This window comes from Escherichia sp. 93.1518 (assembly GCF_013368915.2).
Taxonomy (GTDB): Bacteria; Pseudomonadota; Gammaproteobacteria; order Enterobacterales; family Enterobacteriaceae; genus Escherichia; species Escherichia ruysiae.
This window is the reverse complement of the sequence record NZ_JABWMT020000001.1, coordinates 57,111-113,769: the sequence shown is the minus strand read 5'-3', so window position 1 is coordinate 113,769 and position 56,659 is coordinate 57,111. Positions and strand designations below refer to the sequence as shown.

The following is a 56,659-nucleotide window of genomic DNA, read 5'->3' as shown; positions in this document are numbered from 1 at the left end:
CTACTTTCCGCAGGGTGAAAGCCGCGACCATCCGATTAAATTCCCGGCGAAAGCGCAGTTTTACCAGAACCTGCAAAACTACCTGGAAACCGAACTCAAGCGTGAGAATCCGGTGCTGATTATGGGCGATATGAATATCAGCCCTACAGACCTCGATATCGGCATTGGCGAAGAGAACCGCAAACGCTGGCTGCGTACCGGTAAATGTTCTTTCCTGCCAGAAGAACGCGAATGGATGGAGAGACTGATTAGCTGGGGTCTGGTGGATACTTTCCGCCATGCGAACCCGGAAACGGCAGATCGTTTCTCGTGGTTTGATTACCGCTCAAAAGGTTTTGACGATAACCGTGGTCTGCGCATCGACCTGCTTCTCGCCAGCCAGCCGCTGGCAGAATGTTGCGTAGAAACCGGCATCGACTATGAAATTCGCAGCATGGAAAAACCGTCCGATCACGCCCCAGTGTGGGCGACCTTCCGCCGCTAATTTCTCTGTTCTCCTGGCTCACTCTGGGTCAGGAGAATTAACCTTGAGAAAAATCAACAAACTGTCAGTAATGATTTGTTGCCCGCCGTCCTTTGTTATACCGTCACTGCGTTTTTAGTTGTCTGACCACTTCTCTATTATCAAGTTTGATATAGGAAACTCCACGATGAACGCTGAGCGTAAATTTCTTTTTGCCTGTCTTATTTTTGCGCTGGTCATTTACGCTATCCACGCTTTCGGTTTATTCGATCTGCTCACCGATTTACCTCACTTACAGGCGCTTATTCTCCAGAGCGGATTTTTCAGTTATAGCCTCTATATTCTGTTATTCATCATCGCCACTCTCTTTCTGTTACCGGGTAGCATACTGGTGATCGCCGGAGGAATAGTCTTTGGCCCGCTCTTAGGGACGTTTCTTTCATTAATTGCCGCCACGCTGGCCTCGTCATGCTCCTTCCTTTTGGCACGCTGGCTGGGACGTGATTTACTGCTGAAATACGTTGGTCATAGCCACACTTTTCAGGCCATAGAAAAAGGTATTACGCGTAACGGTATCGATTTTCTTATTTTGACCCGCTTAATCCCGCTATTTCCTTACAATATTCAAAATTATGCTTATGGATTAACCGCCATCGCCTTCTGGCCTTATACCCTTATTTCGGCATTAACTACTCTGCCCGGAATAGTTATTTATACCGTAATGGCAAGCGATCTCGCCAGTGAAGGCATTACGCTGCGCTTTATTTTAAAACTCTGTCTGGCAGGACTGGCGCTGTTTATTCTCGTTCAGTTCGCCAGACTCTACGCCCGACACAAACATGTGGATCTGTCTGCTTCACGCCGCAGCCCACTTACTCACCCCAAAAATGAAGGATAGAACGATGTTGCAACATTATTCAGCGTCATGGAAAAAAGGACTGGCTGCACTGTGTTTACTGGCAACCGCAGGGCTTAGTGGCTGCGATCAAAAAGAAAATACGGTGGCAAAAGTGGAATACGACGGGCTTTCCGCCAGCCAGCCAGCCACTGCGTGTCGATGCCAATAACCATACGGTCACCATGTTAGTGCAAATTAATGGTCGTTTTCTGACAGACGATACCCGCCACGGCATTGTGTTTAAAGATGGCTCCAACGGACATAAATCGCTGTTTATGGGTTATGCGACCCCGAAAGCATTTTATGAAGCCCTGAAACAGTCCGGTGGCACGCCGGGCGAAAACATGACGATGGATAATAAAGAAACGACCCATGTGGCGGGCAGCAAACTGGATATTTCGGTCAACTGGCAAGGGGCGGCAAAAGCGTATTCCTTCGATGAGGTGATTGTCGATAGCAATGGCAAGAAACTGGACATGCGCTTTGGCGGTAATTTAGCGGCGGCAGAAGAGAAGAAAACTGGCTGCCTGGTGTGTCTCGATAGCTGCCCGGTCGGTATCGTCAGCAATGCGACATACACTTATGGGGCCGTGGAAAAACGCGGTGAAGTGCAATTCAAAGGTAATGCGTCGGTTCTCCCGGCAGATAACACGCTGGCAACGGTTACCTTTAAAATCGCCGAATAACAACCAGGATAAAGGATGATGAAAATGCAATCGCGTAAAATCTGGTACTATCGTGCCACCATCATCATCCTGTTGTTCGCTGTGCTGCTGGCATGGGCGCTGCTTCCCGGCGTCCATGAGTTTATCAATCGCAGCGTTGTGGCGTTTGCCGCCGTGGATCAACAGGGTATAGAACGCTTTATTCAGTCTTACGGCACACAGGCGGCTGTGGTCTCGTTCTTCTTGATGATCTTACAGGCCATTGCCGCGCCGCTGCCTGCGTTTTTGATAACCTTTGCCAATGCGTCACTGTTTGGCGCATTCTGGGGCGGCTTGCTGTCGTGGACCAGTTCGATGGCGGGTGCGGCGCTGTGCTTTTTTATCGCCAGAGTGATGGGTCGCGAAGTAGTGGAAAAGTTAACCGGTAAAACCGTGCTTAACAGCATGGACGGCTTTTTTACCCGCTACGGCAAACACACCATCCTGGTATGTCGGTTATTGCCTTTTGTCCCTTTCGATCCTATCAGCTATGCTGCCGGATTGACTTCAATACGTTTTCGCTCGTTTTTTATCGCCACCGGGCTTGGTCAGCTACCCGCAACCATCGTCTATTCCTGGGCGGGCAGCATGTTAACGGGCGGCACATTCTGGTTTGTCACCGGACTGTTTATCCTGTTTGCCCTGACCGTGGTGATTTTTATGGCGAAAAAAATATGGCTTGAACGCCAGAAGAGGAATGCCTGATGGGTTTACCGCCGCTTAGCAAAATTCCTTTGATTTTACGTCCGCAGGCGTGGCTGCATCGTCGCCATTATGGCGAGGTGCTAAGCCCAATTCGCTGGTGGGGGCGAATTCCGTTTATCTTTTATCTGGTGTCGATGTTTGTTGGCTGGCTGGAGCGCAAACATTCACCGCTCGATCCGGTGGTGCGATCGCTTGTCAGCGCACGCATTGCACAAATGTGTCTGTGTGAGTTTTGTGTGGATATCACCAGTATGAAAGTCGCGGAGCGTACCGGTAGCACTGACAAACTGCTGGCGGTAGCTGACTGGCGGCAAAGCCCGCTGTTCAGCGATGAGGAGCGGCTGGCGCTGGAATACGCCGAAGCCGCGAGCGTCACGCCGCCAACGGTCGATGATGTCCTGCGTACCCGACTGGCTGCCCATTTTGATGCTCAGGCACTCACCGAGCTGACAGCATTGATCGGCCTGCAAAATCTGTCAGCCCGTTTTAATTCTGCCATGGACATTCCCGCTCAGGGGCTGTGCCGACTTCCTGAAAAACGTTCTTAAGGAGAGATGATGCGCCATTGTGTGTGGTTGCTGGGATTGTTATCGCTGTTTTCTTTGGCAACACATGCCAGTGACTGGCAGGAAATCAAAAACGACGCCAAAGGGCAAACCGTCTGGTTTAACGCCTGGGGCGGCGATATGGCAATTAACCGCTATCTCGACTGGGTTAGCGGCGAGATGAAAACCCATTACGATATAAACCTGAAGATTGTCCGCCTGGCGGATGCCGCAGACGCAGTAAAACGCATTCAGACGGAGGCCGCTGCCGGGCGCAAAACAGGCGGTTCGGTGGATCTTCTGTGGGTAAATGGTGAAAACTTCCGCACCTTAAAAGAGGCCAATTTATTACAAACCGGCTGGGCGGAGGCTCTACCCAACTGGCGTTACGTCGATACGCAACTACCGGTACGGGAAGATTTTTCTGTGCCGACCGAAGGCGCGGAATCGCCGTGGGGTGGCGCACAACTGACGTTTATCGCCCGCCGCGATGTTACGCCACAGCCACCACAAACACCGCAAGCGTTACTGGAGTTTGCCAAAGCCAATCCCGGCACGGTGACTTATCCGCGCCCACCGGACTTCACAGGCACGGCGTTTCTGGAACAGTTGCTGATTATGCTGACGCCAGACCCCGCCGCATTAAAAGAAGCGCCGGACGATGCGACTTTCGCCCGTATCACTGCGCCCTTGTGGCAATATCTTGATGCACTGCATCCGTATTTGTGGCGCGAAGGAAAAGATTTTCCGCCTTCGCCTGCACGAATGGATGCCCTGCTAAAAGCCGGTACATTGCGCCTGTCACTGACCTTTAACCCCGCTCATGCACAACAAAAAATAGCCAGCGGTGATTTGCCAGCAAGCAGTTACAGCTTCGGCTTTAGCGAGGGGATGATTGGCAACGTGCATTTCGTCACCATTCCAGCCAATGCGAATGCCAGTGCTGCGGCGAAGGTTGTCGCCAACTTCCTGCTCTCACCCGATGCGCAACTGCGTAAAGCGGATCCCGCTGTCTGGGGCGATCCTTCGGTTCTCGATCCACAGAAACTGCCTGACACGCAGCGTGAAACATTGCAATCAAGAATGCCGCAGAATCTGCCGCCGGTACTGGCGGAACCACATGCAGGCTGGGTAAATGCGCTGGAACAAGAATGGCTACGCCGTTACGGTACGCATTAATCTTTCTGCTGTGGGCGATGGTGGCGGTGATTTACGCACCGCTAATCCCGGCAGCTTTCACGCTGATAGCGCCTGCCTTGTCGCTGACGCACTGGCAGGCGTTATTTGCCGACCCGCAGTTACCACAGGCATTACTGGCGACGCTGGTTTCGACGACTATCGCGGCGGTCGGGGCATTGTTGATTGCCCTGCTGGTGATTGTCGCGCTGTGGCCTGGCGTAAAATGGCTGCATCTGTGCGCCCGTCTGCCGTGGCTGCTCGCCATTCCCCACGTGGCTTTTGCCACCAGCGCCCTTCTGCTCTTTGCTGACGGCGGCCTGCTTTACGACTATTTCCCGTATTTCACTCCGCCAATGGACAAATTGGGGATTGGGCTGGGTTTCACTCTGGCGGTGAAAGAAAGCGCATTTCTGCTGTGGATCTTGTCAGCCGTGCTAAGTGAAAAACGGCTGCTACAGCAGGTTATAGTGATGGATTCACTGGGCTACAGCCGCTGGCAATGCCTGAACTGGCTGCTGTTGCCCTCCGTCGCTCCTGCTCTGGCAATGGCGATGCTGGCGATTGTCGCATGGACGCTGTCGGTCGTGGATGTAGCAATTATCCTTGGGCCAGGTAATCCACCGACTCTGGCAGTAATTAGCTGGCAGTGGTTAACTCAGGGCGATACAGATCAACAGATTAAAGGCGCGCTCGCCAGCCTGCTGCTGATGGCGTTACTCGCCACCTGTGTTTTGCTGGGCTATCTGTTATGGCGCGCCTGGAGGAACACCATTCCCCGCGAAGATGGCGTTCGCAAACCAGCCACGGCTTTACTGCCCGGCTATACGCTGGCGAGGTTATTACCATTAACGGGGGTGCTCTGTGTGGTTCTGCTGGCGATCCTCGCGGATCAATCGACGATCAATCTTGAGGCGCTACTCAATAGCCTGACTATGGCTCTGGTCGCGACATTCATCGCGTTGATCCTGTTACTGCTGTGGCTGGAATGGGGGCCAAAGCGTCGCCAGCTATGGTTATGGATGCCCATTTTATTACCGGCACTGCCATTAGTGGCAGGTCAATACACGCTGGCGTTATGGCTCAACCTGGATGGTAGCTGGACGGCGGTGATCTGGGGGCATCTGCTGTGGGTGATGCCGTGGATGCTGTTTATCCTGCAACCCGCCTGGCGGCGCATCGACTCGCGATTAATTTTGATTGCACAAACGCTGGGCTGGTCACAAGCCAAAATATTCTGTTATGTGAAATTCCCGCTTATGCTACGCCCCGCGCTAATTGCGTTCGCTGTCGGATTTTCAGTGAGTATTGCGCAATATATGCCGACGCTGTGGCTCGGTGCGGGACGTTTCCCGACGCTGACGACAGAAGCGGTGGCGTTAAGTAGCGGCGGCAGCAACGGTATCCTCGCCGCCCAGGCTTTATGGCAACTGCTGTTACCGCTTATTATTTTTGCCCTGACCGCCCTGCTTGCAAAATGGGTAGGTTATGTCAGACAAGGACTCCGCTAATGCTCTGCGTGAAAGATGTTTCGCTACGTTTGCCAGGAACTTGCTTACTAAAGAACGTCAACTTTACGGCCACCAAAGGTGACATTGTCACGTTAATGGGGCCATCAGGCTGTGGTAAATCCACGCTGTTTTCCTGGATGATTGGCGCGCTGTCCGGGCAGTTTTCTTGTACAGGTGAGCTATGGCTCAATGAGCAGCGGATCGACATGCTGCCGACTGCACAGCGCCAGGTTGGCATTCTTTTCCAGGATGCGCTGTTATTTGACCAGTTCAGCGTCGGGCAAAATTTACTGCTGGCGCTACCGGCGACACTCAAAGGTGTTGCAAGGCACAATGCCGTGAATGATGCGCTTGAGCGCGCGGGACTTGGTGATACTTTCCATCAGGATCCGGCAACTCTGTCTGGTGGTCAGCGGGCACGGGTAGCTCTGCTACGCGCCCTTCTCGCCCAACCCAAAGCATTATTACTCGATGAACCATTCAGCCGTCTTGACGTGGCTTTGCGCGACAGTTTTCGCCAGTGGGTGTTTAGCGAAGTTCGCGCCCTGGCGATCCCGGTCGTTCAGGTAACCCATGATTTACAGGATGTTCCCGCTGGTGGCCTGGTTCTGGATATGATGCAGTGGTCAGAAAATTACAACAAACTGCGATAACGCAAAGTTTTTCCTCATGCGCCAGTTCAGAATGGCGCACTCAAAACTACAATGTCGGGATTTTCGATGAAACGTGTTTCTCAAATGACCGCGCTGGCAATGGCTTTAGGGCTGGCTTGCGCTTCTTCGTGGGCCGCTGAACTGGCGAAGCCTCTTACTTTTGACCAGCTTCAACAACAAAATGGCAAAGCGATAGATACTCGCCCCAGCGCGTTTTATAACGGCTGGCCACAAACTTTAAATGGCCCTTCCGGTCATGAACCTGCCGCCTTAAACCTTTCTGCAAGCTGGCTCGACAAAATGAGCGCCGAACAGCTCAACGAGTGGATCAAGCAACATAACCTGAAAGCCGATGTGCCTGTGGCGTTATACGGTAATGACAAAGACGTCGAAGCCGTCAAAACGCGTCTGCAAAAAGCAGGCTTTACGCATATCTCCATCCTGAGTGACGCGCTAAGCGAACCTTCCCGCCTGCAAAAACTGCCGCACTTTGAGCAACTGGTTTACCCGCAATGGCTGCATGACCTGCAACAAGGTAAAGAGGTTACGGCAAAACCTGCCGGTGACTGGAAAGTCATTGAAGCAGCCTGGGGCGCACCAAAGTTTTACCTTATCAGCCATATTCCCGGCGCTGACTACATCGATACCAACGAAGTTGAAAGCGAACCGCTGTGGAACAAAGTTTCTGATGAGCAACTGAAAGCGATGCTGGCAAAGCACGGCATTCGCCATGACACCACGGTCATTCTGTACGGGCGAGACGTTTACGCCGCAGCGCGCGTGGCACAGATTATGCTGTACGCAGGCGTGAAAGATGTGCGCCTGCTGGATGGCGGCTGGCAAACGTGGTCTGATGCGGGGCTGCCCGTTGAGCGCGGTACGCCACCGAAAGTGAAACCGGAACCTGACTTCGGCGTGAAGATCCCGGCGCAACCGCAACTGATGCTCGATATGGAGCAGGCACGTGGACTACTGCATCGTCAGGATGCTTCACTGGTAAGCATTCGTTCGTGGCCAGAATTTATCGGTACGACCAGCGGTTACAGCTACATCAAGCCAAAAGGTGAAATAGCCGGAGCACGTTGGGGACACGCTGGTAGCGACTCGACGCATATGGAAGATTTCCATAACCCGGATGGCACCATGCGTAGCGCCGATGATATTACCGCTATGTGGAAAGCATGGAATATCAAACCAGATCAACAAGTCTCGTTCTATTGCGGCACCGGCTGGCGCGCCTCAGAAACCTTTATGTATGCGCGCGCAATGGGCTGGAAGAATGTCTCCGTTTACGACGGCGGCTGGTATGAATGGAGCAGCGATCCGAAAAATCCGGTAGCAACCGGTGAACGCGCCCCGGACAGTAGCAAATAACACGGCAATTACTGACGCTGAAGCGACTTCAGCGTCAGATACCCACTCCACACTCGCGTAAATGTCGTCATCCAACACAGCGCGCCAAAAATCCACGCAAACCACGAGAAATAGGCCGGAAAGAGGCAACTCAGGACAAACAGCAAAATCGTCTCGCTGCCTTCGGTTAATCCCCCCAGATAGTAAAAAGATTTATGTGCATAGCCGGGGTTATCAATCTGGTGCTTCGCCGCCAGCGCAGCAAACGCGAGAAAACTGCTGCCCGTGCCGATAAACGCAAACAACAGCCAGCCTCCCGCCAGCGCGTTTTGTTCTGGTGCGGCGAGAATAAACCCGAACGGCACCAGCGCGTAAAAGAGGAAATCGAGAGAAATATCAAGAAAACCGCCTGCGTCAGTTAACCCTCTGCGCCTCGCCAGCGCGCCGTCCAGACCATCAAGCAACCTGTTGAGCAAAATGGCAATCAGCGCCGCCAGATACCATCCCAGCGCCAGAAACGGCAATGCCAGCACACCAATGGCAAACCCCACTAACGTTAAACCATCTGGCGTTATACCGGGTCTATCAAGAACCCGCACGCACTGATGCAACAACGGTTTAATTCGCGGATGAAGATGGCGGTCTAACACGGGCACTCCTTAAATATAAAGCCCTTCTGATCGGGCAACAGTGCGGATATTATGGCATTTTTCGCTTATCTGCCCGTGGGTAATTTATGAAAATGATTGAAGTGGTTGCCGCCATTATCGAACGGGATGGCAAAATTTTACTCGCACAACGCTCCGCCCATAGCGATCAGGCGGGGTTATGGGAGTTTGCCGGTGGCAAAGTCGAACCGGATGAAAGTCAGCCACAGGCGCTGGTACGGGAATTGCGCGAAGAACTGGGCATTGACGCAACGGTTGGTGAATATGTTGCCAGCCATCAGCGGGAAGTGTCTGGCCGGATTATCCATCTTCATGCCTGGCACGTACCGGACTTCCACGGTACGTTACAGGCACACGAACATCAGGCGCTGGTCTGGTGTCTGCCAGAGGAAGCATTGCAATATCCGCTGGCTCCTGCTGATATTCCACTACTTCATGCGTTTATGGCTTTACGCGCCGCCAGACCAGCGGATTGGTGCTAATGGTTTTGTCATCCCGCTGGCATTGCAGCAGTATCCCCTCCGCTTTAATCACTGCGCCCTCCGAATAATTTTGATCCTGATAAACGCAGCACTGGTTACAGGGCTGCGCTGATTGCCCGCCAGAACTAAACACCTCCGGCGGCACATTCACTTCCACATCCGGACGATATTGCGGGTTAGCCAGCGCAAATAATGGAAATACCAACGCTACGGCGAGTAATGCTCGACTCACAGGAAACTCCTTATTTTTCGTTGCCTCTGGTTCTGATAACGGTAACCAGGCGGGAAAACTTTAGCGTCTGGTTGCCGGATGCGGCGTGAACGCCTTATCCAGCCGACGGATCACTCTTGAAAATGCGCCCGGTTTTCCAGGTCTGATAAAACGCACCTGACATTAGGTGACTTTTATAACTACCACACATTATTAATTTGCTTTCCGGTGTCATTTTTTACTTGCTTACCGTCACATTCTTGATGGTATAGTCGAAAACTGCAAAAGCACATGACATAAACAACATAAGCACAATCGTATTAATATATAAGGGTTTTATATCTATGGATCAGACATATTCTCTGGAGTCATTCCTCAACCATGTCCAAAAGCGCGACCCGAATCAAACCGAGTTCGCGCAAGCCGTTCGTGAAGTAATGACCACTCTCTGGCCTTTTCTTGAACAAAATCCAAAATATCGCCAGATGTCGTTACTGGAGCGCCTGGTTGAACCGGAGCGCGTGATCCAGTTTCGCGTGGTGTGGGTTGATGATCGCAATCAGGTACAGGTTAACCGCGCCTGGCGTGTCCAGTTCAGCTCCGCCATCGGTCCGTATAAAGGTGGTATGCGTTTCCATCCGTCCGTAAACCTCTCCATTCTTAAATTCCTCGGCTTCGAGCAAACCTTTAAAAATGCCCTGACCACCCTGCCGATGGGCGGTGGTAAAGGCGGCAGCGATTTCGATCCAAAAGGGAAAAGCGAAGGCGAAGTGATGCGTTTCTGCCAGGCGCTGATGACCGAACTGTACCGTCACCTGGGTGCAGATACCGACGTTCCGGCGGGCGATATCGGCGTTGGTGGGCGTGAAGTCGGCTTTATGGCGGGGATGATGAAAAAGCTCTCCAACAATACCGCCTGCGTCTTCACCGGCAAGGGGCTATCTTTTGGCGGCAGTCTGATTCGCCCGGAAGCTACCGGTTACGGCCTGGTTTATTTCACGGAAGCGATGCTGAAACGCCACGGTATGGGTTTTGAAGGAATGCGTGTTTCCGTTTCTGGCTCCGGCAACGTCGCCCAGTACGCTATCGAAAAAGCGATGGAATTTGGTGCTCGCGTGGTTACAGCATCAGACTCCAGCGGCACCGTGGTTGATGAAAGCGGATTCACGAAAGAGAAACTGGCGCGTCTTATCGAAATCAAATCCAGCCGCGATGGTCGCGTGGCAGATTACGCCAAAGAATTTGGTCTGGTCTATCTCGAAGGCCAACAGCCGTGGTCTGTGCCGGTGGATATCGCCCTGCCATGCGCGACCCAGAACGAACTGGATGTAGACGCCGCGCACCAACTTATCGCTAATGGTGTTAAAGCGGTGGCGGAAGGGGCAAATATGCCAACGACCATCGAAGCGACTGAACTGTTCCAGCAGGCAGGTGTACTGTTTGCACCGGGTAAAGCAGCTAATGCTGGCGGTGTAGCAACATCGGGGCTGGAAATGGCGCAAAACGCTGCGCGTCTGGGCTGGAAAGCCGAGAAGGTTGATGCGCGTTTACACCACATTATGCTGGATATCCACCACGCCTGTGTTGAACACGGTGGTGAAGGTGAGCAAACCAACTACGTGCAGGGCGCGAATATTGCAGGTTTTGTGAAGGTTGCGGATGCGATGCTGGCGCAAGGCGTGATTTAAGTCATCAGGCGTTTGTGCCGGATGCGGCGTGAACGCCGCATCCGGCCTACAAAAATCTACTACATCAGACCTTTATGTTATCGCTCCACTGCCCGCGTCTTCTGATGGCGGGCTTTTTTTCACCGCTCGCTTGCGTGGTGAAGCCTTTTTCTTCTCTTCTCCACTACCCGGTGCCACTATGCCGCGAAACTGCCGCACTGGCGTACGTTTTGCCTGATCAATCAATTGGTAAAGCGTCCCCACCAGCGGCTGCATAAAGTCCTGGTAGCGACATTGCTTTTCGCTGATTTGCGTCAGCACCGATTCCCAGTGTGCCGTCATGTCCGGTCGTGTCGCCATCTCTGGCAGCGAATGGAATAACGCTTTTCCGGCGTCGGTGGAGTGGATATAGCGCCCTTTTTTGGTCAGGAAACCACGCTTGAACAGCAGTTCAATAATCCCGGCACGCGTTGCTTCTGTCCCCAGGCCATCGGTCGCACGAAGGATCTTTTTCAGATCTTTGTCCTGCACAAAGCGCGCGATCCCGGTCATCGCTGAAAGCAGCGTTGCATCGGTGAAATGACGTGGTGGCTGAGTTTGCCGCTCTACCACTTCACCTTTTTCACACAATAACTCATCGCCTTTCGCTACCACCGGCAGCGGTGTACCATCGTTTTCTTCATCACGCTCTTTGCTGCCTAACAGCGTGCGCCAGCCTGCCTCAGCAAGAAAACGGGCTTTAGCGACAAATTTGCCTTTGGCAATGTCCAGTTCGATAACACATTTGCGGAACACCGCATCCGGACAGAACTGCATCAAATACTGACGGGCAATCAGGTTATAGACCTTCGCTTCGTTCTCCGTCAGGTTGATGGCAGAACTCCGCGCGGTTGGGATGATGGCGTGGTGTGCATCGACCTTTTTGTCATCCCAGCAGCGGTTGCGTAAATTCGGATCAACCACCGGCTGCGGCAGGAGATCCGGTGCATGAACGCTGATAGCATTCATCACCGCCTGACGTCCGGCAAAATGTTCTTCCGGCAAATAACGACAATCGGAACGCGGATAAGTGATCAGTTTGTGCGTTTCGTACAGCTTCTGGCAGATATCAAGTACGTTCTGCGCACTCAGACCAAAGCGTTTTGCCGCTTCAATCTGCAACGCCGAAAGCGAAAACGGCAACGGCGCGGATTCTGATTCCCGTTTATCGTTATAACTGGTGACAATAGCCGGTTGACCGCTGATGCGGTTGACCACATGCTCCGCCAGCGGACGATGCAACAAGCGCCCTTCTTCATCCTGGTACGGCTCACACGCTTCGCTCGGTTGCCAGATAGCGGTAAATCGCTCATCGGCAGGCGTCACTATATGCGCTTTGACCTCATAGAAATCTTTCGCCACGAAGTTTTCAATTTCTTCGTCGCGGCGCACCACCAGCCCGAGCACAGGCGTCTGCACGCGTCCAACGGAAAGTACGCCCTGATAACCCGCATTGCGACCGAGAATGGTGTACGCGCGGGTCATATTGATGCCGTATAACCAGTCGGCACGCGCTCGCGCCAGCGCAGAAACGCATAGCGGCACAAACTCGCTATTGGAACGAAGACGATCGATCGCCCGTTCAACCGCCTGCGGGTTCAGATCGTTAATCAAGCAACGCTGCACCTGCTGGCGCTTTTCCGGTTCCAGTTGCAGGTAATCCAGCACTTCATCCACCAGCAATTGCCCTTCGCGATCCGGGTCTCCGGCATGAACAATTTCGCTGGCTTCATGCAGAAAGCGTTTGATGACGTTAAGTTGTTTGGTCACGGAGGGGCGTGGCTGTAATTGCCACTTTTCCGGGACAATGGGGAGATCGGCCAGGTTCCAGCGCGCATAGCGACTGTCGTAGGCGTCTGGCTGCGCCTGCTCAAGCAGGTGACCAATACACCAGGTCACCACCTGACCGTTACCGCACTCGATAAAGCCATCGCCTTTACGGTGCGGTTTGGGCAGGACATCAGCAATAGCGCGCGCCAGACTCGGTTTTTCGGCAATAAATAACCGCATTGAATTAACGGATCTCAACCATGGCACGACCGCCGCGCGCAGGCACCAGTTCGCCAATCGCCGTCAGTTCGATACCAAATTCAGCAGCGGTAGCTTTTACTTCGTTTTCAGCCTCTGGCATTACCGCCAGCAGCAGACCGCCGGAAGTTTGCGGATCGCACAGCAGATCGCGCACTTCACGCGGCATTTCACCCATCAGATGACCATAGCTGGCAAAGTTGCGTTCGGTGCCGCCAGGTACTGCGCCCAGCTTAATGTACTCTTCCACGCCCGGCAGTTTCGGGATCGCGTCATAGTCGACACGTGCCTGTACGCCTGCGCCCTGACACATTTCGCTCAAATGCCCCAGCAGACCAAAACCAGTCACGTCAGTCATCGCTTTTACGCCTTCGATGTTGGCAAAGGACGCGCCTGCGATGTTCATCCGGCACATCACTTCCGTCGCCAGTCCCTGATGTTCCGGTTTCAGGAGTGATTTTTTCTCCGCAGTGGTAAGAACGCCAATCCCCAGCGGTTTCGTCAGGAACAGTTTACATCCGGCTTGTGCGGTACTGTTTTTCTTCACCCGCTCAGTTGGAACGATCCCCGTTACCGCCAGACCGAAAATCGGTTCCGGCGCGTCGATGGAGTGACCGCCAGCCAGCGCAATACCCGCCTGACGACATGCGTAGCGACCACCTTCGGTGACTTCGCGAGCAATTTCCGGGGACAGTTTGTTAATCGGCCAGCCGAGGATCGCAATTGCCATAATCGGTTTGCCGCCCATCGCGAAGATATCGCTGATGGCGTTAGTCGCCGCAATGCGACCAAAATCGAAAGGATTATCAACAATCGGCATAAAGAAGTCGGTGGTGCTGATAACGCTGGTGCCATTGCCCAGATCGTACACCGCCGCATCGTCGCGGGTTTCGTTACCCACAAGCAAATTCGGATCAACAAACTTCGCCTGCTCGCTGTGCAGGATAGTTTCCAGCACTTTTGGGGAAATTTTACAGCCGCAACCGGCTCCGTGGCTGTATTGGGTCAAACGAATCGAGTTCTCGCTCATGGACATCTCCTGTCAATGCAATCCGGGTATGGTAACCCTCATTCCGTGAAGTGATAAGTGAGAGTGTCTGAATTACTGCGCCTTTGCTCACAATCCACACAGTTTTGCCGTTTTTATCAAAAATAAGTCACAAACGGTGTCGGGTCCGGAATGTTTATCGACGTTGACGCTTTCAGTTGTGGCGTACCGAGATAGAGAAATCCGACAATTTTATCCTGCTCGCGACAGCCGAATGCGTCACGCACCACCGGGCTTTCAGTTAATACGCCACTGCGCCAGATGCCGCCAAAGCCCTGGGCAACCGCCGCCATTTGCATTGCCATAACCGCGCAACCCGCCGACATTTCCTGCTCCCAGCGCGGGACTTTATGATTTTCTTCGCATTTCGCCACCACTGTTATGATGAGCGGCGCCCGGAACGGCGCATTACGCGCTTTGTCGATTGCTTTTTCATCGCTACCGGCAGCAATCGCCCCCTGTTCCAGAACGGCGCTGAAACGCTCACGCCCTTCCCCTTCAATCACAAAGAAATGCCACGGTTGCATGGATTTATGGTCTGGCGCACGCATACCCGCGCGCAGGATATTTTGCAGCTGCTCACCCGTTGGCGCTGGCTCAGCCAGACGGGAGGCGCTACGGCGGTTGATCAATAGTTCGAGTGCATCCATTTGATTAACTCCTGTCATGATGTTTATTCACAAAATTAACACGAGAGTGGATTTTGTTACAGCACAGTCCATGATTCCTGCTGACAAGTGCCGGTTGGGTCATTACGATAACCACATCACTTGCACCTGCAACAGGTGTAACTTTTAGTCTGGGAGAATACATGCGAACCCTTTGGCGATTTATTGCCGGATTTTTTAAATGGACGTGGCGTCTGCTGAATTTCGTCCGTGAAATGGTACTTAACCTGTTCTTTATTTTTCTCGTGCTGGTTGGCGTTGGGATCTGGATGCAGGTCAGCGGTGGTGATTCGAAAGAAACCGCCAGTCGTGGCGCACTGCTGCTTGATATTTCTGGCGTGATCGTCGATAAGCCCGACAGTTCGCAGCGGTTTAGTAAGTTAAGTCGTCAGTTGCTTGGTGCCAGTTCCGATCGTCTGCAGGAAAACTCGCTGTTTGATATCGTCAACACCATTCGTCAGGCGAAGGACGACCGAAATATCACCGGTATCGTGATGGATCTGAAAAACTTCGCGGGCGGCGATCAGCCTTCCATGCAGTACATCGGCAAAGCTCTGAAAGAGTTTCGTGACAGCGGTAAACCGGTTTATGCCATTGGCGAGAACTACAGTCAGGGGCAGTATTATCTTGCCAGTTTCGCCAATAAAATCTGGCTTTCCCCGCAAGGTGTGGTCGACCTACATGGCCTTGCCACCAACGGTCTGTACTACAAATCGTTGTTGGATAAGTTAAAAGTTTCCACTCATGTGTTCCGCGTTGGTACGTATAAATCTGCCGTTGAACCGTTTATTCGTGATGACATGTCGCCCGCAGCCCGCGAAGCCGATAGTCGCTGGATTGGTGAGCTGTGGCAAAACTATCTTAATACCGTTGCCGCTAACCGCCAGATCCCTGCCCAGCAGGTATTCCCTGGGGCGCAAGGTTTGCTTGATGGTTTAACCAAAACTGGCGGCGATACCGCGAAGTATGCGCTGGATAACAAACTGGTGGATGCGCTGGCGTCAAGTGCCGAAATCGAAAAAGCCCTGACCAAAGAGTTCGGCTGGAGTAAGGCGGATAAAAATTATCGCGCCATTAGCTATTACGATTACGCACTGAAAACTCCGGCAGATAGCGGTGATGGCATCGGTGTAGTGTTTGCCAATGGTGCAATTATGGATGGCGAGGAAACTCAGGGGAATGTAGGCGGTGATACCACTGCGGCACAAATCCGCGATGCTCGTCTTGATCCAAAAGTGAAAGCGATTGTTCTGCGCGTTAATAGCCCTGGCGGCAGCGTTACGGCCTCTGAGGTGATCCGCTCTGAACTGGCAGCAGCCAGAGCAGCGGGCAAACCTGTGGTTGTGTCAATGGGCGGCATGGCGGCATCCGGCGGCTATTGGATCTCCACTCCGGCTAATTACATTGTGGCTAACCCCAGCACCCTGACCGGCTCTATTGGTATTTTCGGCGTGATTACTACCGTCGAAAACAGTCTGGATTCGATTGGTGTTCATACCGATGGCGTCTCAACTTCACCGCTGGCGGATGTTTCCATCACTAAAGCACTGCCGCCGGAAGCGCAGCAGATGATGCAGTTAAGCATTGAGAATGGCTACAAACGCTTTATCACGCTGGTTGCCGATGCGCGCAAATCGACGCCGGAACAGATTGATAAAATCGCTCAGGGGCATGTCTGGACTGGTCAGGATGCGAAAGCTAACGGTCTGGTCGATAGCCTCGGTGATTTCGATGATGCGGTCGCAAAAGCGGCAGAACTGGCAAAACTGAAGCAGTGGCATCTGGAATATTACGTCGATGAACCGACCTTCTTCGACAAAGTGATGGACAACATGTCAGGTTCTGTCCGGGCGATGTTGCCAGATGCGCTCCAGGCCATGTTACCTGCCCCACTGGCTTCGGTAGCCTCTACCGTGAAAAGCGAAAGCGACAAGCTGGCAGCGTTTAACGACCCGCAAAACCGTTATGCGTTTTGCCTGACCTGCGCCAACGTGCGTTAATTTCTGTAAATATGTGGCCGATATGCTGTCGGCCACATTCCTGAACCGGACTGTCTTTCACTCCCACCCTCCATTACATTGCCTTGCTCATTTAGCATCTGATAAGGAGTCATCAGTGAATAAGGCACCCTCTTTAATTGCCGCTATTGTCCTCGGACTGGGGATCAGCGCCTGTGGTTATTTCGTCGGCGATGGTGTTAAACATTTAAAGACCAACAACCGCTATGTAAACGTGCGGGGGCTTTCGGAAAAAGAAGTTCGCGCAGATACGGCAGAATTAACAATTGCGATTAACTTTAAAGGTAATGTTCCCGGCGAGCTTTTCCCAAAACTGGAAGACGCACAGAAAAAAATTGTTGCCGAACTCAACGCTCAGGGGATTAACGACAAAGAGATAAACCTCGGTCAGTGGACCAGTAAACGAACGGATTCCTTTTATCTCAAAGATGATCCCACAATGCCACGCTATAACGCCGACGGCTCCGTTACGATAAAAACTCATAACGTTGCTGCTGTCGAAAAAGTTGTCGCTAAATTAAATGAACTGCAAGTTGCTACGGATGGCGCTATCGCCGAGAGCAAAGTCGCCTATCGCTTTAATGGTATTGGCGCACTGCGCGCTGAGATGATTGCTGCCGCCACCAAAGATGCACGCAACGCAGCATTACAATTTGCAACGGACTCAGGTAGCCAGGTAGGTTCCATTAGCGATGCATCACAAGGCGTATTCCAGATCTTCGCCAGTGGCAGTGACGAAGATGATCCTACGGCGATTAATAAAACAGTGCGCGTAGTCACGACCGTAACCTATGCGTTGCAGGATTAACCACTTTTATCCGGCGGGACGCCAGTTCCTCTGTTCCGCCGTACTTTTCTCATATCCACAGAGTATCCAGGTGCGCTCCCCCTGCCTCACGTATATACTTTTGCTCTTTCTACATCATTCATATCAATATCATGCAAAAGAAATCTATCTATGTCGCCTACACGGGCGGGACCATCGGGATGCAGCGTTCCGAGCAGGGTTATATTCCGGTGTCAGGTCATTTGCAACGCCAACTGGCGCTGATGCCGGAGTTCCATCGCCCGGAGATGCCAGATTTCACTATTCATGAATATACACCGCTGATGGATTCTTCTGATATGACGCCGGAAGACTGGCAGCATATTGCTGAAGATATTAAAGCGCACTATGACGACTATGATGGTTTTGTCATTCTGCACGGCACCGATACGATGGCCTATACCGCTTCTGCGCTGTCGTTCATGCTGGAGAACCTCGGCAAACCGGTCATTGTGACAGGGTCACAAATTCCCTTAGCCGAATTACGCTCTGACGGACAAATCAATTTGCTGAATGCGCTGTATGTTGCGGCGAATTACCCGATCAACGAAGTAACACTCTTTTTTAATAACCGTCTGTATCGCGGTAACCGCACAACCAAAGCCCATGCCGATGGTTTTGATGCCTTTGCGTCACCAAATCTTCCCCCATTGCTGGAAGCCGGTATTCACATCCGTCGTTTAAATACGCCCCCAGCACCGCACGGCGAAGGTGAACTGATCGTTCATCCGATCACCCCACAACCGATCGGTGTGGTAACAATTTATCCGGGGATTTCTGCTGACGTTGTGCGTAATTTCCTCCGCCAACCGGTGAAGGCGTTGATTTTGCGCTCATATGGCGTGGGCAATGCGCCGCAAAACAAAGCCTTCCTGCAAGAATTACAAGAGGCCAGCGATCGCGGTATTGTGGTGGTCAACCTGACACAATGTATGTCCGGTAAAGTGAACATGGGGGGTTACGCTACCGGTAACGCCCTCGCCCATGCCGGGGTTATTGGCGGCGCGGATATGACTGTAGAAGCCACATTAACCAAACTGCACTACCTGCTTAGCCAGGGACTGGATACCGAAACCATTCGTAAGGCCATGAGCCAAAACCTGCGCGGCGAACTGACGCCGGATGATTAAGGAGACTGCAATGCCCCATCGCGCCCTGTTACTGGTCGATTTACAAAATGATTTCTGTGCTGGTGGCGCGCTCGCCGTACCGGAAGGTGACAGCACAGTGGATGTTGCTAACCGCCTTATTGACTGGTGCCAGTCGCGCGGAGAAACGGTTATTGCCAGTCAGGACTGGCACCCGGCTAACCATGGCAGTTTTGCCAGCCAGCACGGTGTAGAACCTTATACGCAGGGGCAACTCGACGGCCTGCCGCAAACTTTCTGGCCTGAACACTGTGTGCAGAACAGTGAAGGCGCACAATTACATCCGTTACTGAATCAAAAAGCGATCGCCGCTGTGTTCCATAAAGGCGAAAACCCTTTAGTTGACAGTTACAGTGCTTTTTTTGATAACGGACGTCGACAGAAAACCGCGCTTGATGACTGGTTGCGCGATCATGAAATCGATGAATTGATCGTTATGGGTCTGGCTACCGACTATTGCGTGAAGTTTACCGTGCTGGACGCATTGCAGGCAGGTTATAGCGTGAACGTGATTACCGATGGCTGTCGCGGCGTGAATATCCAGCCACAGGACAGCGCGCACGCGTTTATGGAGATGTCAGCCGCTGGGGCAACGCTATACACGCTGGCGGACTGGGAAGAGACGCAGGGATAATTTTACGCTGGCCTACAATTCTGTACTGCCGTTGTAGGCCAGATAAAGTGCGTCAGCGGTGCATCTGGCATGTTGGTTGTTAAATCAAACAACCAACACGCGACAGTAAAGATTATCCCCTTCCTTCATAAACGCTCTACAAAGGGGAGAATTCATTCACTTAAACATGACTATTGGTTTTGCCGTGATACCAAAATCTTCTTTCAACTGTTGTTTGCTCTTCATGACCATCTGACCGTTCGTATCGATAGTCATATGCTGCGCATCGGTATTGTTTCGCGCTTGCCACAGCATCACCAGTTGCAAACAGTTCTCTTTTTGTTCTTCGGTCAATGCAACACCATCTGGCCATTTACCCAGTTCAACGGCTGTCGATAAACGCTGGTAAACCTCAGGCGTCATGCTGTTGATTATTTCATCAAGATTCATAATTTTCCCGCTCCTGTGGAATAAGTTGCTGAATCGTTTTTTCAACCGTTGATTTCTTCGCCATTTTCGTCATCAGTAAAGCGCAACGATGCCGAGTTAACACAATAACGTTCGCCTGTGGGTTGTGGACCGTCGGGAAAAACATGGCCCAGATGAGCATCACAGTTTCCGCAACGAATTTCTATCCGCTGCATTCCATGTGACAAGTCTTTGATATAACGGATTGAATCTTCACTCACCGGCTCATAAAAACTGGGCCAGCCACAGCCTGAATCATACTTGGTTTGAGAATGAAACAGAGGGGCGTCGCAGATCAAACAGTGGTAAATGCCGTCGCGCTTATTATGCAATAAACGTCCAGTAAATGGCGGCTCCGTCCCGTGATTCTGTGTCACGTAAAACTGCATCTCGGACAAATTTTTTTTCAGTTCTTCTGCCGAAGGTTTGTTAGCCATTTGCTCACATCTCACTTTAATCACGCTCACATTACGTGACTTATTCTAACAAAACATTAACACCAACTCGCAAAATTTTGTTCTAAACTTGATCTCAACGAAATGGCAGCACTTAAAACGTGATAAAAATCACATTTTTATCGTAATTGCCCTTTAAAATTCTGGGCGCCGACCCCATGTGGTCTCAAGCCCAAAGGAAGAGTGAGGCGAGTCAGTCGCGTAATGCTTAGGCACAGGATTGATTTGTCGCAATGATTGACACGATTCCGCTTGACGCTGCGTAAGGTTTTTGTAATTTTACAGGCAACCTTTTATTCACTAACAAATAGCTGGTGGAATATATGACTATCAAAGTAGGTATCAACGGTTTTGGCCGTATCGGTCGCATTGTTTTCCGTGCTGCTCAGAAACGTTCTGACATCGAGATCGTTGCAATCAACGACCTGTTAGACGCTGATTACATGGCATACATGCTGAAATATGACTCCACTCACGGTCGTTTCGACGGCACCGTTGAAGTGAAAGACGGTCATCTGATCGTTAACGGTAAAAAAATCCGTGTTACCGCTGAACGTGATCCGGCTAACCTGAAATGGGACGAAGTTGGTGTTGACGTTGTCGCTGAAGCAACCGGTCTGTTCCTGACTGACGAAACTGCTCGTAAACACATCACCGCTGGTGCGAAAAAAGTGGTTATGACTGGTCCGTCTAAAGACAACACTCCGATGTTCGTTAAAGGCGCTAACTTCGACAAATATGCTGGCCAGGACATCGTTTCCAACGCTTCCTGCACCACCAACTGCCTGGCTCCGCTGGCTAAAGTTATCAACGATAACTTCGGCATCATCGAAGGTCTGATGACCACCGTTCACGCTACTACCGCTACTCAGAAAACCGTTGATGGCCCGTCTCACAAAGACTGGCGCGGCGGCCGTGGCGCTTCCCAGAACATCATCCCGTCCTCTACCGGTGCTGCTAAAGCTGTAGGTAAAGTACTGCCAGAACTGAATGGCAAACTGACTGGTATGGCGTTCCGCGTTCCGACCCCGAACGTATCCGTAGTTGACCTGACCGTTCGTCTGGAAAAAGCTGCAACTTACGAGCAGATCAAAGCTGCCGTTAAAGCTGCTGCTGAAGGCGAAATGAAAGGCGTTCTGGGCTACACCGAAGATGACGTAGTATCTACCGATTTCAACGGCGAAGTTTGCACTTCCGTGTTCGATGCTAAAGCTGGTATCGCTCTGAACGACAACTTCGTGAAACTGGTATCCTGGTACGACAACGAAACCGGTTACTCCAACAAAGTTCTGGATCTGATCGCTCACATCTCCAAATAAGTTGAGATGACTTTGTGATCTAAAAAGAGCGACTTCGGTCGCTCTTTTTTTTACCTGATGAAATGAAGTTAAAGGACTGCGTCATGATTAAGAAAATTTTCGCCCTTCCGGTCATCGAACAAATTTCCCCTGTCCTCTCCCGTCGTAAACTGGATGAACTGGACCTCATTGTGGTCGATCATCCCCAGGTAAAAGCCTCTTTTGCATTACAGGGCGCACACCTTCTCTCATGGAAGCCTGCGGGTGAAGAAGACGTTCTGTGGTTGAGCAATAACACTCCGTTCAAAAATGGCGTCGCCATTCGCGGTGGCGTGCCAGTTTGCTGGCCGTGGTTTGGTCCGGCAGCACAACAAGGTCTGCCTGCGCATGGTTTTGCCCGTATTCTGCCGTGGACGCTGAAATCGCATAGTGAAGATGCCGATAGCGTGACACTGACTTTCGAACTGACGCAAAGCGACGAGACGAAAAAATACTGGCCGCACGACTTTACACTGTTAGCGCATTTCCGCGTGGGTGAAACCTGTGAAATCGATCTTGAATCGCACGGCGAATTTGAAACCACCTCTGCCCTGCATACCTACTTTAACGTGGGTGATATTGCTAAGGTAAGCGTCAGTGGTCTGGGCGATCGCTTCATTGATAAAGTGAATGACGCGAAAGAAGATGTACTGACCGACGGTGTTCAGACCTTCCCTGATCGTACCGATCGCGTGTATCTGAATCCGCAAGATTGCAGTGTGATTAATGACGAAGCGTTGAATCGTATTATTACCGTTGGTCACCAGCATCATCTGAACGTCGTCGGTTGGAACCCAGGCCCGGCTCTTTCAGTCAGCATGGGCGATATGCCAGATGATGGTTACAAAACCTTTGTCTGCGTAGAAACCGCTTACGCTTCTGAGGCACAAAAAACGACCAAAGAGCAACCTTCACATCTGGCACAATCCATTCGCGTTGCGAAACATTAATTTGTGCTAGTTTTATATGCCGGGTGCGATGCATCCGGCATTTCCCAACATCACACCATATCCAGCGCAGTTTTACCTTTTGGTGCCGGATACGCTTCATCCAGCATGGCTAATTCCTCTGACGAAAGCACAACCTCAAGCACAGCTGCATTTTGTTGAACATGCGCGATAGTTGCCGCTTTTGGAATCGCCATCACGCCCTGATGGCTGATTACCCACGCCAGCAATACTTGTGCCGCGCTGATATTGTGAGCTTGCGCAATTTCATTGACCACCGCGTTTTTTAGCAGCCCATTGCGCAACCGCCCGGCCTGGGCTAACGGACTGTAAGCCATCACTGGCATCTGCTGTTGCTGGCACCAGGGGAGTAGATCATACTCAATCCCTCGTGAGCCGAGATGATAAAGCACCTGATTAGTGGCACACTGATTTCCTCCCGGCACCTGCCAGAGATCCTGCATGTCAGAATAATCAAGATTAGAAACACCCCAGCGACGGATTTTGCCCTGAGCGAACAGTTTTTCCATCGCTGCGACAGTCTCTTCAAAAGCGAAACTGCCAGACCAGTGTAATAAGTAGAGATCGAGATAATCCGTATTGAGTCGGCGTAAACTGGCTTCACATGCGTTAATCGCTTTTTGTCCGCCGGCATTCCACGGATAGACTTTAGAGACGAGAAAGACTTTATCACGCAGACCGGTTAATGCTTCACCGACCACCTTCTCGGCACCGCCATCGGCATACATTTCGGCGGTATCAATGAGGGTTAAACCGAGGTCAATGCCCGCGCGTAGTGCAGCTACTTCGGTTTTGCGCTGGCTGGCGTCTTCGCCCATATACCATGTTCCCTGCCCTACGGCTGGCAGTGAGACATCGCCACTAAACGGAATCATTTTTTGTTGCATTGTTTCCTCCAGGTTTTTGCCCCACCGTAATGCAAAACAGGGCGTGACGCCCTGTTTTTATGCACAAAATGCCCTGGAAAGATGCATTATCAGAATTTGTAGGTGATCCCGGTCGAAATCAGACCCGTCCAGGATTTATCCACCATCGGGCTGTCGGTAACTTCATCAGACAGACGGGTGTAGCGTGCGGTGCCGTAAACACTCCAGTCGCCGAGGAAGTTGTAGCTGGCACTCAGCTCCAGGTAAGGACTCCAGCTGTCATTCGGGTTATAGCCACGCAGACCGCTGCGAGCGGATTCTTTGCGCGATACGCCATAATAGTATTCGTTATGGTTTTCGCTGTTCCACTGCACACCGATACCCGGAGTCACGGTCAGGCCGCCGTTGGTGTAACGGTACAACCAGGCCATATCCCACACGATACCGTTGCTGTTATCCAGTGTGTCGCCTGCCAAAGTGGTACGCAGATAACCGTACTGGGTAAAGTGTGCGTAGGACAGACCGGCCATCATGGTGCTCTTACGGTCATCCAGGTGGCGCATTTGGTGATCGCCACTGTCTTTGGCTTTGAAGTAAAGCGGCGACCAGTAAGCGGTAATTGAAAGTTTATCCGTTGCGTCATTCCACAGGTAGTAACCACCACCTAAGCCACGGAACCAGAAGTTATCGCCTTCATAGTTGATTACCGGTACTGGGTAAACATCGGTATCGTAATCTTTATAGGGGTGTTCAACGACACCTACGCCTGCGCCCAGGGAAAAACCTTCAGCGTGCGCTACGCCTGCAGACGTTGCGATAAGCACTCCAAGTGCCAGAAGTTTGAGTTTGGTCACAATTAATCATTCCTTAAACAAATGTTTAGCGGGCGACAAAGTTTACCCGTCAATACATCGAAACCCAACCTTTTTACATTTTCATTTCTAAAGGTAACTGTTTAATTTTCCTGACGCTGATGACATCGGGCTTACACCTGAATGAATTTTGCGTTACTGGCGGCAATATTCTTTACATTAATTATGCAATTTTTATGGATGAGTTGTTGATATGCCATTGAAATCCAGAAAGCCATGCAGGCAAGTTTTCCATTTGCCATCTACGCTTAATTTTGAAGGTGTATCACCGGGCACGTTGTTCTCGCAGTCGGTAAGATGGCATGAGAGTTGCTGTGTTTTAGCAAGAGACGTCGTTCAGTTTACCTCTTCCGGGAGCCTCTACTATTCATATGAACGGCTCTTAACCTGTGCTAAAAAACGAAAGGACGGCATACCATGAATATATTCGATCACTATCGCCAGCGATATGAAGCTGCCAAGGACGAAGAGTTCACACTGCAGGAGTTTCTTACCACTTGTCGGCAAGATCGCAGTGCTTATGCCAACGCGGCTGAGCGGCTATTGATGGCTATTGGTGAGCCGGTCATGGTCGATACGGCCCAGGAACCCAGACTTTCTCGACTCTTTTCCAACCGGGTCATTGCACGTTATCCAGCGTTTGAAGAGTTTTACGGCATGGAAGACGCGATTGAACAGATTGTCTCTTATCTGAAACACGCGGCTCAGGGGCTGGAAGAGAAGAAACAAATCCTGTATCTGCTGGGGCCTGTAGGTGGGGGTAAATCATCGCTTGCTGAGCGACTGAAATCATTAATGCAGCTCGTGCCTATTTATGTATTGAGCGCCAACGGTGAACGCAGCCCGGTCAACGATCATCCGTTCTGTCTGTTCAATCCACAGGAAGATGCGCAGATCCTGGAAAAAGAGTATGGCATTCCTCGCCGTTATCTCGGCACCATCATGTCGCCGTGGGCTGCGAAACGTCTGCATGAGTTTGGTGGCGACATCACTAAATTCCGGGTTGTGAAGGTCTGGCCGTCTATTCTGCAACAAATTGCCATCGCCAAAACGGAACCCGGCGATGAGAATAACCAGGACATCTCCGCGCTGGTAGGGAAAGTCGATATTCGTAAACTCGAACACTACGCGCAGAACGATCCGGACGCCTATGGTTATTCCGGTGCGCTGTGCCGTGCAAACCAGGGGATCATGGAATTTGTCGAGATGTTTAAAGCACCGATAAAAGTGCTGCATCCCCTGTTGACCGCTACCCAGGAAGGTAACTACAACGGGACGGAAGGTATCTCCGCCCTGCCGTTCAACGGGATTATTCTCGCCCACTCGAACGAATCCGAATGGGTCACTTTCCGTAATAACAAAAACAACGAAGCCTTCCTCGACCGTGTTTACATCGTGAAGGTGCCGTATTGCTTGCGCATTTCCGAAGAGATCAAAATCTACGAGAAACTGCTTAATCACAGTGAATTGACCCACGCCCCATGCGCGCCAGGTACGCTTGAAACGCTGTCACGTTTTTCCATTCTTTCGCGTCTGAAAGAGCCAGAAAACTCCAGCATTTATTCAAAGATGCGCGTTTACGATGGCGAAAGCCTGAAAGATACCGACCCGAAAGCAAAGTCGTATCAGGAATATCGTGATTACGCAGGCGTCGATGAAGGGATGAACGGTCTGTCCACGCGTTTCGCATTTAAGATCCTCTCTCGCGTGTTCAACTTCGATCACGTGGAAGTGGCGGCTAACCCGGTTCACCTGTTCTACGTTCTTGAACAGCAGATTGAGCGCGAGCAGTTCCCGCAAGAGCAGGCAGAACGCTATCTGGAGTTCCTGAAAGGTTATCTGATCCCGAAATATGCCGAGTTTATCGGCAAAGAGATCCAGACGGCTTATCTCGAATCCTATTCCGAATATGGGCAGAACATTTTCGACCGTTATGTCACCTATGCGGATTTCTGGATCCAGGATCAGGAGTATCGCGACCCGGATACCGGGCAGTTGTTTGACCGCGAATCTCTTAACGCCGAGCTGGAGAAAATTGAAAAACCGGCGGGGATCAGCAATCCGAAAGATTTCCGCAACGAGATTGTCAACTTCGTGCTGCGCGCCAGGGCGAATAACAGCGGACGCAATCCGAACTGGACCAGCTACGAAAAACTGCGCACGGTTATCGAGAAGAAAATGTTCTCCAATACCGAAGAGTTGTTGCCGGTCATTTCGTTTAACGCCAAAACCTCAACCGACGAGCAGAAGAAACACGACGATTTTGTCGACCGTATGATGGAAAAAGGCTACACCCGTAAACAGGTGCGTTTACTGTGCGAATGGTATTTGCGCGTACGTAAATCGTCTTAACAACAACGGCCCGGTGTACATGTTACCGGGCCGACAACGACAGCGAACCGCAGGCCGGATAAGCGAAGCGCATCCGGCAATACAGGTGCAGCATACAGTTGGCAAATGCAGTACGGGGGGCATATGACCTGGTTTATTGACCGGCGTCTGAACGGCAAAAACAAAAGCATGGTGAATCGCCAGCGTTTTTTACGCCGTTATAAAGCGCAAATCAAACAGTCGATCTCCGAGGCCATCAATAAGCGTTCGGTGACCGACGTCGACAGCGGCGAGTCCGTTTCTATCCCAACGGAAGATATTAGCGAACCGATGTTTCATCAGGGGCGTGGCGGCCTGCGCCATCGCGTTCATCCGGGCAATGACCATTTTGTACAGAATGATCGAATTGAACGTCCCCAGGGCGGCGGCGGTGGCTCCGGCAGTGGTCAGGGTCAGGCCAGTCAGGATGGTGAAGGTCAGGATGAATTTGTCTTCCAGATTTCGAAAGACGAATATCTCGACCTGCTGTTTGAAGATTTAGCCTTACCCAATCTGAAACAAAACCAGCAACGCCAGTTGACCGAATATAAAACGCATCGGGCAGGCTACACCGCTAACGGCGTTCCTGCCAATATCAGCGTGGTGCGTTCATTGCAGAACTCACTGGCGCGACGTACCGCGATGACCGCAGGCAAGCGGCGGGAACTTCATGCTCTGGAAGAAAATCTGGCCATCATCAGCAACAGTGAACCTGCGCAATTGCTGGAAGAGGAACGGCTGCGCAAAGAGATTGCCGAATTACGCGCCAAAATTGAACGTGTTCCGTTCATCGACACCTTCGATTTACGTTACAAGAATTATGAGAAACGCCCCGATCCCTCCAGTCAGGCGGTGATGTTTTGCCTGATGGACGTTTCCGGGTCGATGGATCAATCCACAAAAGATATGGCCAAACGTTTTTATATATTGCTGTATCTGTTTCTCAGCAGAACATACAAGAACGTCGAAGTCGTTTATATCCGCCACCATACCCAGGCGAAAGAAGTTGATGAACATGAGTTTTTCTACTCACAGGAAACTGGCGGCACCATTGTTTCCAGCGCCCTGAAACTGATGGATGAGGTAGTGAAAGAGCGTTATAACCCGGCACAGTGGAATATCTACGCTGCACAAGCGTCGGACGGCGATAACTGGGCTGATGACTCTCCGCTTTGCCATGAAATTCTGGCGAAAAAATTGTTGCCCGTTGTTCGTTATTACAGCTATATCGAAATTACCCGCCGCGCTCATCAAACATTGTGGCGGGAATATGAGCATCTGCAATCTACTTTCGAAAACTTTGCGATGCAGCATATCCGCGATCAGGATGATATTTATCCTGTGTTCCGCGAGCTATTCCATAAACAAAATGCAACTACTAAAGACTAAAACCATCAGCCGGGTCATTATTGCCTGGCTGATTTTTAGCTCACTGTAAATTAATTCATTTATTACATACGTTAGTTTACAATTTCTTTAAATATGTCGGCATCAGCTTTACAGAATTTAGTTCCATAAAAAAATCATTCAGAAAAAATAATTCTGTTAACACGTTTTTTTTCAGGGGTATTCTTTAATTATTTTTTTATCGATAAGGAAATTTGATCCTGGTCAAAACTATATATCTCTGCCATCAATAAAATCCAGCACTCACATTGCTCTCCTTTTTATGGTTTCTATGGGTACACAAAAATTAAAAGCTCAAAGCTTTTTTATTTTCAGCTTATTACTGACATTAATTTTATTTTGCATCACCACTTTATATAACGAAAACACCAATATAAAACTCATCCCACAGATGAATTACCTGATGGTTGTTGTGGCTTTATTTTTCCTCAACTCCATCATCTTTCTTTTCATGCTAATGAAATATTTCATTAAGCGTGATATTTTCCCAACACTCATTTTAAGTCTTGCTTTTTTAAGTGGGCTTTTCTATTTAACTGAAACCATTTTCATTATTCATAAGCCTATCAATGACAGCACACTTATTCAGACGAAGTCGAATGATATTTCCATATTATATCTATTTCGTCAGCTAAGTTTCATTTGCTTAACCGCACTGGCTCTCTACTGTTATGGACGAAATAGCATCCTGACGAACAACAAGAAAAAAACCTGTATCTTGTTGCTGGCGCTGATACCTTTTATATTTTTCCCTTTTCTGGCACACAACCTGAGCAGCTATAATCCTGACTACTCTTTGTATGTCGTAGATTATTGTCCGGATAGTCATACGGCGAGCTGGGGAATTAACTACACCAAGATTTTGGTTTGTCTGTGGGCGTGTTTACTGTTTTTTATTATCATGCGTACACAATTAGCAAGCGAGCTGTGGCCGTCAATTGCATTATTATGTCTGGCATCGCTCTGCTGTAACTTGTTACTACTGACTCTGGATGAATATAATTATACTATCTGGTATATCAGTCGTGGCATTGAGGTTTCGAGTAAACTGTTTGTTGTCACCTTCTTGATATATAATATATTTCAGGAACTACAACTTTCCAGCAAATTAGCGGTTCATGATGTACTGACCAATATTTATAACCGTCGTCACTTTTTCAACAGTGTAGAGTCATTACTCTCTCGCACTGTTGTGAAGGATTTTTGTATTATGCTGGTAGATATTAACCAGTTCAAACGCATAAATGCTCAATGGGGCCATCATGTGGGCGATAAAGTTCTGGTTTCCATTGTCGATATTATCCAGCAAAGTATCCGCCCCGATGACATATTCGCACGTCTGGATGGTGAAGTGTTTGGCTTGCTATTTACCGAATTGAATACCGCCCAGGCAAAAATTATCGCCGATCGGGTGCGTAAAAATGTCGAGCTCCTGACCGGTTTTAGTAATAGATATAATGTCCCTGAACAAATGACCATCAGCATTGGCTGTGTTTTTTGCACGGGTGATACGCGTAATATCTCGCTTGTCATGACGGAAGCAGATAAAGCGTTATGTGAGGCGAAAACCGATGGCGGCAACAAAGTGATTATTCATTATATTTGAGTGCAAAATTATTCAGAGCCATGCATTTTGCATGGCTCTGGCATACAATTTATTACCAATACCCCTAAATTTCCCCTCCCCAGCGGCGCAGAGATGAGTATAATTAGCGCCCCTGTACCAGGCCGCAATCGAACTTTATCTGGTTTTCTCGTTTCACTAACCGAAGGAGTGCCATTTATCATGAAATTGCACCATAGAATGCTCCGGCATTTTATCGCCGCAAGTGTCATTGTGCTGACATCTTCCTTCCTTATTTTTGAACTTGTCGCCAGCGACAGAGCTATGAGTGCTTATTTGCGCTATATCGTCCAGAAAGCAGACTCCTCCTTTCTCTACGACAAGTATCAAAATCAGAGCATTGCCGCACACGTGATGCGCGCGCTTGCTGCGAAACAGTCTGAGGTGTCGCCAGAACAGCGACATGCCATCTGTGAGGCTTTTGAGTCTGCCAACAATACCCATGGCTTAAACCTGACTGCCCATACTTATGCGGATTTACACGGAACATTGCAGACCGCATCCACTGACTGCGACACAATTGTCGAAGCAGCGGCGCTATTACCGGCATTTGATCAGGCGGTGGAAGGTAACCGCCACCAGGATGATTACGGTTCCGGTCTTGGGATGGCCGAAGAGAAATTTCACTATTATCTCGATCTCAATGACCGCTATGTCTATTTTTACGAGCCGGTCAATGTTGAATACTTCGCGATGAATAACTGGTCCTTCCTGCAGTCAGGAAGCATTGGTATTGATCGTAAAGATATTGAAAAAGTGTTTACCGGTCGCACCGTATTATCGAGCATTTACCAGGATCAGCGTACTAAACAGAATGTGATGAGTTTGCTGACGCCAGTCTATGTTGCCGGGCAATTAAAAGGTATTGTGTTGCTGGATATTAGTAAAAACAATCTGCGCAATATTTTTTACACTCATGACCGCCCTCTCCTCTGGCGTTTTCTCAATGTTACGCTAACCGATACCGATTCGGGACGCGACATTATTATCAATCAGAGCGAAGATAATCTGTTTCAGTATGTCAGTTACGTCCATGACTTGCCTGGCGGCATTCGTGTTTCGTTATCCATTGATATTCTTTACTTTATTACATCATCATGGAAAAGCGTTGTATTCTGGCTGCTGACAGCATTGATATTACTCAACATGGTACGGATGCACTTCCGCCTGTACCAAAACGTGACTCGCGAAAATATCAGTGATGCGATGACCGGGCTATATAATCGCAAAATATTAACGCCTGAACTTGAGCAGCGTTTGCAGAAACTGGTGCAATCCGGTTCTTCGGTGATGTTTATTGCGATTGACATGGACAAGTTAAAGCAAATAAATGACACCCTCGGTCATCAGGATGGCGATTTAGCCATTACGTTATTAGCTCAGGCGATTAAACAGTCGATTCGTAAAAGCGATTATGCCATCCGTCTCGGTGGAGACGAATTTTGCATTATTCTGGTCGATTCGACGCCGCAAATTGCAGCACAACTGCCTGAACGTATCGAAAAACGTCTGCAACATATCGCGCCGCAGAAAGAGATCGGCTTCTCTTCCGGTATTTACGCGATGAAAGAAAACGATACGTTACATGATGCATATAAAGCTTCCGATGAGCGTTTATATGTCAATAAGCAGAACAAAAACAGCCGTTCATGATAATCTTCTGTGGTTGTTTGCTTGTAATCTCAGGAGCATGAAATGACTGAAATGGCTAAAGGAAGCGTGACGCATCAGCGGTTAATCGCTTTATTATCACAAGAAGGCGCTAACTTTCGCATCGTTACCCACGAAGCGGTGGGTAAATGCGAAGCGGTGTCAGAAATTCGTGGCACCGCTTTAGGTCAGGGTGCTAAGGCACTGGTGTGTAAAGTCAAAGGTAATGGCGTAAATCAGCATGTTCTGGCGATCCTCGCTGCCGATCAACAAGCTGACCTTAGCCAACTCGCCAGCCACATCGGCGGGTTACGTGCTTCGCTGGCCAGCCCGGCGGAAGTCGATGAACTGACAGGCTGTGTCTTCGGTGCTATCCCGCCATTCAGCTTCCACCCAAAACTCAAACTGGTTGCCGACCCGCTACTCTTTGAGCGATTCGATGAGATCGCCTTCAACGCGGGTATGCTGGATAAATCCGTTATTCTGAACACCGCAGATTATTTACGCATTGCACAACCCGAACTGGTCAAATTCCGTCGTACTACGTAACTAGCTGGTTCGTTCAATAAGCAGAACAGATAGCACCAGCACAACCGCAATGGCAAAAAACGATGACGTGATAATCAGTGTCTCAACGAACATTTGATCGTTCATGGTCTTACCCCAGGGGATACCTGTTTTCACGTTATTGTTAGCGCACACAAATGGCAATTTGATGACAATTTGCCTGATTTTTTATGCATAACACGTAATTGTTCTCTGCTTCCTCTCATCAGCAGGCGTAAAGTAGGCAGGCTTATTATTTTTTGGCAAGGAAACCACGATGTTTGATGTCACTTTGCTGATCCTGCTCGGGTTAGCTGCGCTGGGCTTTATCAGCCACAACACCACTGTCGCCGTTTCAATTCTGGTGTTAATCATTGTCCGCGTCACACCGTTAAGCACCTTTTTCCCGTGGATCGAAAAACAAGGACTGAGTATCGGGATAATCATTCTGACTATCGGCGTAATGGCTCCTGTAGCCAGCGGGACACTGCCGCCATCGACACTTATTCACTCGTTTCTGAACTGGAAATCGCTGGTGGCAATTGCCGTGGGAGTGATTGTCTCCTGGCTTGGCGGACGCGGCGTGACCTTGATGGGCAGCCAGCCGCAACTGGTTGCCGGGCTGCTGGTGGGCACGATTTTAGGCGTGGCGCTGTTTCGCGGTGTGCCGGTCGGTCCGCTTATTGCCGCAGGTCTGGTCTCCCTGATCATCGGGAAACAGTAGTTAATCCCGCAATATATCGGCCTGGGGTTTGCCCCAGGCCTTTCTTAAACATGGTAATAAAAGCCGTTGTTGAATCATACCCCAGCATATGCGCCACTTTCTGTACACTATCGCCGTTCACTAACCTCTGAAGTGCCAGAATGAGCTGCAACTGATGACGCCACTGACGAAAGCTCAACCCCGTCTCTTTAACTATCAACCTGGCGAGATTGCGTTCACTCATCGCAAAAAAATTTGCCCATTGCCCCAATGTCCCCCATTCGACGGGCTCTTTTGCCATTGTATCCACCATCACGCGGATTTTGGGGTGCGAAGAAACGGGTAACTGCAACTGTTGTTGCGGTTGCTGAGGGAGTTCATCAAACAGCACCTGAATTAATCTGCGCGTCATTGGTTCAGCACGTTGAGCTGCTGTTCTTTTTGCCAGCGTTAAAATTAATTCACGACATAAAGGCGCAATTTTCAGCGTGCAACATTTGCCCGGCATTATCACCGCACTGGATTCAATAAATAAAAAACAAAGCTCGGCATTCGCTGTTACCTGATTACTATGCTCCACACCGCCTGGAATCCATACTGCATATTGTGGCGGCACCATCCACAGCGCATTTTCCACCGTACAGGTAATGGCTCCACGCAGAGCCAGTATCAGCTGCCCTTTGCGGTGCTGATGTACAGGACTGGTCAATTCATCCTTTCCGGCATGAATACAAAATGCGACCGCCGTTTCATGGTGAAGATCGGGTTCATAACCATTGAGATTTAACCTGTGCATCATTTTGTCCGAATTTAGCGATAATTTGTCATTTTAGCTTGATTCAACATAACAATAAAAACAGTAAGGTAGAGCCTCGCTTGTAACAATGAGATATCTATGATCCGTTCAACTTCATTAAGCGGCAAAAACAGGATTGTCCTGATAGCCGGCGTTCTAATGATTGCCACCACACTCCGTGTTACCTTCACCGGCGTAGCACCGTTACTGGATACCATTCGTTCCGCTTACTCACTGACGACGGCGCAAACAGGGTTACTGACGACCTTACCTTTATTAGCCTTTGCGCTGATATCTCCTCTTGCCGCGTCGGTGGCACGTCGTTTTGGTATAGAGCGCAGCCTGGTGGCAGCATTACTTTTGATTTGTGCTGGCATAGCAATTCGCTCTCTTCCTTCGGCTTACTTATTATTTGGCGGTACGATTATCATTGGCTGTGGGATTGCATTAGGGAATGTCTTGCTACCAGGTCTCATTAAACGCGATTTTCCCCATTCCGTCGCCAGACTTACCGGCGCATATTCCCTGACGATGGGCGCTGCAGCGGCTCTGGGGTCAGCTCTGGTGGTGCCGCTGGCTTTGAACGGTTTTGGCTGGCAGGGCGCGTTGCTCATGCTGATGTGTTTTCCTCTGCTGGCTCTATTTATATGGCTGCCGCAATGGCGTAATCAACAACATGTGAATTTGAGTACCTCACGCGCCTTACATACCCGGGGTATCTGGCGTTCACCGCTTGCCTGGCAGGTAACATTGTTTCTTGGGATCAACTCACTGGTCTATTACGTGATTATCGGCTGGCTTCCGGCGATCCTCATCAGTCACGGCTACAGCGAGGCACAGGCAGGTTCGCTGCATGGTTTGTTGCAATTAGCCACTGCTGCTCCCGGTTTGCTGATCCCACTTTTCTTACATCATGTGAAAGATCAACGCAGTATTGCCGCTCTGGTCGCCTTAATGTGCGCAGTGGGTGCGGTTGGGCTCTGCTTTATGCCAGCACACGCTGTCACCTGGAGTCTGCTTTTCGGTTTTGGTTCCGGGGCAACAATGATACTTGGACTAACGTTTATCGGACTGCGAGCAAGCTCTGCGCATCAGGCCGCTGCTCTTTCGGGTATGGCACAATCCGTCGGGTATCTGCTGGCAGCTTGTGGGCCGCCGCTAATGGGCAAAATACACGATGCTAACGGTGACTGGTCCACGCCACTGATTGTTGTCGCAATTCTTTCACTGCTGATGGCGATTTTTGGACTTTGCGCCGGAAGAGACAAAGAAATTCGTTGATGTCCGGTGCTATAGTGACGATGCAAATCATGCGTGAAAGGGAGAACAAACACGATGAATATTCAGTGTAAACGCGTTTATGATCCGGCTGAACAGAGCGATGGTTATCGCGTACTGGTCGACCGTCTCTGGCCGCGTGGTATCAAGAAAACTGATTTAACACTTGATGAGTGGGATAAAGAGATCACGCCGTCAACGGAGCTGCGCAAAGCCTTTCACGGCGAAGTGATCGATTTTAAAACCTTTCGCGAACAATATCTTGCAGAACTGGCGCAACACGAGCCAGAAGGGAAACGGCTGGCGGAAATCGCCCAAAAACAGCCGCTGACCCTGCTCTACTCGGCAAAAAATACCACGCAAAACCATGCGCTGGTGCTGGCCGACTGGCTGCGAAGCTTGTGATTTTAGCCTGGCATCCGGCGGTTATTTTTCACCCGCCGGATGATCCCGTCGCCATAATGCCCATTCATCAATCGTTTCACCGCCCGGTAATTTGCAATTGTTGCTGACCCCTTGCGATGTCTGCACGGGAATGAGCGTACCGCCTTTCTGTTGGCAGTAGACCGACGCCGGATTCGCCATCCCAACATGCGGCGGTTTTGGTGCGTCGGGTTGAGAAGTGGTTGAACATCCCGCAAGAATTAACAGGCAAGGCAGAGTAAAACTGATAATTTTCATTCGTTGATCTCATACGTTTATCTACGCCTTAGAGTATCGCGGTATCGTTTTGTTTTGCAGCACTATTTCCTTTACATTCACTTAAAATATATTACGGCTAGTTTCATCTTCTTTGATGATGTTTTATCATGCCTACAAAGATTAAATAATCAGCATTTTACCCGCCGTATCCTGGAGTTCTTTCGTGTCAGATCAGATTATTGCCCGCGTCTCGCAGTCACTCGCCTCAGAACATTCTCTGGAAAGTCTGGTTCGGCAACTTCTGGAGATGCTGGAAATGGTCACCGACATGGAATCGACCTATTTGACAAAGGTGGATATTGACGCGCGACTGCAACATATCCTGTTTGCCCGTAACAGCCAGAAAATGCACATCCCGGAGAATTTTACCGTCTCGTGGGATTACTCGTTGTGCAAACGCGCCATTGATGAAAACTGTTTTTTCAGCGATGAAGTTCCAGGCCGTTGGGGTGACTGCATTGCGGCACGCAATCTTGGTATTACCACATTCCTGAGCACACCAATTCACTTACCGGATGGATCATTCTATGGCACGCTTTGCGCCGCCAGCAGTGAAAAGCGCCCGTGGAGTGAACGCGCAGAGCAGGTTTTGCAGCTATTCGCCGGACTGATTGCACAATATATTCAAAAAGAGGCGCTGGTTGAGCAATTACGTGAAGCCAATGCCGCTCTGATTGCGCAATCTTACACCGACTCTTTGACCGGCCTACCGAATCGGCGGGCGATTTTTGATAATCTGACGACGCTGTTTTCCCTCGCTCGGCATCTGAAGCGTAAGGCAATTATTGCTTTTATCGACCTGGATAACTTCAAATTAATCAACGACCGATTTGGTCACAATAGCGGCGATCTGTTTCTTATTCAGGTTGGCGAGCGCCTCACCAGGCTACATCAGAATGGCGAGATTATTGGTCGTCTCGGCGGCGATGAATTTTTGGTCGTTGCCCTGGCTAATGAAAATGCCGATATCCAGTCACTGCGTGAGCGTATCCAACAGCAAATACGTGGAGAATATCACCTGGGTGATATTGATCTGTTTTATCCTGGCGCCAGTCTTGGCGTAGTAGAAGTGGATCCTGAAACCACCGATGCAGACAGTGCCCTACATGCTGCCGATATCGCGATGTATCAGGAGAAAAAACACAAACAGAAACCCCCTTTTGTCGCGCATTCAGACAGGCACTCCTGAGGCGTATTCACATCCTTTTCTTTGGTGGTAACATGCGAATCGGTATTGTTTTTCCCGTCGTGATCTTTATTACGGCAGTCATATTTTTAGCGTGGTTTTTTATTGGCGGCTATGCGGCCCCAGGGGCATAAAGATGAAAAAAACAACGATTATTATGATGGGCGTGGCGATTATTGTCGTTCTTGGCACCGAGCTGGGATGGTGGTAATACCGCGTCGAAAAAATAGCAAAGGCTGCCTGTAGGCAGCCTTTGTGCTTTTCAGTATTAACTTTTGACTTTTCTGTAGATAAACAGCACGACCAGCGCACCAATCACGGCAACCACAAAACTACCAAAGTTGAAGCCATCGACTTTGCCAAAACCAAACAGTGTACTGATCCATCCACCAACTACGGCACCGATAATTCCCAGCAGGATGGTCATAAAGAATCCACCACCATCTTTACCAGGCATGATCCACTTCGCCAGAATACCGGCAATAAGTCCAAAAATAATCCATGACAGAATGCCCATTGTTTCCTCACTTATCTGTTTTGCATTAGCGGGTTAGTCGCTGATAAAAAGCATAGCACAACATAAGAGAGGCAAGAATTGTGATATGTGTCACAGAGCATTTTTTTTACGATGGCGCAGAATTAGCGCCATCTACATTAGCAATAATTACCAACCACACACATCATGTTCATTTTCCGTGTCATAAGAACGCACGGTATTGACGAGATCTTTTATCACTTCGGCCGCCACTTCTGGCACCAGTAATGTCATCGGCGTCTCTGTTTCGTAATCGACAGAAACGCCATTACTGTTATTGGTGACGGTTACGGTATACGTTGCTTTGCCCATAATTCATTTCCCGCTATGAATGACTTTCCGTTGTTTTGCACCTTCCATCAGGACTTCAGGAGCAACGAAGAAGTCGATGTTGAAATAAGTATCGTCAGTCATGGCTTCAATATTGTGCCACTTTTCCGGCGGGAACACTGCGAATTGACCTGCTTCGATGAGGATCACCTGATCAGGTTCTGCGCTGTGTTCATCGGCGTAGCCGAGATATTTGACCGCCCCATGCATAACGGACAGGCGTGGATAAACACCCGGACGCGTTCCTTTATCAAGATGACGTTCGAATATTCCGGCAGGCGCAGTTTGTTTATTCCAGAAAGGTGTTGAGCGCGTATGAATGTAATTTTGTGGGATTTGCAGCATTTTTTTCCCTCCTTCGGTAAATATGCTGAAAACCATTTATTCCAGCCGTTTCAGGGTACGCCTGATAATTTGCATTTTAAATACCATTTATTGGTTACTTTTTAACGTCATCCAGGCGAAATATAGATGTATTTCAGGAGGGAAGCCCGCAGCATCGCGGGCTGAAAGCATCAGGACTGCAGCGTCGCCAGTCGTGCGGCAAAACCCACAAACATCAGGCCAATCAGCGAGTTGCCCACTTTAGCCAGTTTCTTTTTGGTTCGAATGTACTGCGTGACAAAAGCACCAGAAATAATCAGGAAGCTCAAATAACAGAAGCTTACCAGTTCCAGAGTTGTCGCCAGAATAAAGAATGAAATCCCCGTATGTGGCGCATTAACATCGATAAACTGTACAAAAAACGACACATAGAACAAAATGGCTTTCGGATTGGTCAGACTCAAAATTAACGCGCGCTTGAAAATAGCGCCATATTGAGGTTCATCTGATTTGGCCTCGCTATTTTTACCCTTCAGGGTAGCGTAAAGAATTTTACTCCCCAGATAGAGCAAATAAAACGCGCCAAGATAACGTACAATATTGAATAATATCGGTGTGGTCTTAATTAAGGTTGCTACACCGGCCCACGCCAGAAACATCAATACTGCATCGCCAATAAATACACCACAGGCCGCAAGATAACCGCCTTTCACTCCACTGCTAACGCTATTTTTAAGCACAAACAGGGTATTCGGCCCTGGCACCAGCACGATAAAAATGGCCCCAACCAGATAGGTCCAGTAATTCAGAACCCCATATTCTGCGAACACATTAACCTCTTTAATTCTCTTTGGATCATGCGCGATTAAAGGTGAATATGCTAACCAATCCGCAACGGCTTAGAAAGGAGAAAATCAGGTTTTAACCTGACAATAACCTGAGAATAGAGTAAAAAATGGCGCTCATTCCAATGAAAAATTCGGGTAATGATTTGCAAAATACTGGCGCAAAAACTCTACCGTAATCCTTACTTTTGCGGATGTCGCCAACCTTGAGACATAAACAGCCCAGACATTTGCTGGCTGATAATATTCAGGTAAAACCTGTACCAGATGTCCACTGGCAATATTTTCACTAACGTCCCACCAGGAGCGCAGCGCAATCCCTTGTCCATCGAGACACCACTGATGGACAATTTCACCATGATTAGACGACATCGGTCCGGTGACTTTAATGGCATGGTGACCCTCTTTATTGCGCAATTGCCAGACACCAAACGGATGATCGCGCTCTTTTATGACCAGGCAGGGTAATGCAGAAAGATCCGTTAAATGTTTCGGTGCACCATATCGCGCAATAAACTCCGGCGACGCGCAGAGAATACGGTAATTGGTCGCCAGTTTACGGGCAATTAAGTTAGGTGCAATGTCGTCGCCAATACGAATATCCAGATCGACCCCTTCATTGACCAAATCGACCAACCGGTCTTCCACATCAAAACGTAACTCCAGTTGCGGATACGCCTTCGCCAGTGCTGACAGTGCCGGAGCTACCACCTGCCGTCCAAAACCAAAACTGCTGATAATACGCAGCATTCCCTGCGGCACCTGGCGCACGTCGGAAAGCTCATCCATCATCTGCCCGACATCCTGCAAAATCCGCTGCGCCCATTCATAAATCCGCTCACCTTCCTCGGTAATGGTGACGCGACGGGTGGTGCGGTGTAATAGCACCACGTTCAGAGTTTGCTCCAGCAAGGCGATGCGCTTGCTGACGAAGGCCGGTGAAACGCCTAATTCTTCCGCCACGGCGGCAAAACCAGCCCGGCGAGCCACCAGCATAAAGACGCGCAAATCGTTCAGCAGCGGTAAATTATTCATGATTCGTGTTTTATGTTTCACCAGTTGCGGGGATTAATTCCTGATCAGTCAATTATAGGATGGTGGAGTTGTCAATTTTGCTGATCAGGAAGTGAGAACCTAATGATGAAAACGATGCGTATTGCTGCGATCCCTGGAGACGGGATTGGCAAAGAAGTCCTTCCTGAAGGGATTCGTGTGTTACAGGCTGCTGCTGAACGCTGGGGCTTTGCCTTAAGTTTTGAGCAGATGGAGTGGGCAAGCTGCGAGTATTACAGCCATCACGGCAAAATGATGCCGGACGACTGGCATGAACAACTCAGCGGTTTCGACGCTATCTACTTTGGTGCCGTCGGCTGGCCGGATACCGTTCCGGACCATATTTCGTTATGGGGATCGCTGCTGAAATTTCGCCGCGAGTTTGATCAGTACGTCAACCTGCGCCCGGTACGCCTCTTTCCCGGCGTTCCCTGCCCACTGGCGGGTAAACAGCCTGGCGACATCGATTTTTACGTGGTGCGCGAAAATACGGAAGGCGAATACTCGTCTCTGGGCGGTCGACTGAATGAAGGAACGGAACATGAAGTTGTCATTCAGGAATCAGTATTTACCCGCCGTGGCGTCGATCGCATTTTGCAATATGCTTTTGAGCTGGCACAAAGCCGCCCGCGCAAAACCCTGACTTCTGCCACGAAATCTAACGGTTTAGCCATTAGTATGCCGTACTGGGATGAGCGAGTAGAAGCAATGGCAGAAAATTACCCGGAAATCCGCTGGGACAAGCAGCATATTGATATTCTCTGTGCGCGCTTTGTGATGCAACCGGAACGCTTTGATGTGGTAGTAGCGTCTAATTTATTTGGCGATATTCTTTCCGATCTTGGCCCGGCCTGCACCGGCACCATCGGCATTGCCCCATCCGCCAACCTGAATCCGGAACGCACTTTCCCGTCGCTCTTCGAGCCTGTCCACGGTTCCGCGCCGGATATCTACGGGAAAAATATTGCTAACCCTATCGCCACAATTTGGGCCGGTGCAATGATGCTCGATTTTCTCGGCAATGGCGATGAGCGTTTCCAGCGAGCGCACAACGGCATTCTGGCAGCGATTGAAGAAGTGATTGCTCACGGGCCGAAAACACCCGATATGAAAGGTAATGCCACCACGCCACAGGTTACCGACGCGATTTGCAAAATTATTTTGCGTTAAGGTCGAACCAGTTTATTTGAACCGCGTCACTGACGCGGTTTTTTTATTCGTTCTTTACAGTAAATAACCTGCGTCATTTCACCTTTTATTGTTTCCGTTCCGTGTTTTATGGCTTTCCGTATTCTTAATTGTTTAATTTATGTAACATGTAAATAATCAATTTGTTAAACGCAACAAAAAGTTCATTACCCTGCAAATAATTACAACTGGCAAAAGCCAGCGACGGGCTTTTATGCCCAGGAGATGACTCATGATGAGCAATGTTAAGAAAAAAGATTTGCCGCTGATTAGCATCAGCCTGGTGGCCATTCTTTTCATCGCAGCCACATTAAGCCTTTTTCCGCAACAGTCGGCCGACGCGGCCAACGCAATATACAGTTTAGTTACCCGCACGCTGGGTTCCGCCGTACAGGTATTAGTTTTGCTGGCAATGGGGCTGGTAATTTATTTAGCCACCAGCAAATATGGCAATATTCGTCTTGGCGAAGGTAAGCCGGAATACAGTACGCTCTCCTGGCTGTTTATGTTTATTTGTGCCGGATTAGGTTCCTCCACGCTTTATTGGGGCGTAGCGGAGTGGGCCTATTATTATCAAACGCCTGGTTTAAATATCGTGCCGCGTTCACAGCAGGCACTGGAATTTAGCGTTCCCTACTCCTTTTTCCACTGGGGCATCAGCGCCTGGGCAACTTATACGCTGGCCTCATTAATCATGGCTTACCACTTCCATGTGCGGAAAAATAAAGGTCTGAGTCTTTCCGGCATTATTGCTGCCATTACCGGTGTTCGCCCGCAAGGCCCATGGGGAAAACTGGTCGATTTGATGTTTCTGATCGCCACTGTCGGCGCGCTGACCATTTCTCTGGTGGTGACGGCGGCAACCTTTACCCGTGGGCTTTCCGCGCTGACCGGTTTGCCGGATAACTTCACCGTGCAGGCATTTGTGATCCTGCTTTCCGGCGGCATTTTTTGCCTTAGTTCGTGGATAGGTATCAACAACGGTTTACAACGTCTGAGCAAAATGGTCGGCTGGGGCGCATTCCTGCTGCCATTGCTGGTTTTGATTGTCGGTCCAACCGAATTTATTACTAACAGCATCATCAATGCCATCGGCCTGACCACACAAAACTTCTTACAGATGAGCTTATTCACCGATCCGCTTGGCGATGGCTCATTTACCCGCAACTGGACCGTTTTCTACTGGCTCTGGTGGATCTCTTACACCCCCGGCGTGGCAATGTTCGTCACCCGCGTATCACGTGGTCGTAAGATCAAAGAAGTTATCTGGGGGTTGATCCTCGGTAGCACCGTCGGCTGCTGGTTCTTCTTCGGCGTGATGGAAAGTTTTGCTATTCATCAGTTTATCAAAGGGATAATCAACGTTCCGCAGGTGCTGGAAACGTTGGGCGGTGAAACGGCCGTTCAACAAGTTCTGATGTCGTTGCCAGCCGGTAAATTGTTCCTCGCCGCTTATCTGGGCGTGATGATTATTTTCCTCGCCTCGCATATGGATGCAGTGGCCTACACCATGGCAGCGACCAGCACGCGGAATCTTCAGGAAGGTGATGATCCAGACCGTGGCCTGCGTCTTTTCTGGTGCGTGGTAATCACCCTGATCCCGCTTTCAATTCTGTTCACCGGTGCATCGCTGGAAACCATGAAAACTACCGTCGTGCTCACTGCCCTTCCCTTCCTCGCCATTTTACTGGTGAAAGTGGGCGGATTTATTCGCTGGCTGAAACAGGATTACGCCGATATTCCGGCTCATCAAATTGAACATTATCTCCCGCAGACACCGGTTGAAGCCCCGGAAAAAACGCCAGTGCTCCCTGCGGGAACCGTATTCAAAGGCGACAACTGAGCGCCATCATCCTAACGATAAAGGTATCCCTATGAGCAATCTGAGCCCTGACTTTGTACTACCCGGAAATTTTTGCGCTAACCCGCAAGAGGCGTGGACCATTCCTGCCCGTTTTTATACCGATCAGAACGCCTTTGAACACGAAAAAGAGAACGTCTTTGCCAAAAGCTGGATTTGCGTCGCTCACAGTAGCGAACTGACGAATGCCAATGATTACGTAACGCGTGAGATCATTGGCGAAAGCATCGTGCTGGTACGCGGTCGTGATAAGGTTTTGCGCGCGTTCTATAACGTTTGCCCGCACCGTGGTCATCAGTTATTGAGCGGTGAAGGGAAAGCGAAAAATGTGATTACCTGCCCGTATCACGCCTGGGCATTCAAACTCGATGGCAACCTGGCCCATGCGCGTAACTGTGAAAACGTCGCCAATTTCGATAGCGACAAAGCGCAACTGGTTCCGGTGCGTCTGGAAGAATATGCCGGATTCGTCTTCATCAACATGGATCCCAACGCCACCAGCGTAGAAGATCAGCTACCAGGCCTGGCGGCAAAAGTGCTGGAAGCCTGCCCGGAAGTCCACGACCTGAAACTGGCGGCTCGTTTTACTACCCGCACACCTGCTAACTGGAAGAACATTGTCGATAACTATCTCGAATGCTATCACTGTGGTCCGGCGCATCCAGGTTTCTCAGACTCCGTTCAGGTTGATCGTTACTGGCACACCATGCACGGCAACTGGACGCTGCAATACGGTTTCGCCAAACCGTCCGAGCAGTCTTTTAAATTTGAAGAAGGTACAGACGCTGCGTTCCACGGTTTCTGGCTGTGGCCGTGCACTATGCTGAACGTGACGCCAATCAAAGGGATGATGACAGTCATTTATGAATTCCCGGTGGATTCTGAAACTACCCTACAAAACTACGATATCTACTTCACCAATGAAGAGCTAACCGACGAGCAAAAATCGCTGATTGAGTGGTATCGCGATGTGTTCCGCCCGGAAGATTTACGGCTGGTTGAAAGCGTGCAGAAAGGGCTGAAATCGCGTGGCTATCGTGGTCAGGGGCGCATCATGGCCGACAGTAGCGGTAGCGGAATTTCCGAACACGGTATCGCCCATTTCCATAATCTGCTGGCGCAGGTGTTTAAGGACTAATGACATCGGCGGCGGTATTTTCCGCCGCCGGGCTGATTTTTGATGGAGTACAGCAATGTCAGACTATCAAATGTTTGAAGTACAGGTGAGCCAGGTTGAACCGCTTACCGAACAGGTGAAATGCTTCACGCTAGTGACAACCGATGGCAAACCGCTGCCTGCGTTCACCGGCGGAAGTCACATCATTGTGCAGATGAGCGATGGTGATAACCAGTACAGCAATGCTTATTCACTACTAAGTTCACCGCTCGACACCTCTTGTTATCAGATTGCCGTTCGGCTGGAAGAAAACTCGCGCGGCGGTTCACGCTTTTTGCATCAGCAGGTAAAAGCGGGCGATCGGTTGACCATCTCGACACCCAATAACCTGTTTGCTCTGGTTCCCTCGGCTCGAAAGCATCTGTTTATCGCGGGCGGCATTGGTATCACCCCTTTCCTGTCGCATCTGGCAGAGTTGCAACACACGGACGTCGACTGGCAGTTACATTATTGTTCGCGGAGTCCAGAAAGTTGCGCGTTTCGTGATGAATTAAACCAACATCCGCAGACTGATAAGATTCATTTTCATCACTCATCGATCGGAACGCGACTCGAATTAGTGCGATTATTGGCGGATGTCGCCCCAGGCACACACATTTATACCTGTGGCCCCGAGGCTCTGAATGACGCGCTGAGAAGTGAAGCAGCGCGTCTGGGTATCGCCTCCAACACGCTACACTTTGAACAATTTGCTATTGAAGACAAAACCGGCGATGCCTTTACGCTGGTACTCGCCCGTTCCGGGAAAGAGTTTGTAGTACCAGAAGAGATGACCATTTTGCAGGTCATTGAAAATAACAAAGCGGCAAAAGTGGAATGTTTATGTCGTGAAGGGGTATGCGGAACCTGTAAAACAGCAATTCTGGAAGGTGAAGCCGATCATCGGGACCAGTATTTTAGCGATGAAGAGCGCGCCAGCCAGCAGAGTATGTTGATCTGTTGTTCGCGCGCGAAGGGTAAACGACTGGTGTTGGATTTGTAGTTTATCCGAAGCCGGATGCGGCGCTGGTTGCGCCTTGTCCGGCTTACGAACGTTTTACTGCGGATATTCCTGCAATAAATTATGTAATGCTTCCGCCATCAACTCACCACGCCAGCCGGAAATCAGCTCAGGCAAATTGTTCTGCGGTTTTAATTTCCAGTGCCAGTTCAGCAGTTGGTTGATTTGCCGACGCGATGCCAGCAATTCGACGCTGATCTTGTGCGTTTCGCTCACGTCAGTAATCAGCGACTTAATCGCTTTAAACGCTTTGCGATAACCGGGCATATCCATCAGGTTAAGCATTGGCTGCGGTAAGGCCTCTTCCGGCAATGCCTGCGCTTTCTCTACCAGCGCCAGCAGCGTTTTACCGTGGAAGCGAATTTCACTACCGGATAAGCCCAGACTGTCCAGTTCGCCCAGACTCCCTGGCATATAACGCGCTACCGACCACAAATGTTCTTCACGCACGACAAAGTTCACCGCCAGATCTCGCTCCCGCGCCTTGCGCAGTCGCCAGTCGGCTAACAGTTGCAAACAGGCCAACTGACGTGTACGTAGCTGCCAGGCATTGGTGATATCACGCCAGGCATCTTCCGGCGCAACGACCTCCTGACGACGCGTTTGCATCAGGCGACATTCATCCAGCGCCGCAGGTAGCCAGCCAGAGGCTTCGGTTTCAACCATCAGTTTTGCGGTGATCGGTAACAGATACCAGACATCCGCCGCCGCGTATTCGCACTGACGTTCGGTTAGCGGTCTGGCGAGCCAGTCGGTGCGCGATTCACTCTTGTCCAGCGTAACGCCGGAATACTCTTCTACCATGGAGGCAAACCCCCATGACATCGGGCGTCCGCAGAATGCGGCGAGGATTTGCGTGTCAATCAGGGGTTGTGGTAATTCACCAAAGACATTGAGGAACACTTCCAGATCTTCACTGCCCGCATGGAGAAATTTGGTGATGGAAGGATCGCGCAGGATCGCTTTCAGCGGTGACCAGTCGGTGATCCCGAGTGGATCGATTAGCGCCAGATGCTCGCCATCAAAAAGTTGAATCAACCCCAGCTGCGGGTAATAAGTGCGCGTACGTACAAATTCAGTATCCAGGGCTATCGCCGGAAAGGCACGGACGGCTTCACACAAAGAAGCCAGCGCATCGTCCGTGGTAATCATTTGGTAATTCAAATTGTATTCTCTTTAGTGGGCGTCAAAAAAAACGCCGGATTAACCGGCGTCTGACGACTGACTTAACGCTCAGGCTTTATTGTCCACTTTGCCGCGCGCTTCGTCACGTAATTCTCGTCGCAAAATTTTTCCGACGTTAGATTTCGGTAACTCATCACGAAACTCCACCAGCTTCGGTACTTTGTAGCCCGTGAGCTGACGGCGGCAAAAGGTCACCAGTGACTCTTCGGTAAGCGATGGATCTTTTTTCACTACGAAGATTTTCACCGCTTCACCACTGGAGCCAGAAGGTACGCCAACAGCCGCCACTTCCTGTACGGCTGGGTGCTGCATGACCACATCTTCAATCTCGTTGGGATAGACGTTAAAGCCGGAAACCAGAATCATGTCTTTTTTACGATCGACAATGCGCAGGAATCCTTCTTCATCCATCACTGCGATATCGCCAGTGTGTAACCAACCATTTTTGATGATTTCATCGGTGGCATCCGGGCGCTGCCAGTAGCCCAGCATCACCTGTGGACCTCTGACACAAAGTTCGCCTGGTTGCCCCGGTGGTACTTCGTTATCATCATCATCCACCAGTTTGGCTTCCGTCGATGGCACCGGTAATCCAATGCTACCGCTGTGATAATCAATATCATACGGGTTAACGCTCACCAGCGGCGCACACTCGGTTAAGCCATAACCTTCCAGCAGATATTGTCCGGTCAGTTTCACCCAACGTTCTGCTACCACTTGCTGAACGGGCATCCCGCCACCTGCGGACAAATGCAAACTGGAGAAATCCAGTTGCTGGAACTCTTTATTGTTCAGCAACGCGTTGAACAAGGTGTTAACGCCGGTGATAGCGGTAAACGGGTATTTCGCTAACTCTTTCACCAGCCCCGGAATATCGCGTGGGTTGGTTATTAATAAGTTCTGCCCGCCCAGCTCAATAAACAGCAGGCAGTTAATGGTTAGTGCAAAGATGTGATACAGCGGCAGCGCCGTCACCACCAGCTCTTTACCCGGATGCAGCAGCGGCCCATAGGTCGCGTTAACCTGCTCCAGGTTTGCCAGCATATTGCGGTGAGTCAGCATCGCGCCTTTCGCCACACCAGTGGTGCCGCCGGTGTATTGCAGGAAGGCTAAATCTTCCGGCACCAGTTCAGGTTTGACGTACTGCATCCGGTAGCCGTTATGCAGGGCGCTACGAAATGAAATAGCATCTGGCAGATGGTATTTCGGCACCAGACGTTTGATGTATTTAACAACGAAGTTAACTACCGTGCCTTTTGCCGTGGAAAGCTGATCGCCCATACGGGTCAGAATAACGTGCTGGACGGCGGTTTTATCGACCACTTTTTCCAGGGTATGGGCAAAGTTAGACACGATGACAATCGCCGATGCGCCGCTGTCGTTGAGCTGATGCTCAAGTTCGCGTGGAGTATACAAGGGGTTAACGTTTACGACGATCATCCCGGCACGCAGAATACCAAACAGCGCCACCGGATATTGCAATAAGTTAGGCATCATCAGCGCAACGCGATCGCCCTTCTTCAGCCCCAGCCCTTGTTGCAAATAAGCGGCAAATGCGCGACTGCGCTCTTCCAGCTTGCGGAAGGTCATCACCTCCCCCATATTCACAAACGCTGGCTGATCGGCGTAGCGCGCGACCGACTGCTCAAACATATCCACCAGAGATTGATAACGGTCAGGGTTGATCTCCGTCGGAACATCGGCGGGATAACGGTTAAGCCAAACCTTCTTCAATTCTTCACCTCTAAAATGCGTGTTCGTCGTCATCGCAACCCCAAGTGACATACATGTTGTTAACATAATATTAACTCATCATACCAGCTTGATAATTCCCCAACGAAAAGGTTGCGAAGCGCGTCACTATTTATTTTTATATTTACCGTAAGAATGCAGAAACAGCGGACCAGCCGCTGTTTCTTTTTCTTTAAAAACAAGCAATTATTCAGTTACAACTGTTTGTACTCTCGCGGGGCCAGGATTATACCAGCCCCATCCGCCGTAACCATAGGGCCAGCCTCGACCGCCATAAAACCACGGATCAATCGGCTGAGGCGGCATAATCACCTGCTGGGTTAAATGCCAACGTTTATAACCCGTTACCTGCATCACCATAAATTTATAGGGCGTGTTGCCGATTTTGCCGTCAACCGCACCGGTGATTGGCCCAACTACCGTGACCAGTTGTCCACGGAAATCGACCGGATCAAGAAAACCATTCACATCTGCATAAATGCGCCCGCGAGAAGGCTCTCCCAGCGTCGGCCTGGCTCCGCTATCGAGCGGTACGGTGGCAATTTCCAGACGGGTTTTCCCCTGCTGGTTTTGTACCGCAACCACTTTGCCACCAAAGCGCGCCTCCTGACCAACGTACAGTTGCGGCGCGCTCATCACCCGAACTAAATCTTGTTGCGGCGTGGGACTGCTGCCTTTAATGGCGTCCGGCACAGTGACACAACCGCTCAGCATTAGCGCAAACGTACCTGCCAGTATGCCTTTGATAACATTCTTTTGAACCGCCATGATGCGACTCCTTTTTTTCTCAGGGCATACTCTTAAGATTCATTCTTTGCCCGGAAGTTTCTTCCACGCGACGTTGTTACGTAAATAAACCGGCTCGGCATGTTCCACCGCCACCGTTTTACCCTCGGCAAACATCAGACAGGCAATCGGCAGCATATCTTCTGCGGCGGGCAGTAACACTTCACCATCGCGCAGAACCAGCCCGCTCTCTTTGCCAAGATCCGGCCAGGCTTGCCAGCCCGTCCCCACCGTCACCCAGTCACCGGAAAGCTGCTGCATCCGCTCATGAACGAGTTCTGGTTTGAGTACGGCTTCGGTTTCTTCACCGTGCCAGATACCGTTTTCATCACGCTGATATTCAGCCCAGTAAACTTCGCCCATCCGCGCGTCAATGGCTGCCAGCACGCGGGTTGCGCCGTTTTTGCGCCACGCCCCTTGCGCCATCGTCATTAGCGTGGAGACGCCAATCATCGGCAGCTCCGCGCCAAGCGCCAGCCCTTGCGCAATGCCAATACCAATACGCACGCCGGTAAAGCTACCGGGGCCACGTCCGTAAGCCAGAGCATTAATGTCAGTCAGGGAGGTTCCGCTGGTGGTCAGGATATCCTGCACCATCGGTAAGATTCGTTGAGTATGTTCACGAGGGCAAAGCTCAAAATGAGCGTTGACAGTACCGTCGTTCCACAGGGCGACAGAGCAGGCCTCTGTCGCGGTATCGATAGCCAGAATTCGCATGGGTCTTCGTGCTTAGATCAATAAAAAGGCGCGCATCATACCATACTCAATAACAAATTACCTGGAGGATGGTATCGCAAGGAAGCGAACCGCACGGGCAATGTCACGGGTACGCGGCGCGGGCGGCAAGCTGGCGAGGAACGTTGCACCGTAAGGACGCATCACCAGTCGATTGTCACAAATCACCAGCACGCCACGATCGTCGGCATCGCGAATCAGTCGCCCTACGCCCTGCTTGAGAGTAATGACCGCATCCGGGAGCTGCACTTCATCGAACGGGTCACCACCGCGCAAACGGCAATCTTCCATGCGTGCTTTTAACAGTGGGTCATCCGGCGAGGTAAACGGCAACTTGTCGATAATCACCAGCGACAGCGTATCGCCGCGCACGTCCACCCCTTCCCAGAAACTGCTGGTCGCCACAAGAAGCGCGTTACCGGCGCTAACAAACTGCTGCAACAGTTGCCCTTTGCTGGTTTCGCCCTGTAACAAAACGGGAAGCGTCATGGTGGCGCGGAATTGCTCAGCCAGATCGCGCATCATGGCGTGTGAGGTACAAAGCATAAAACAACGACCATTGTTGGCTTCGATGATCGGTCGCAGCATTGCCGCCAGTTGCCGTGCGGAACCCGGTTGATTGGTTTGCGGCAGGTTACGCGGCACACAGAGTAACGCCTGGCGGCTGTAATCAAATGGGCTGGGTAACAACAACGACTCCGCCTGTTCTATCCCAAGCCGAGAGGTGAAATGATGCAGATCGTCATTCACCGACAATGTTGCCGAGGTAAAGATCCAGCTACCGGGCTTTTGCTCCATTAACTCTTTGAATTTATCCGCCACGCTTAACGGCGTCAGCGCCAATGTAAAATGGCGCGAAGTACATTCGTACCAGTAACTGTAGCCTGGCTGATTGATCTCTTTTAGCCGTTTCAGTCGTGTGCGATATAACGTAGCGCGTTCAAATGCCGCATCCAACAACGCGGAACGCCCCAGCGACAATTTCGCCACGTCATAACAAAGTTCAAGGGTGTCATCGAGCAGTAAAAACGCTCGCTGAATTTGCGGATTAGCTAACAGTTCGCGCAGATTGCCGCGATAACCCGGCTCACCGAGTTGCAGACGAAAATCCTGCGTGCTCTGGGCAAGGCGGTCGGCGCACTTTTGCAACTGTTGAGTGTCTTTTAATTCAGTGCGATAGGCGATGGTGATGTCTTTTGCCAGATCGAGCAATTGTCGACTGGAGAGTGACTGCCCAAAGTACTGGCTGGCAATGTCCGGCAACTGGTGGGCTTCGTCGAAGATCATGACGTCTGCTTCCGGGATCAGTTCGCCAAAACCACTCTCTTTCACCACCATATCCGCCAGAAACAGATGATGGTTTACCACCACCACATCGGCATCCATCGCTTTTTTGCGTGCTTTGACCACAAAGCAATCTTTATACATCGGGCAGTCGCTGCCGAGGCAGTTATCGTTGGTGCTGGTGACCAGCGGCCACGCCTGTGAATCTTCCGCCACGCTAACGCAGGTGCTGATATCACCATCGATTGTTTGATTAGACCAGGAGCGTAGTAGGATCACATCGCTTAAAATTTGTACCGGCAGATCGCCGCCCGCCAGCGCCTGCTGTTCGAGACGTTCGAGGCAGAGATAGTTTGAGCGCCCTTTCAGCAACGCCATGTTGCCCGTGTATTTCAACGCCTTTGCCACCGTCGGCAAATCGCGGCTGTAGAGCTGATCCTGCAATGCTTTAGAGCCGGTCGAGATAATGACTTTCTTTTTCGCCCGCAGCGCAGGGGCCAGGTAAGCGTAGGTTTTGCCCGTACCGGTTCCCGCTTCCACCACCAGCGGCTGGCTTTTTTCTATCGCCCCAGCGACGGCTACCGCCATCTGTCGCTGTGGTTCACGCGGCTTAAAGCCAGGTATCGCTTTCGCCAGTTGACCGTCTGGTGCAAAATCGTCCGTCACACTACCCCCTGTTGATTTGAACAGGGATTATGTCAGGCCAGGTTGCTTTTCGCCAGCTGAAGTGGTGACGGCGACCTTACATTGTGGCAGTCTTTGCAGCACAAAAATGGAATGATGATGAGGACAAAATGATGACTATCGTTCGTATTGACGCCGAAGCCCGCTGGTCTGATGTGGTGATCCACAACAACACGCTCTACTACACCGGTGTACCGGAAAACCTCGATGCCGATGCGTTTGAGCAGACCGCGAATACGCTGGCGCAAATTGACGCAGTGCTGGCAAAACAGGGCAGCAATAAGTCGAGTATTCTGGATGCCACGATTTTCCTGGCCGATAAAAACGACTTCGCTGCAATGAATAAAGCCTGGGACGCCTGGGTTGTCGCGGGCCATGCACCTGTGCGCTGCACGGTACAAGCGGGATTGATGAACCCGAAGTATAAAGTTGAAATTAAAATTATTGCGGCGGTCTAATTCCGGAAGATAATTATATCAAGGCAAAAATCACACGATAATTTATCGGAAAACTGGTCGATTATGAACAAATCGGCCAGTGCTTAAGATCTTACTTTAGATGGGTAGCACCCCGGCTGATAATTTATTTTTATGATTCCTATTGTATTTATACAAAAATGATATTAATCGCAAAAACCAAACCATTATGTTAATCACTCGATTAACTTACGCTGCTTTTCTTTCTTGTCCTTCATTACCTGAACAATCTGGCTGGGGCACTACGATTCGCTGTTAATTTTCGGCACATCACTAGATAACCCGCCATGACCTGCTACCTTTAAAATACCTGAATGTCAACAGGTTAACTAATGAGATATCGTTATAATCCTTTTGATATTAGGCGCAATTTAATGTCATATATAGTCTTATCGATCACGTGGTTAATTTAAGGACAAGAATATGCCTGCTGTAATAGATAAAGCCCTGGATTTTATTGGTGCCATGGATATATCAACACCAACCCCCAGCTCTATGAATGAAAGTACGGCGAAGGGAATATTTAAATATTTGAAAGAACTGGGAGTACCCGCGAGTGCCGCCGATATTACTGCGCGAGCCGAACAGGAAGGCTGGAATCCGGGATTCACGGAAAAAATGGTGGGATGGGCAAAAAAAATGGAGTCTGGTGAACGCGTGGTGATAAAAAATCCAGAATACTTCTCGTCTTATATGCAGGAAGAGCTCAAAGCACTGGTATAAGTTAAATCTCTACCAACAAAAATGAGCCAGGACGCTTTTTATCACAGAAAAGCGTCCTTTTTTCTAACCATCAAAAACACTGCTTAATTCATTCAACCAGTACAGCCCCACAATTTTCTGGTTCAAACGCTACGGGCCAAATGGTTCGCTTGTCATAATGCGCCCTGTTGAAACCAACATTGTATTACTCATCTTCATCCTCAAAACGCGCCACGATCCGCTCGCCGGAATGGTTGGCGCGTAACTCTTCGGCTACCAGTGCGATTGCCTGACCGCTGCTCATCCCCTGTGCCATCAGTTCCTGAATACGCTCAACGGCTTTTTGCTGCTGTTCATGGGTGAGTGAAGGTAAACCTGCAAACATTGTTAACTCCTGCTAAATTGTTGGCGCTAATTATTTCATGCTACCCGGCACATCGCCAGTAGAGTCAGGACTGATGAAGACGTTATCTCCCGCTGTGATTACTTTACCCTGGCGTCAGGACGCCGCTGAATTTTATTTTGCCCGCTTAAACCACCTGCCGTGGGCGATGCTTTTGCACTCTGGCTATGCCGATCATCCGTATAGCCGCTTTGATATTGTGGTGGCAGACCCGATTTGCACCTTAACAACTTACGGCAGTGAAACTGTTTTGTGTAAAGGAGAAACCCGCACAACAACCACTGACGATCCGTTAACAGTACTCCAGCAGGCGCTGGAGCGTGCAAACATTCACCCGTCGCATAACGATGATTTGCCATTTCAGGGTGGCGCGCTGGGTTTATTTGGTTACGATTTGGGTCGCCGTTTTGAGTCACTGCCAGAAGTGGCGCAGAGAGATATCGACCTGCCTGATATGGCGGTAGGTATCTACGACTGGGCACTGATTGTCGACCACCAGCGCCAGGCTGTTTCTTTGCTGAGTCATGATGATGTCAATGCCCGTCTGGCCTGGCTGGAAAACCAGCAAATCACACCGCAGGGTGATTTTGCGCTAACCTCTGCCTGGCAATCTAATATGAACCGCGAACAGTATGGCGAAAAATTTCGTCAGGTGCAGGAGTATCTGCACAGTGGCGACTGTTACCAGGTGAATCTCGCCCAGCGTTTTCAGGCTACCTATTGCGGTGATGAATGGCAGGCATTCGTTCAGCTTAATCAGGCCAATCACGCGCCGTTTAGTGCCTTCCTGCGCCTGGAACAAGGCACAATTTTAAGCCTCTCGCCAGAGCGTTTTATTCTTTGTGATGACGGTGAGATCCAGACCCGTCCGATTAAAGGCACACTGCCGCGTCTGCCCGATCCTCAGGAAGATAGCAAACAGGCAGAAAAACTGGCGAACTCGCCAAAAGATCGCGCTGAAAACCTGATGATTGTTGATTTAATGCGTAATGATATTGGTCGCGTTGCTGTGCCAGGTTCAGTCAAAGTGCCGGAACTGTTTGTGGTGGAACCTTTTCCCGCTGTGCACCACCTGGTGAGCACCATTACGGCTCAACTACCTGAACAACTTCATGCCAGCGATCTGCTGCGCGCGGCTTTTCCCGGAGGCTCAATCACCGGTGCACCGAAAGTACGGGCAATGGAAATTATCGATGAACTGGAACCGCAGCGACGCAACGCCTGGTGCGGAAGCATTGGCTATTTGAGCTTCTGTGGCAATATGGATACCAGCATCACCATCCGCACGCTGACTGCCATTAACGGTCAAATTTACTGTTCTGCGGGCGGCGGTATTGTCGCCGATAGTCAGGAAGAAGCGGAATATCAGGAAACTTTTGATAAAGTTAATAGGATATTACGCCAACTGGAGAAGTAAGACGTGGACTACCGTAGCCTGACGCTTGATGAATTTTTATCGCGCTTTCAACTTTTGCGCCCGCAAATAAACCGGGAAACCTTAAATCGTCGTCAGGCTGCCGTGTTAATCCCCATCGTTCGCCGGTCGCAGCCGGGGTTATTGCTCACACAGCGTTCGATTCATCTGCGCAAACACGCCGGACAGGTGGCGTTTCCGGGTGGTGCTGTAGATGATACTGATGTGTCAGTGATCGCCGCCGCGCTGCGCGAAGCTGAAGAAGAGGTCGCTATTCCCCCTTCCGCCGTAGAAGTTATCGGTGTGCTGCCGCCTGTCGATAGCGTAACTGGCTACCAGGTAACGCCAGTGGTCGGCATTATCCCGCCTGATTTACCTTATCGCGCCAGTGAAGATGAAGTTTCCGCAGTGTTTGAAATGCCGCTCGCCCAGGCATTACATCTGGGTCGTTATCACCCTTTAGATATCTACCGCCGTGGTGATTCACATCGGGTATGGCTTTCCTGGTACGAACAGTATTTTGTATGGGGAATGACCGCAGGCATAATTCGTGAGCTGGCGCTGCAAATTGGTGTGAAATCCTGACTATACTTATCTTTACATCTACAAAACACTACTTGAGACAATCATCGCAATATTAGTTAAATCGCGGTTTTTGATTAGTTTAATTCATGTGAATAGTTAAGCCTGTCGCCGCGTTCCCTCTTACACTATGCGTTGTTATTAGTTCGTTACTGGAAGTCCAGTCACCTTGTCAGGAGTATTATCGTGATTAGTCTATTCGACATGTTTAAGGTGGGGATTGGCCCCTCATCTTCCCATACCGTAGGGCCTATGAAGGCAGGTAAACAGTTCGTCGATGATCTGGTCGAAAAAGGCTTACTGGATAGCGTTACCCGCGTTGCCGTGGACGTTTATGGTTCACTGTCGCTGACGGGTAAAGGCCACCATACCGATATCGCCATTATTATGGGTCTTGCAGGTAACGAACCTGCCACCGTGGATATCGACAGTATTCCCGGTTTTATTCGCGACGTAGAAGAGCGCGAACGCTTGCTGCTGGCGCAGGGTCGGCATGAAGTGGATTTTCCGCGTGACAACGGAATGCGTTTTCATAACGGCAACCTGCCGTTGCATGAAAACGGTATGCAAATCCACGCTTATAACGGCGATGAAGTCGTCTACAGCAAAACTTATTATTCCATCGGCGGCGGCTTTATCGTCGATGAAGAACATTTTGGTCAGGATGCCGCAAACGACGTGAGCGTGCCGTATCCGTTCAAATCCGCCACCGAGCTGCTGGCGTACTGCAATGAAACCGGCTATTCCCTTTCCGGCCTGGCAATGCAAAACGAACTGGCGCTGCACAGCAAAAAAGAGATCGATGAATATTTTGCTCATGTCTGGCAAACCATGCAGGCATGTATTGATCGCGGGATGAATACCGAAGGCGTATTGCCTGGCCCGCTGCGTGTTCCGCGCCGTGCGTCTGCCCTGCGCCGGATGCTGGTTTCCAGCGATAAACTGTCTAACGATCCGATGAATGTCATCGACTGGGTAAATATGTTTGCGCTGGCGGTAAACGAAGAAAACGCTGCGGGTGGTCGCGTGGTAACTGCACCAACCAACGGTGCGTGTGGCATCGTTCCGGCAGTGCTGGCTTACTATGACCACTTTATTGAATCGGTCAGCCCGGACATCTATACCCGCTATTTTATGGCGGCCGGGGCAATTGGCGCTTTGTATAAAATGAACGCCTCTATTTCCGGTGCTGAAGTAGGTTGTCAGGGCGAAGTGGGTGTTGCCTGTTCAATGGCTGCTGCGGGTCTTGCAGAACTGTTGGGCGGTAGCCCGGAACAGGTTTGCGTGGCGGCGGAAATTGGCATGGAACACAACCTTGGTCTGACTTGTGACCCGGTTGCGGGTCAGGTTCAGGTGCCGTGCATTGAACGTAACGCCATTGCCTCTGTGAAAGCGATCAATGCCGCACGCATGGCCTTACGCCGCACCAGTGCACCGCGCGTCTCGCTGGATAAGGTCATCGAGACAATGTACGAAACGGGTAAAGACATGAACGCCAAATACCGTGAAACCTCTCGCGGCGGTCTGGCAATTAAAGTCCAGTGTGACTAATACTTTTCTTTCGCCCATCTGCAACGGATGGGCGAATTTCTCCCGCTTTCTCGTCTGCTGTAAATTTCCCCACTACACTTCCACTGTTGCGTCAGGCGTTTGTTGCCATGCGCTTACAGGGCGGCCCGCATGCAAAAAGC

General features: G+C 50.3%; 60 protein-coding genes and 1 pseudogene (2 of these 61 only partly in view). 38 read left to right on the top strand and 23 right to left on the bottom strand.

Translation table 11 applies throughout. The features are described 5' to 3' along the window. From xthA to ynjE, 9 genes and pseudogenes are all read left to right on the top strand, one after another. Positions 1-484, top strand: partial view of an exodeoxyribonuclease III gene (xthA, locus tag HEN21_RS00610; protein ID WP_000673948.1) — the 3' portion only. It extends 323 nt beyond the left edge of the window; only the last 484 of its 807 coding nucleotides appear in the window; the start codon falls outside the window, past its left edge; the stop codon is at positions 482-484. 166 nt (positions 485-650) lie between these two features. Further along, positions 651-1,361, top strand: a complete 711-nt coding sequence (locus tag HEN21_RS00605; RefSeq protein ID WP_176252703.1) for a TVP38/TMEM64 family protein — start codon at positions 651-653, stop codon at positions 1,359-1,361. Positions 1,362-1,365: 4 nt separating this feature from the next. Continuing rightward, positions 1,366-2,047: pseudogene (ydjY, locus tag HEN21_RS00600) on the top strand (lipoprotein YdjY). 15 nt (positions 2,048-2,062) lie between these two features. Beyond that, the gene (locus HEN21_RS00595; RefSeq protein ID WP_176252704.1) at positions 2,063-2,770 is read left to right on the top strand and encodes a TVP38/TMEM64 family protein; all 708 of its coding nucleotides are present in this window, start codon (positions 2,063-2,065) and stop codon (positions 2,768-2,770) included. Further along, positions 2,770-3,318 carry a carboxymuconolactone decarboxylase family protein gene (locus HEN21_RS00590; protein ID WP_176252705.1) on the top strand — a complete coding sequence of 183 codons (549 nt, stop codon included), beginning with the start codon at positions 2,770-2,772 and terminating at the stop codon, positions 3,316-3,318. Before HEN21_RS00595 ends, HEN21_RS00590 begins: the two co-directional genes overlap by 1 nt. Before the next feature lie 9 nt (positions 3,319-3,327). Further along, positions 3,328-4,494 (top strand): ABC transporter substrate-binding protein, encoded by a 1,167-nt coding sequence (locus HEN21_RS00585; RefSeq protein WP_176252712.1) that lies wholly within the window; start codon positions 3,328-3,330, stop codon positions 4,492-4,494. Continuing rightward, entirely contained in the window at positions 4,467-6,002 is a 1,536-nt protein-coding gene (locus tag HEN21_RS00580; RefSeq protein WP_176252706.1) for an ABC transporter permease subunit, read from the top strand. The genes HEN21_RS00585 and HEN21_RS00580 overlap by 28 nt, the downstream gene beginning before the upstream one ends. Beyond that, positions 6,002-6,655 carry an ATP-binding cassette domain-containing protein gene (locus tag HEN21_RS00575; RefSeq protein ID WP_176252707.1) on the top strand — a complete coding sequence of 218 codons (654 nt, stop codon included), beginning with the start codon at positions 6,002-6,004 and terminating at the stop codon, positions 6,653-6,655. The genes HEN21_RS00580 and HEN21_RS00575 overlap by 1 nt, the downstream gene beginning before the upstream one ends. A 66-nt stretch (positions 6,656-6,721) precedes the next feature. Next, entirely contained in the window at positions 6,722-8,029 is a 1,308-nt protein-coding gene (gene ynjE, locus HEN21_RS00570) for a thiosulfate sulfurtransferase YnjE (RefSeq protein ID WP_010348802.1), read from the top strand. An 8-nt stretch (positions 8,030-8,037) separates the two neighbouring features. Here the strand turns inward: ynjE and HEN21_RS00565 are convergent, their stop codons facing one another. Next, positions 8,038-8,658: a CDP-alcohol phosphatidyltransferase family protein gene (locus tag HEN21_RS00565; RefSeq protein ID WP_010348804.1), complete on the bottom strand. Its 621-nt coding sequence runs from the start codon at positions 8,656-8,658 to the stop codon at positions 8,038-8,040. A gap of 86 nt (positions 8,659-8,744) precedes the next feature. Between HEN21_RS00565 and nudG the strand changes: the two genes are divergently transcribed. After that, a complete protein-coding gene (nudG, locus tag HEN21_RS00560) occupies positions 8,745-9,158 on the top strand; it encodes a CTP pyrophosphohydrolase (protein WP_016158145.1) in 414 nt (137 codons plus the stop codon). Here the strand turns inward: nudG and HEN21_RS00555 are convergent. Next, positions 9,118-9,390: a YnjH family protein gene (locus tag HEN21_RS00555; protein WP_105286872.1), complete on the bottom strand. Its 273-nt coding sequence runs from the start codon at positions 9,388-9,390 to the stop codon at positions 9,118-9,120. The two genes, nudG and HEN21_RS00555, sit on opposite strands and share 41 nt — an antisense overlap. A 323-nt stretch (positions 9,391-9,713) precedes the next feature. On the opposite strand from HEN21_RS00555, the gene gdhA reads away from it, so the two are divergent. Further along, entirely contained in the window at positions 9,714-11,057 is a 1,344-nt protein-coding gene (gdhA, locus tag HEN21_RS00550; RefSeq protein WP_000373052.1) for an NADP-specific glutamate dehydrogenase, read from the top strand. 72 nt (positions 11,058-11,129) lie between these two features. Here gdhA and topB read toward each other — a convergent pair whose 3' ends face one another. The 3 genes from topB to HEN21_RS00535 all read right to left on the bottom strand — a co-directional run bounded on the left by topB (position 11,130) and on the right by HEN21_RS00535 (position 14,801). After that, positions 11,130-13,085 carry a DNA topoisomerase III gene (gene topB, locus HEN21_RS00545; RefSeq protein WP_176252708.1) on the bottom strand — a complete coding sequence of 652 codons (1,956 nt, stop codon included), beginning with the start codon at positions 13,083-13,085 and terminating at the stop codon, positions 11,130-11,132. Between the two features lie 4 nt (positions 13,086-13,089). Next, positions 13,090-14,133, bottom strand: coding sequence for a selenide, water dikinase SelD (selD, locus tag HEN21_RS00540; RefSeq protein ID WP_001298241.1), 1,044 nt, complete (start codon positions 14,131-14,133; stop codon positions 13,090-13,092). A 116-nt stretch (positions 14,134-14,249) separates the two neighbouring features. Next, complete coding sequence (locus HEN21_RS00535; protein ID WP_105286875.1) at positions 14,250-14,801, bottom strand: NAD(P)H nitroreductase; 552 nt, start codon at positions 14,799-14,801, stop codon at positions 14,250-14,252. Between the two features lie 161 nt (positions 14,802-14,962). On the opposite strand from HEN21_RS00535, the gene sppA reads away from it, so the two are divergent. The 4 genes from sppA to pncA all read left to right on the top strand — a co-directional run bounded on the left by sppA (position 14,963) and on the right by pncA (position 19,445). Further along, complete coding sequence (gene sppA / locus HEN21_RS00530; protein ID WP_001259800.1) at positions 14,963-16,819, top strand: signal peptide peptidase SppA; 1,857 nt, start codon at positions 14,963-14,965, stop codon at positions 16,817-16,819. 115 nt (positions 16,820-16,934) lie between these two features. Continuing rightward, positions 16,935-17,645: an SIMPL domain-containing protein gene (locus HEN21_RS00525; protein ID WP_001030439.1), complete on the top strand. Its 711-nt coding sequence runs from the start codon at positions 16,935-16,937 to the stop codon at positions 17,643-17,645. A 131-nt stretch (positions 17,646-17,776) separates the two neighbouring features. Then, a complete protein-coding gene (ansA, locus tag HEN21_RS00520) occupies positions 17,777-18,793 on the top strand; it encodes an asparaginase (protein WP_001170164.1) in 1,017 nt (338 codons plus the stop codon). A gap of 10 nt (positions 18,794-18,803) precedes the next feature. Then, positions 18,804-19,445 carry a bifunctional nicotinamidase/pyrazinamidase gene (gene pncA / locus HEN21_RS00515; RefSeq protein ID WP_176252709.1) on the top strand — a complete coding sequence of 214 codons (642 nt, stop codon included), beginning with the start codon at positions 18,804-18,806 and terminating at the stop codon, positions 19,443-19,445. A gap of 156 nt (positions 19,446-19,601) precedes the next feature. Here pncA and HEN21_RS00510 read toward each other — a convergent pair whose 3' ends face one another. Beyond that, positions 19,602-19,874 (bottom strand): YeaC family protein, encoded by a 273-nt coding sequence (locus HEN21_RS00510; RefSeq protein WP_010349494.1) that lies wholly within the window; start codon positions 19,872-19,874, stop codon positions 19,602-19,604. A gap of 41 nt (positions 19,875-19,915) precedes the next feature. Continuing rightward, complete coding sequence (gene msrB / locus HEN21_RS00505) at positions 19,916-20,329, bottom strand: peptide-methionine (R)-S-oxide reductase MsrB (RefSeq protein WP_001284609.1); 414 nt, start codon at positions 20,327-20,329, stop codon at positions 19,916-19,918. A 341-nt stretch (positions 20,330-20,670) separates the two neighbouring features. Between msrB and gapA the strand changes: the two genes are divergently transcribed. Both gapA and HEN21_RS00495 read left to right on the top strand, forming a co-directional pair. Continuing rightward, the gene (gene gapA / locus HEN21_RS00500) at positions 20,671-21,666 is read left to right on the top strand and encodes a glyceraldehyde-3-phosphate dehydrogenase (protein ID WP_000153502.1); all 996 of its coding nucleotides are present in this window, start codon (positions 20,671-20,673) and stop codon (positions 21,664-21,666) included. 83 nt (positions 21,667-21,749) lie between these two features. Further along, entirely contained in the window at positions 21,750-22,634 is an 885-nt protein-coding gene (locus HEN21_RS00495) for a D-hexose-6-phosphate mutarotase (protein WP_176252710.1), read from the top strand. 50 nt (positions 22,635-22,684) lie between these two features. Here the strand turns inward: HEN21_RS00495 and yeaE are convergent, their stop codons facing one another. Together yeaE and mipA are read right to left on the bottom strand one after the other, a co-directional pair. Beyond that, positions 22,685-23,539 carry a methylglyoxal reductase YeaE gene (yeaE, locus tag HEN21_RS00490; RefSeq protein ID WP_176252711.1) on the bottom strand — a complete coding sequence of 285 codons (855 nt, stop codon included), beginning with the start codon at positions 23,537-23,539 and terminating at the stop codon, positions 22,685-22,687. A gap of 89 nt (positions 23,540-23,628) precedes the next feature. Next, on the bottom strand, positions 23,629-24,372 hold the full coding sequence (gene mipA / locus HEN21_RS00485; RefSeq protein WP_000163764.1) for a scaffolding protein MipA: 744 nt from the start codon (positions 24,370-24,372) through the stop codon (positions 23,629-23,631). Positions 24,373-24,807: 435 nt separating this feature from the next. Between mipA and yeaG the strand changes: the two genes are divergently transcribed. The 5 genes from yeaG (at position 24,808) to yeaK (ending at position 31,990) form a co-directional block, all read left to right on the top strand. Then, positions 24,808-26,742 (top strand): protein kinase YeaG, encoded by a 1,935-nt coding sequence (gene yeaG / locus HEN21_RS00480; RefSeq protein WP_001019882.1) that lies wholly within the window; start codon positions 24,808-24,810, stop codon positions 26,740-26,742. A 123-nt stretch (positions 26,743-26,865) separates the two neighbouring features. Further along, the gene (locus HEN21_RS00475) at positions 26,866-28,149 is read left to right on the top strand and encodes a YeaH/YhbH family protein (protein WP_000219690.1); all 1,284 of its coding nucleotides are present in this window, start codon (positions 26,866-26,868) and stop codon (positions 28,147-28,149) included. Positions 28,150-28,429: 280 nt separating this feature from the next. Further along, positions 28,430-29,773: a sensor domain-containing diguanylate cyclase gene (locus HEN21_RS00470; protein WP_123058449.1), complete on the top strand. Its 1,344-nt coding sequence runs from the start codon at positions 28,430-28,432 to the stop codon at positions 29,771-29,773. 180 nt (positions 29,774-29,953) lie between these two features. Beyond that, positions 29,954-31,444, top strand: coding sequence for a diguanylate cyclase DgcJ (gene dgcJ, locus HEN21_RS00465; protein ID WP_176252047.1), 1,491 nt, complete (start codon positions 29,954-29,956; stop codon positions 31,442-31,444). A gap of 42 nt (positions 31,445-31,486) precedes the next feature. Then, positions 31,487-31,990, top strand: coding sequence for a mischarged aminoacyl-tRNA deacylase (gene yeaK, locus HEN21_RS00460; protein ID WP_000138049.1), 504 nt, complete (start codon positions 31,487-31,489; stop codon positions 31,988-31,990). On the opposite strand, the gene yoaI is transcribed toward yeaK, so the two are convergent. Further along, positions 31,991-32,095: a small membrane protein YoaI gene (gene yoaI / locus HEN21_RS00455; RefSeq protein ID WP_000999631.1), complete on the bottom strand. Its 105-nt coding sequence runs from the start codon at positions 32,093-32,095 to the stop codon at positions 31,991-31,993. Between the two features lie 169 nt (positions 32,096-32,264). Between yoaI and HEN21_RS00450 the strand changes: the two genes are divergently transcribed. After that, complete coding sequence (locus HEN21_RS00450; protein ID WP_000460713.1) at positions 32,265-32,711, top strand: DUF441 domain-containing protein; 447 nt, start codon at positions 32,265-32,267, stop codon at positions 32,709-32,711. On the opposite strand, the gene HEN21_RS00445 is transcribed toward HEN21_RS00450, so the two are convergent. Then, positions 32,695-33,489, bottom strand: a complete 795-nt coding sequence (locus HEN21_RS00445) for an AraC family transcriptional regulator (RefSeq protein ID WP_105284788.1) — start codon at positions 33,487-33,489, stop codon at positions 32,695-32,697. The two genes, HEN21_RS00450 and HEN21_RS00445, sit on opposite strands and share 17 nt — an antisense overlap. A gap of 96 nt (positions 33,490-33,585) precedes the next feature. Here HEN21_RS00445 and nimT point away from each other — a divergent pair, with 96 nt between their 5' ends. Then, complete coding sequence (gene nimT, locus HEN21_RS00440; RefSeq protein WP_176252048.1) at positions 33,586-34,767, top strand: 2-nitroimidazole transporter; 1,182 nt, start codon at positions 33,586-33,588, stop codon at positions 34,765-34,767. 54 nt (positions 34,768-34,821) lie between these two features. After that, a complete protein-coding gene (locus HEN21_RS00435) occupies positions 34,822-35,169 on the top strand; it encodes a DUF488 domain-containing protein (RefSeq protein WP_010354172.1) in 348 nt (115 codons plus the stop codon). A 21-nt stretch (positions 35,170-35,190) separates the two neighbouring features. Here HEN21_RS00435 and HEN21_RS00430 read toward each other — a convergent pair whose 3' ends face one another. Further along, positions 35,191-35,445 (bottom strand): putative hemolysin, encoded by a 255-nt coding sequence (locus HEN21_RS00430; protein ID WP_000691925.1) that lies wholly within the window; start codon positions 35,443-35,445, stop codon positions 35,191-35,193. A 184-nt stretch (positions 35,446-35,629) separates the two neighbouring features. Between HEN21_RS00430 and HEN21_RS00425 the strand changes: the two genes are divergently transcribed. Genes HEN21_RS00425 through yoaJ form a run of 3 tightly spaced genes read left to right on the top strand, consistent with a single transcriptional unit; the run spans position 35,630 to position 36,863 of the window. Next, the gene (locus HEN21_RS00425; protein ID WP_010349484.1) at positions 35,630-36,655 is read left to right on the top strand and encodes a sensor domain-containing diguanylate cyclase; all 1,026 of its coding nucleotides are present in this window, start codon (positions 35,630-35,632) and stop codon (positions 36,653-36,655) included. 32 nt (positions 36,656-36,687) lie between these two features. Then, positions 36,688-36,786 (top strand): YoaK family small membrane protein, encoded by a 99-nt coding sequence (locus HEN21_RS00420; protein WP_032155883.1) that lies wholly within the window; start codon positions 36,688-36,690, stop codon positions 36,784-36,786. Between the two features lie 2 nt (positions 36,787-36,788). Further along, a complete protein-coding gene (gene yoaJ / locus HEN21_RS00415; protein ID WP_001386836.1) occupies positions 36,789-36,863 on the top strand; it encodes a protein YoaJ in 75 nt (24 codons plus the stop codon). A gap of 57 nt (positions 36,864-36,920) precedes the next feature. Here yoaJ and HEN21_RS00410 read toward each other — a convergent pair whose 3' ends face one another. The 5 genes from HEN21_RS00410 to dmlR form a co-directional block, all read right to left on the bottom strand. Next, a complete protein-coding gene (locus HEN21_RS00410) occupies positions 36,921-37,169 on the bottom strand; it encodes a GlsB/YeaQ/YmgE family stress response membrane protein (RefSeq protein ID WP_000512152.1) in 249 nt (82 codons plus the stop codon). A gap of 147 nt (positions 37,170-37,316) precedes the next feature. Then, a complete protein-coding gene (locus tag HEN21_RS00405; protein ID WP_000513737.1) occupies positions 37,317-37,499 on the bottom strand; it encodes a DUF1869 domain-containing protein in 183 nt (60 codons plus the stop codon). A 3-nt stretch (positions 37,500-37,502) separates the two neighbouring features. Next, the gene (gene yeaR / locus HEN21_RS00400) at positions 37,503-37,862 is read right to left on the bottom strand and encodes a DUF1971 domain-containing protein YeaR (RefSeq protein ID WP_000939314.1); all 360 of its coding nucleotides are present in this window, start codon (positions 37,860-37,862) and stop codon (positions 37,503-37,505) included. Positions 37,863-38,032: 170 nt separating this feature from the next. Next, positions 38,033-38,671: a leucine efflux protein LeuE gene (gene leuE, locus HEN21_RS00395; protein WP_000457214.1), complete on the bottom strand. Its 639-nt coding sequence runs from the start codon at positions 38,669-38,671 to the stop codon at positions 38,033-38,035. A gap of 132 nt (positions 38,672-38,803) precedes the next feature. Further along, positions 38,804-39,721 (bottom strand): DNA-binding transcriptional regulator DmlR, encoded by a 918-nt coding sequence (dmlR, locus tag HEN21_RS00390; protein WP_016158134.1) that lies wholly within the window; start codon positions 39,719-39,721, stop codon positions 38,804-38,806. Positions 39,722-39,823: 102 nt separating this feature from the next. On the opposite strand from dmlR, the gene dmlA reads away from it, so the two are divergent. The 4 genes from dmlA to yeaX all read left to right on the top strand — a co-directional run bounded on the left by dmlA (position 39,824) and on the right by yeaX (position 44,947). Then, entirely contained in the window at positions 39,824-40,909 is a 1,086-nt protein-coding gene (gene dmlA, locus HEN21_RS00385; protein WP_000978480.1) for a multifunctional D-malate/3-isopropylmalate/tartarate dehydrogenase, read from the top strand. 250 nt (positions 40,910-41,159) lie between these two features. Further along, positions 41,160-42,770 carry a BCCT family transporter YeaV gene (gene yeaV / locus HEN21_RS00380; RefSeq protein ID WP_000987501.1) on the top strand — a complete coding sequence of 537 codons (1,611 nt, stop codon included), beginning with the start codon at positions 41,160-41,162 and terminating at the stop codon, positions 42,768-42,770. 31 nt (positions 42,771-42,801) lie between these two features. Next, positions 42,802-43,926: a carnitine monooxygenase, oxygenase subunit YeaW gene (gene yeaW, locus HEN21_RS00375; protein WP_105286877.1), complete on the top strand. Its 1,125-nt coding sequence runs from the start codon at positions 42,802-42,804 to the stop codon at positions 43,924-43,926. 55 nt (positions 43,927-43,981) lie between these two features. Beyond that, positions 43,982-44,947 (top strand): carnitine monooxygenase reductase subunit YeaX, encoded by a 966-nt coding sequence (gene yeaX / locus HEN21_RS00370; protein ID WP_176252049.1) that lies wholly within the window; start codon positions 43,982-43,984, stop codon positions 44,945-44,947. Between the two features lie 54 nt (positions 44,948-45,001). On the opposite strand, the gene rnd is transcribed toward yeaX, so the two are convergent. The 5 genes from rnd to HEN21_RS00345 form a co-directional block, all read right to left on the bottom strand. Then, complete coding sequence (gene rnd, locus HEN21_RS00365; RefSeq protein WP_021550660.1) at positions 45,002-46,117, bottom strand: ribonuclease D; 1,116 nt, start codon at positions 46,115-46,117, stop codon at positions 45,002-45,004. 81 nt (positions 46,118-46,198) lie between these two features. Continuing rightward, on the bottom strand, positions 46,199-47,884 hold the full coding sequence (fadD, locus tag HEN21_RS00360) for a long-chain-fatty-acid--CoA ligase FadD (RefSeq protein WP_105286879.1): 1,686 nt from the start codon (positions 47,882-47,884) through the stop codon (positions 46,199-46,201). Between the two features lie 204 nt (positions 47,885-48,088). Continuing rightward, positions 48,089-48,670, bottom strand: coding sequence for a Slp family lipoprotein YeaY (yeaY, locus tag HEN21_RS00355; protein WP_000290576.1), 582 nt, complete (start codon positions 48,668-48,670; stop codon positions 48,089-48,091). A 39-nt stretch (positions 48,671-48,709) separates the two neighbouring features. Beyond that, positions 48,710-49,405, bottom strand: a complete 696-nt coding sequence (gene tsaB / locus HEN21_RS00350; RefSeq protein WP_001220970.1) for a tRNA (adenosine(37)-N6)-threonylcarbamoyltransferase complex dimerization subunit type 1 TsaB — start codon at positions 49,403-49,405, stop codon at positions 48,710-48,712. Positions 49,406-49,462: 57 nt separating this feature from the next. Then, positions 49,463-51,373, bottom strand: coding sequence for an ATP-dependent DNA helicase (locus tag HEN21_RS00345; RefSeq protein WP_176252050.1), 1,911 nt, complete (start codon positions 51,371-51,373; stop codon positions 49,463-49,465). Between the two features lie 131 nt (positions 51,374-51,504). Here HEN21_RS00345 and HEN21_RS00340 point away from each other — a divergent pair, with 131 nt between their 5' ends. Next, positions 51,505-51,849, top strand: coding sequence for a RidA family protein (locus HEN21_RS00340; RefSeq protein WP_024191110.1), 345 nt, complete (start codon positions 51,505-51,507; stop codon positions 51,847-51,849). A gap of 441 nt (positions 51,850-52,290) precedes the next feature. Further along, complete coding sequence (locus tag HEN21_RS00335) at positions 52,291-52,590, top strand: DUF1889 family protein (RefSeq protein ID WP_001111982.1); 300 nt, start codon at positions 52,291-52,293, stop codon at positions 52,588-52,590. A gap of 184 nt (positions 52,591-52,774) precedes the next feature. On the opposite strand, the gene HEN21_RS00330 is transcribed toward HEN21_RS00335, so the two are convergent. Beyond that, positions 52,775-52,954, bottom strand: coding sequence for a YoaH family protein (locus HEN21_RS00330; RefSeq protein WP_000457334.1), 180 nt, complete (start codon positions 52,952-52,954; stop codon positions 52,775-52,777). A 73-nt stretch (positions 52,955-53,027) separates the two neighbouring features. Here HEN21_RS00330 and pabB point away from each other — a divergent pair, with 73 nt between their 5' ends. The 4 genes from pabB to HEN21_RS00310 all read left to right on the top strand — a co-directional run. Then, a complete protein-coding gene (gene pabB / locus HEN21_RS00325) occupies positions 53,028-54,389 on the top strand; it encodes an aminodeoxychorismate synthase component 1 (RefSeq protein ID WP_000854959.1) in 1,362 nt (453 codons plus the stop codon). A 3-nt stretch (positions 54,390-54,392) separates the two neighbouring features. Continuing rightward, positions 54,393-54,971 carry a CoA pyrophosphatase gene (locus HEN21_RS00320; RefSeq protein WP_176252051.1) on the top strand — a complete coding sequence of 193 codons (579 nt, stop codon included), beginning with the start codon at positions 54,393-54,395 and terminating at the stop codon, positions 54,969-54,971. A 183-nt stretch (positions 54,972-55,154) separates the two neighbouring features. Beyond that, entirely contained in the window at positions 55,155-56,519 is a 1,365-nt protein-coding gene (gene sdaA / locus HEN21_RS00315) for an L-serine ammonia-lyase (RefSeq protein ID WP_000624293.1), read from the top strand. 129 nt (positions 56,520-56,648) lie between these two features. Continuing rightward, positions 56,649-56,659, top strand: the beginning of a protein-coding gene (locus HEN21_RS00310; RefSeq protein ID WP_176252052.1) for an EAL domain-containing protein. Its footprint extends 1,588 nt past the window's final position; only the first 11 of its 1,599 coding nucleotides appear in the window; it begins with the start codon at positions 56,649-56,651; its stop codon lies off the right edge, out of view.

Excerpts from the sequence above, each read along its gene's own strand:
- HEN21_RS00495 (WP_176252710.1), top strand. The coding sequence starts at position 21,750 with ATGATTAAGAAAATTTTCGCCCTTCCGGTCATCGAACAAATTTCCCCT.
- dmlR (WP_016158134.1), bottom strand. The coding sequence starts at position 39,721 with ATGAATAATTTACCGCTGCTGAACGATTTGCGCGTCTTTATGCTGGTG.
- yeaV (WP_000987501.1), top strand. The coding sequence starts at position 41,160 with ATGATGAGCAATGTTAAGAAAAAAGATTTGCCGCTGATTAGCATCAGC.
- HEN21_RS00430 (WP_000691925.1), bottom strand. The coding sequence starts at position 35,445 with ATGAAAATTATCAGTTTTACTCTGCCTTGCCTGTTAATTCTTGCGGGA.
- dgcJ (WP_176252047.1), top strand. The coding sequence starts at position 29,954 with ATGAAATTGCACCATAGAATGCTCCGGCATTTTATCGCCGCAAGTGTC.
- yeaR (WP_000939314.1), bottom strand. The coding sequence starts at position 37,862 with ATGCTGCAAATCCCACAAAATTACATTCATACGCGCTCAACACCTTTC.
- HEN21_RS00330 (WP_000457334.1), bottom strand. The coding sequence starts at position 52,954 with ATGTTTGCAGGTTTACCTTCACTCACCCATGAACAGCAGCAAAAAGCC.
- HEN21_RS00590 (WP_176252705.1), top strand. The coding sequence starts at position 2,770 with ATGGGTTTACCGCCGCTTAGCAAAATTCCTTTGATTTTACGTCCGCAG.
- HEN21_RS00450 (WP_000460713.1), top strand. The coding sequence starts at position 32,265 with ATGTTTGATGTCACTTTGCTGATCCTGCTCGGGTTAGCTGCGCTGGGC.
- HEN21_RS00470 (WP_123058449.1), top strand. The coding sequence starts at position 28,430 with ATGGTTTCTATGGGTACACAAAAATTAAAAGCTCAAAGCTTTTTTATT.
- ansA (WP_001170164.1), top strand. The coding sequence starts at position 17,777 with ATGCAAAAGAAATCTATCTATGTCGCCTACACGGGCGGGACCATCGGG.
- gdhA (WP_000373052.1), top strand. The coding sequence starts at position 9,714 with ATGGATCAGACATATTCTCTGGAGTCATTCCTCAACCATGTCCAAAAG.
- yeaE (WP_176252711.1), bottom strand. The coding sequence starts at position 23,539 with ATGCAACAAAAAATGATTCCGTTTAGTGGCGATGTCTCACTGCCAGCC.
- msrB (WP_001284609.1), bottom strand. The coding sequence starts at position 20,329 with ATGGCTAACAAACCTTCGGCAGAAGAACTGAAAAAAAATTTGTCCGAG.
- yeaY (WP_000290576.1), bottom strand. The coding sequence starts at position 48,670 with ATGGCGGTTCAAAAGAATGTTATCAAAGGCATACTGGCAGGTACGTTT.
- HEN21_RS00435 (WP_010354172.1), top strand. The coding sequence starts at position 34,822 with ATGAATATTCAGTGTAAACGCGTTTATGATCCGGCTGAACAGAGCGAT.
- tsaB (WP_001220970.1), bottom strand. The coding sequence starts at position 49,405 with ATGCGAATTCTGGCTATCGATACCGCGACAGAGGCCTGCTCTGTCGCC.
- yeaK (WP_000138049.1), top strand. The coding sequence starts at position 31,487 with ATGACTGAAATGGCTAAAGGAAGCGTGACGCATCAGCGGTTAATCGCT.
- nimT (WP_176252048.1), top strand. The coding sequence starts at position 33,586 with ATGATCCGTTCAACTTCATTAAGCGGCAAAAACAGGATTGTCCTGATA.
- HEN21_RS00585 (WP_176252712.1), top strand. The coding sequence starts at position 3,328 with ATGCGCCATTGTGTGTGGTTGCTGGGATTGTTATCGCTGTTTTCTTTG.
- HEN21_RS00475 (WP_000219690.1), top strand. The coding sequence starts at position 26,866 with ATGACCTGGTTTATTGACCGGCGTCTGAACGGCAAAAACAAAAGCATG.
- topB (WP_176252708.1), bottom strand. The coding sequence starts at position 13,085 with ATGCGGTTATTTATTGCCGAAAAACCGAGTCTGGCGCGCGCTATTGCT.
- HEN21_RS00605 (WP_176252703.1), top strand. The coding sequence starts at position 651 with ATGAACGCTGAGCGTAAATTTCTTTTTGCCTGTCTTATTTTTGCGCTG.
- nudG (WP_016158145.1), top strand. The coding sequence starts at position 8,745 with ATGAAAATGATTGAAGTGGTTGCCGCCATTATCGAACGGGATGGCAAA.
- sppA (WP_001259800.1), top strand. The coding sequence starts at position 14,963 with ATGCGAACCCTTTGGCGATTTATTGCCGGATTTTTTAAATGGACGTGG.
- rnd (WP_021550660.1), bottom strand. The coding sequence starts at position 46,117 with ATGATTACCACGGACGATGCGCTGGCTTCTTTGTGTGAAGCCGTCCGT.
- HEN21_RS00510 (WP_010349494.1), bottom strand. The coding sequence starts at position 19,874 with ATGAATCTTGATGAAATAATCAACAGCATGACGCCTGAGGTTTACCAG.
- HEN21_RS00340 (WP_024191110.1), top strand. The coding sequence starts at position 51,505 with ATGACTATCGTTCGTATTGACGCCGAAGCCCGCTGGTCTGATGTGGTG.
- pncA (WP_176252709.1), top strand. The coding sequence starts at position 18,804 with ATGCCCCATCGCGCCCTGTTACTGGTCGATTTACAAAATGATTTCTGT.
- HEN21_RS00575 (WP_176252707.1), top strand. The coding sequence starts at position 6,002 with ATGCTCTGCGTGAAAGATGTTTCGCTACGTTTGCCAGGAACTTGCTTA.
- HEN21_RS00445 (WP_105284788.1), bottom strand. The coding sequence starts at position 33,489 with ATGATGCACAGGTTAAATCTCAATGGTTATGAACCCGATCTTCACCAT.
- pabB (WP_000854959.1), top strand. The coding sequence starts at position 53,028 with ATGAAGACGTTATCTCCCGCTGTGATTACTTTACCCTGGCGTCAGGAC.
- HEN21_RS00535 (WP_105286875.1), bottom strand. The coding sequence starts at position 14,801 with ATGGATGCACTCGAACTATTGATCAACCGCCGTAGCGCCTCCCGTCTG.
- gapA (WP_000153502.1), top strand. The coding sequence starts at position 20,671 with ATGACTATCAAAGTAGGTATCAACGGTTTTGGCCGTATCGGTCGCATT.
- yeaG (WP_001019882.1), top strand. The coding sequence starts at position 24,808 with ATGAATATATTCGATCACTATCGCCAGCGATATGAAGCTGCCAAGGAC.
- ynjE (WP_010348802.1), top strand. The coding sequence starts at position 6,722 with ATGAAACGTGTTTCTCAAATGACCGCGCTGGCAATGGCTTTAGGGCTG.
- HEN21_RS00420 (WP_032155883.1), top strand. The coding sequence starts at position 36,688 with ATGCGAATCGGTATTGTTTTTCCCGTCGTGATCTTTATTACGGCAGTC.
- selD (WP_001298241.1), bottom strand. The coding sequence starts at position 14,133 with ATGAGCGAGAACTCGATTCGTTTGACCCAATACAGCCACGGAGCCGGT.
- HEN21_RS00405 (WP_000513737.1), bottom strand. The coding sequence starts at position 37,499 with ATGGGCAAAGCAACGTATACCGTAACCGTCACCAATAACAGTAATGGC.
- dmlA (WP_000978480.1), top strand. The coding sequence starts at position 39,824 with ATGATGAAAACGATGCGTATTGCTGCGATCCCTGGAGACGGGATTGGC.
- HEN21_RS00595 (WP_176252704.1), top strand. The coding sequence starts at position 2,063 with ATGATGAAAATGCAATCGCGTAAAATCTGGTACTATCGTGCCACCATC.
- HEN21_RS00410 (WP_000512152.1), bottom strand. The coding sequence starts at position 37,169 with ATGGGCATTCTGTCATGGATTATTTTTGGACTTATTGCCGGTATTCTG.
- HEN21_RS00335 (WP_001111982.1), top strand. The coding sequence starts at position 52,291 with ATGCCTGCTGTAATAGATAAAGCCCTGGATTTTATTGGTGCCATGGAT.
- yeaX (WP_176252049.1), top strand. The coding sequence starts at position 43,982 with ATGTCAGACTATCAAATGTTTGAAGTACAGGTGAGCCAGGTTGAACCG.
- yeaW (WP_105286877.1), top strand. The coding sequence starts at position 42,802 with ATGAGCAATCTGAGCCCTGACTTTGTACTACCCGGAAATTTTTGCGCT.
- yoaI (WP_000999631.1), bottom strand. The coding sequence starts at position 32,095 with ATGAACGATCAAATGTTCGTTGAGACACTGATTATCACGTCATCGTTT.
- HEN21_RS00580 (WP_176252706.1), top strand. The coding sequence starts at position 4,467 with ATGGCTACGCCGTTACGGTACGCATTAATCTTTCTGCTGTGGGCGATG.